Raw genomic sequence first — 56400 nt, forward strand, 5'->3', positions numbered from 1 at the left:
ACCAGCAGTCGGTCGGTGTCCCACCCGCGTGCGGCCCGGGCGGCCAGCGCTGAGCGCACCCGGTGCTGGGCCAGCGGGATCAGGGTCATCGCGGCCGCGCAGACATACGCCAGGGACAGCGGCGCGCGCAGGGCGAGCAGCCCGTCGAAGGCGCGCGAGGGGTCCGAGCCGAAGGCGAACAGCGCGCAGACGGCCACCATCGCCGCCACCCGCAGCCAGAGCTGGACCGCGAGCGCGAGTCCCTCCACGGTCACGGCGGCAGGTCCGAACTCCGCCAGCACCTGGGCCTGCTCGCCGGGGTAGAAGAGTCCCTGGATGATGCCGACCATGACCAGCATGGGCCCGGCCAGCACGAGCAGGCTCAGCAGCCAGCTGCGGAAGCGCACCCGCGGCGAGACCGCCGCCGCGGCCGCCGCGCAGAGGAGCACGGCGGCCGGGACGAGCGGGGACGGGATCCCGTAGACGAGCAGAAGTGCGCAGCCGAGCAGGACCAGCTCAGTGGCTGGATGCAGCCGCACGCGCAGGCTCCGCGGAGGAGGTGTTCCGGCGTCGCACCATCGAGTGTTCGGTGAACGGGAACCGGCTGCGCAGCCGCTTGGGCAGCGCCGCGATCACCAGGAAGGCCAGCGCGAAGATGATGGCCTTATCGGCGATATCACTGCCGAGACCCTGGATGGTGGCGGCCTCCAGCATGGACGAACCGGCGCCCTGCAGCGCGGCGACGAGACTACCGGTGCCCACGCCGAGTCCGCCGCCGTAGATGAAGGCGGCCACGGGGGTGGCGATCAGTCCCGTGGGGATTCCTGCCACGGCGCCGGCGATCACGGCCCACGAGATGCGGCGGAAGCCTCCGAGCCGGGCGGCCCAGCCTGCCGCGGCACCGATGAAGGCGGAGCCGGCGGTGAAGGCGATGACCGTGGGGTTGATGGTCACACCCCAGAGCACGTTGGTGAGGATGCCGGTCAGCGCGCCTGCGGCCGGGCCGGCGATGACACCGATGATCACGGTGCCCAGGGAATCGAGGTACAGCGGGATGGGGGTCATGGTGCCGACGATCTGCCCGGTGGCGATGTTCAGCGCGATCATGACCGGCATCAGCGCGAGCACGCTGCGCGGGATCCGCGGAAGCGTGCCGGCGGCGATGAGTGCGGCGCCCAGCAGGTAGCCGACCATGACGCCGAGGGTGGTGTGCCCGAGATCGGCGCCGAGGGTGGCAGGCTGGCTGGTCAGCACCCAGAGATAGGTGCCAGCGATGACGGCGGCCCCGGCGGTGAGCGCGAGGGTGGACCAGAGCGGGGGAGCGGGCCGGGTGTGGGTCCCGGCGCGGTGCTGCGTGGAGGCCTTGTTTGTGGGCGTCGTGGTGGTGCGATGCTTCGGGGTTTCTCCGGGATCCGCCGCGGTGACGGACCCCTGCCCAGAGTGCGTGTCGGTGGGAGTCATATCAAACAGGTCCTTTTCTCAGAGTGTTGGTCAGGTGATCAAGAAACGCTTCAGCGTCCAGGCTGCGGATGATCTCCGCATTGGGAGCTCGGCCCCAGCGACCCAGCCAATCAGCCACAGTCTCGCCGCGAGTCAGGGTGCCGGTGAGTTCGACGTCGACCGCTGCCATCTCGGTCTTCTGCGCCCAGGGAATTATCCCGTGTGTTCGGTGTGCAGACGAATCCGCGTCAGCCTCGTCCGTTGGGGAGGAGCTTTCATACTGACTCCTGGCCCAGAGGACCGCCGCCGCAGTCACATAGGGATCATGGACATGGGCCAGGTAGCCGTGGCCATCGGACTCGTGGAACTCGAAGTAGAACCGCAGCGCCTCGGCGAGCTGGGTCAGCCAGGCCGACCACCGCGGGTCGGTGGGTCCAGCGAGCATGTGTTCCAGGCGCTGAGGAGTCAGCGCCACGGCCTCAGTGGCCTCGAGGGGCCCGATGACCGGCAGATGCGTGGCTTCCCCGAAGGCGTCGAGCACAACCTTGGCGGCCTCGGGGTCATAGCTGACGTTCCACTCGGTGGTGGGCCGAGTGTTGCCGCGGTAGTTGAAGGCCCCACCCATGATGAACAGCCGCTTCAGCAGCTGCGGCAGGCGCGGTTCCAGCTCGAGCGCCAGGGCCAGGTTCGTCGCGGGCCCGACGAGCACCCCGACCAGCTCTCCGGGACGGGCATGAGCGGCACGGACCCAGGCCAGCGCCGCAGATAGATCATCCGCAGACAGATCATTCGCGGACAGGCCATCCGTGCCGAGGCCGCCGCCGGGCAGCTGCGCGTATCCGACGCCGGTGTCTCCGTGGGTCTCCTCGGCGTATTCGGAGACGCCCGCCAGCGGGTGCTCCGCGCCGGGATGGACCGGCAGATCTCCTCGACCGGCCAGCTGCAGCCATCCGAGAGTGTTGGCCACCACCTGCGCGGTGGAGACGTTGCCGCCGCTCGCGGCGAGACCGAGGATCTCGACGTCGTCCTGGCAGAGGAGCCAGCCCAGCGCCAGGGCGTCGTCGATGCCGGGATCGCAGTCGAGGAAGAGGGGGATCACCTGCACCATTGTGCCGGGTTCTGCTGAACGGACCTTGACGGGCGCTGTGGAGGCGTTCGTAGGGTGAGAACAGGAGGGAGCAGAGATGACGGATTCCGGAGAACCTCGCAGCGAGGCCCAGCGCGCATGGCCCGCCCGCTACAACTGGATCCTGGGGCGTCCGGACAGGCTCGGTGCCGGCGCGATGATGATCTGTGGCGGTGGGCTGCTGTTCAACAGCATCCTCGCCATGGTGCGGATGTTCTCAGGCACCGGCGATGTGGTCGAGATGTGGTTCAACATCGCTGGGGCACTGCTGGGGCCCTTCGGACTTCTCTACTTCTGGGCGGGATTTCGGCTGCGGAGAGTCAGGTCTCATGGGGCACGCTCCGTCGAGGACTGGTCGGGCTGATCCTGTTCGGCCCACACCGCTCGTACGGCATTGAGCAGGTCGTCCTCGGAGACAGTCGAGGACAGGGCGCGGTCAACGGCCTGGCGCACATGGGTGAGCAGTTCGCCGGGCAGGACCGAGGGCTGCTCCGCCACGCGAGTGCCGGCCGCGCCGCGGGTGACGATCATGCGTTCAGCCTCCAGGGAGCGGTAGGCCTTCGCCGCAGTGCCGACGGCGACTCCCAGGTCGCGGGCCGTCTGCCGGACAGTGGGCAGCCGGTCTCCTGCGCCCACGCGTCCGGAGAGGATCAGCCCCCGGTAGTGGTCCGCGATGTCCTCGGCGGTGTACTCAGCCATGGACGGTGAGCCCGCTGTGTGACCCCGCCCCAACGCTGGAGGCTTCGGCTGGAAGCACCTGTGGCCGACGCAGGGCGATGCGCGCCACCAGCAGCAGCAGGACATAGCCGAGGAGCTGGAGCGTGAGCGAGGCCCAGAACAGCCAGGGTGAGATCGCGGAGACGCTGGTCTGCCACTCGTATCCGTCTCTGACCAGAGTGATGTCACCTGCCTGGGACACCAGGCGGGTGGCCCGAGCCAGCGTGACCAGCACTGCTCCGGCGCTGAAGAGGATGAACAGGGTGGCGAGGGTTGATCGCGAGGCCGCTTCCGCTGTCACAGTCTCGGGCCTGAGGAACGGGCGGACGGCATTGACGTGAAGCACCAGAAGCGTCAGCAGCACCAGGGCCAGCGTAACGCCGGCGACCGGCAACCCATACGCCCAACCGAAGAAGCTGATGCGCATTCCGCCCCCGACGCCGGCCGCATCCTCGCCGACATCGAGCTCAAGAATGCGGTGGATGCCGTCTTCATCGGGGCTGGAGGCCGATCCGGCGAAGGCAACCAGTCCGAGCAGCAGGATTGTGGGGACGATCAGCAACCAGAGCTGACCCGCACCAAGGAAGGAGCGCCACGTCCGCGGACGGGCCGGGGCGACGGGAGCTGCGGGGGTTCGTCGGAACAGCACCATCAGCAGCACGAAGCAGAGCAGGGCCACACAGGCACCGAGAAGGAGATCCGCATAGGACCACCAGTGGTAGTCCACCAAGAGCATCCCGTCAGCCAAGTAGCTTCTCAGTTGGTAGGAGACGGAGTAGAGGAGGGCGAGAACTGCGAGCACCCCCAGTGCGACGCGCACGGCGCCGTCGGGACGGGCGCTACCGGGAAGGTGAGGCACCTGCGGCAGACGGCGCCGCAGCGACGGGAGCGAGAAGCAGGCGAGGATCACCACCGCGAGGATCAGGATCGGGGCATCGACGACGATCTGCCAGACGGGCATGGTCTCTCCAGGTGAAGAGGCGGTTCCGCCGAGGCGGACTTTCTTGTATCACTGACAACGTACAAGATTTTGTATCAGCTGAACAGTACAAGAAGTCCAGTGGGTGGAGTCGTTCCCCTCACCGGAACGATCAGGAGGCGTAGCTCCCGGTCAGCAGCACGCCGCCGCCGTCAACTCCCTTGGCGCCCTGGACGAAGTCCAGACCTGCATCGGCCACGCGAGTCTCCTCGGCGCTGTAGGCGCTGACCTCACCCATGACCCATGCGGACTGGCCCGAGGCCTGCAGGTGAGCGACGGCGTCGTCGGCCTTGTCTGCGGAGACCACGGCGATCATGCCCACGCCCAGGTTCAGCGTGCGCTCCAGGTCCGCCTGCGGGACCGAGCCCAGCCGGGCGATCAGCGAGAACACGGCGGGCCAGGACCAGGTCGATCGGTCCACAGTGGCCATGAGTCCCGCGGGCAGCACGCGCGCCAGGTTGGCCGCGAGGCCGCCACCGGTGACGTGGCTGAAGCCGCGCACCGGAGCCTCGGGGGAGATCGCGGTCTCGGCGGGATCGCCGTTGAGCGCGGTGACCAGGTCCAGGCAGGGCCTGGTGTAGAGCCTGGTCGGCTCCAGCAGCTCCTGGCCCAGCGTGCGGCCGAACTCTGCGACCTCGCGCTCGTAGCCCCAGCCGGCGGAGGAGACCACGCGGCGGACCAGCGAGTACCCGTTGGAGTGGATGCCCGAGGAGGCCATGCCGATGATCACGTCACCGGCGCGCACCCGCTCCGGGCCGAGCACGGCGGAGGCGTCGACCACGCCCGTGGCGGCGCCCGCGACGTCGTATTCATCCTCGGCCAGCAGTCCCGGGTGCTCAGCGGTCTCTCCACCGATGAGCGCGGTTCCGGTCTCTGCGGCGGCCCTGGCGATGCCGGAGACCACGGCGGCGATCCGCGCGGGATCCACCTTGCCCGTGGCGATGTAATCGGTCATGAACAGCGGCTTGGCGCCCATCACCACGATGTCATCGACCACCATGCCCACCAGATCGAAGCCGATGGTGTCGTGGATGTCCATGGCCTGGGCGATGGCCACCTTGGTGCCGACACCGTCGGTGGAGGTGGCCAGCAGCGGATGCGGCAGCCGCTTGAGCTCGCTGGCGTCATAGAGCCCGGCGAAGCCGCCGACCCCGCCGATCACGGCAGGCGTGTGGGTGGCCTCGATGTGGGCCTTCATGAGTTCGACGGCGCGGTCACCGGCCTCCACGTCGACTCCGGCGGAGGCATAGGTGATCGGAGCGCCGGAGCCTGAGCCGGCGCTGGTGTTCGGTGAAGTCACTTCTTGGCCTCCGCGAGGGGGATCTCGTCGAGTTCGAATTCGGCATCGGGGCCCGGCTCGCAGCCACCGGGGGGCTGCGCGTCGGGATCCACGGGCTGCTCCAGCAGCATCTTGCCGCGTCGGCTCTCCGGGGGGAGCTTGATCGGGTAGACCCCGGAGAAGCAGGCGGTGCACAGCGTCGAGCGTGGCTGCTGGGTGGCGGCGATCATGCCGTCCTCGGAGATGTAGGCCAGCGAATCGGCGCCCACCGCCTGGGTGATCTCGTCCATGGTGGCGCCGTTGGCGATCAGCTCCGCGCGGGAGGCGAAGTCGATCCCGTAGAAGCAGGGCCATTTCACCGGTGGCGAGGAGATCTTCACGTGGATCTCCGCGGCGCCGGCCTCCTTGAGCATCCGCACGATGGCCCGCTGCGTGTTGCCGCGGACGATTGAATCGTCCACCACCACCACGCGCTTGCCGCGGACCACATGGTCTTGGACATTGAGCTTGAGCCGGATGCCGAGCTGGCGCAGCGTCTGTGAAGGCTCGATGAAGGTGCGGCCGACATAGGAGTTCTTGATGAAGCCCAGGGCGAAGGGCAGCCCGGAGGCCTCGGCGTAGCCCACGGCGGCCGGGGTGCCGGACTCCGGGACCGGAATGACCACATCGGCGTCGTGAGAATCTTCGCGGGCCAGCTGCCGTCCCATCTCCACTCGAGACTCATAGACCGAGCGGCCGTTGATGTTCGCGTCCGGACGAGCCAGATAGACGTACTCGAAGACACAGCGTGACGGAGTGGCGGCGGCGAAGCGGTGGGACCGCACGCCGTCGGAGTCGATGGCGATCAGCTCGCCGGGCTCGATCTCCCGGATCACCGAGGCGCCCACGGTGGCCAGAGCGGACTGCTCGGAGGCGACCACCCAGCCGCGGTCCAGGCGACCCAGCACCAGCGGGCGCACGCCATGCGGGTCCCTGGCGGCGTAGAGCGTGTTCTCGTTCATGAACACCAGGCAGAACGCGCCCTCCAGGGTGGGGAGCAGGGCAAGGGCCTGCTCTTCCAGGTTCGCTCCCGGCTGTTCCTTGAGCAGCGCGGTGACCAGTGCGGTGTCGGTGGTGTTGCCCTGGTTCAGCTCGCCGAAGTCGGCGCGCCCGTGGCGTTCGAGGATCCGGTCGCGGAGATCTGCGGAGTTGGTGAGGTTGCCGTTGTGCCCCAGCGCCACGGTCCCATGCGGGGTGTCCCCGAGGGTGGGCTGGGCGTTGGACCACTGGCTGGCGCCGGTGGTGGAGTAGCGGCAGTGGCCGACGGCGATGTGCCCGGTCAGCGAGTTCAGCGTGGACTCATCGAAGACCTGGGAGACCAGACCGATGTCCTTGTACACCCGGATGCTCTTGCCATCCGAGGCGGCGATCCCGGCGGACTCCTGGCCGCGGTGCTGCAGCGCGTAGAGCCCGTAGTAGGCGAGCTTGGAGACCTCCTCCCCGGGAGCCCAGACTCCGAAGACGCCGCATTCATCCTGCGGCAGCGGGTCCTCGTCGAGGAGGTTGAAGTTCAGCTGGCCATCAGTCCGAGCCATGCGCGGGGGTCCTCTCTGCAGCGTCGAAGCCCGGAGCCTCGAACTTCTGCAGGTCGTAGGTGCGGGTGCGCTTCCGTGAGCGCCGATCGATCAGCAGCCAGGCCACCGCGCCCAGGGCCAGCCCGGGCAGCGCGAACGCCACGGTGAGATACACCAGCGAACCTGCAGCGGTGTAGTCATCGGCGGGCCCGGTCACCAGGACCACGACGACGGCGGCAGCTGCTGCCGCCAGCACACCGATCACCAGGAAGGGACTCAGACGCGGAGTGGGGCGAACGGTCACCTGCCGACGCGCTGACGCCTCGGGCTGATCGCGTGAAGACATATCCTCCATGCTACCGGCCCGGGCTGGATGCCCCGCACCCTGCCGCGTCCAGGATCCGCCGCAGCTCGGGGAACGTGGAAGACCCGCTTCGGCCCCTGCTCAGCGGCGGGCGCCCGGAGAGATCAGCGGCAGGAGCTCAGAGAGGTCAGCGCGGGTTCCGGAGGCCGCGACCTGAGCGGCGGCCACCGCCTCGCCCCAGCTGGTCGCCCCCGTGGCGAGCTCCAACCAGGTCTGTGGAGCCAGCTCCACCACATTGGGCGGGGTCCCGCGGGAGTGTGAGGGGCCAGCCACGCACTGGGTCACTCCGAAGGGCGGGACGCGAACCTCCACCGAGTTCCCCGGCGCCACCTCGGCGAGCTCCTCCAGGAGGTAGCGCACCGCGGTGGCGAGGGTCGGCCGGTCCGAGCCGCCGTCCTGCCAGTGCAGAACAGCGGCTCGTCCCTTCTCGGTGGAGATGCGACGGCGGGCCATGGTGATCGCTGGATCAGCCGGCGATCTTGATCAGTCGCTTGTTGACGAACTCGGTCATGCCGTAGGGGCCCAGCTCGCGGCCCACACCGGAGCGCTTGACCCCGCCGAAGGGCAGTTCCGCGGCGCTGCCGGGTGGCTGGTTCACGAAGACCATGCCGGTCTCGATCTGTTCACCCACGCGCTGGGCACGCGCCTCGTCGGTGGCGTAGACCGAGGCGGACAGCCCGTACTGGGTGTCATTGGCCAGCCGCACGGCCTCGGCCTCGTCCGCGGCGCGGTAGACCATGGCCACGGGGCCGAAGAGCTCCTCGCCGTAGGCGCGCATCTCCGGGGTGAGGTCGGTCAGCAGGGTGGGCTGGTACCAGGCGCCGCCGCGTTCATCGAAGTCGCCGCCCATGTGCAGCGTCGCGCCCTGCTTGACCGAGTCCTGGACCTGCTCGTGCAGGTCTTCGGCGGCCGAGGCCGAGGACATCGGACCGATGAAGGCGTCTTCGGAGAGCGGGTCGCGCAGCTCGATCTTGCCGAGGGATTCGCGGAACTGCTCCAGGAACTCGTCGTAGAACTCGTCGAGCACGATCACGCGCTTGGCCGCGTTGCAGGCCTGTCCGGCGTTGGCCATGCGGCCGGAGACCGCGCCCTTGACCGCCTGCGGGAGGCTCTCGCGGTCCAGCACCAGCAGCGGATCGTTGCCGCCGAGCTCGAGCACGACCTTCTTGAGGTTCTCTCCTGCCGTGGCGGCGACCTTGGTGCCCGCCCGCTCGGAGCCGGTGAGCGAGACGCCCTTGACCCGCGGATCGGGGATGACGATCTCCGCGATCTGTCCGCTGGAGACGTAGACATTGGTGTATGCGTTCTCCGGGAAGCCTGCGTCGCGGAAGATCTGCTCGATGGCCGCGGCGGACTCGGGGCACTGGGAGGCGTGCTTGAGCAGGACGGTGTTGCCGATCATCAGGTTCGGAGCGGCGAAGCGCGCCACCTGGTAGTACGGGAAGTTCCAGGGCATGATGCCCAGCAGCACGCCGAAGGGCTCGCTCTGCATGAAGGCGCGGCCGTCGGGCGCATCCGGGATCTCTTCATCGGCCAGGAACTCGGCGCCGTGGTCCGCGTAGTAGTTGAAGATCGAGATCACGATGTCCAGCTCTGCACGCGCCTGCTTGATCGGTTTGCCCATCTCGCGGGTGATGATCTCGGCGAGCTCGTCCTTGCGCTCTCCGTAGAGCTCTGCGGCGCGGCGCAGGAGCCTGGCGCGCTCATCGAGCTCGGACTTCGACCAGCTGGTGAAGGTCTCGGACGCACGGTCCAGCGCCTCCCTGAGCTGATCGTCGGTGAGGGTGGCGAACTCCGCCTCGACCTCACCGGTGGCGGGGTTGGTGACTTTGTAATCGGCCATGCTGATCAATGCCTCGCTTCTCGGTCGTCTGATGCTGACCGCTCGCCGAGGAGGCGAACTCTGCCGACGCTATGACCCCGCGGGGTCGACCACAAGCCTGCGGGCCGATATTCAGGGGTTGTTCACCAGCTGGCGAAACTGGGGCTTGGGGCGGAATAAAGTTCCCCTTCCTGGTTCACTTCTTCAGCAGCAGTGATCGCAGAGCCGATTCAGGGGCTCGCGTGGTGTCCAGGACCTCGCCCTGCCGGTAGCGAGTGAAGACACGAGGATCTATATAGGATCCGCGCGCCACGGCAGGGGTGTTGCCGAGCTGCTGGGCCACAGCTGCCGCGGCCTCACGTTCTGCTCGGTCCCGTTCTCGGCGGGTGCTTGCTGCACCGATGTCCGCCAGCTTCTGCGCCGCGATGATCGTTCCCCGCAGCGTCCGGAAGTCCTTGGCAGTGAATCGGCCCCCGGTGAGCTCACGGACGTAGGCGTTGACCTGCTGGGGGGACACGGCCACGCGTCGTCGTCCCTCGTGCCAGGCCAGCAGCGGAGAGCGCGGTCCGGCTGCGGCGAGCCCCGTGATGGCCCGCGCCAGTTCCTGATCCTCGATCTCGATGGTCTGCCGCCTGCCGGACTTGCCCGGAAAGGTGAACGAGATCCTGGACCCCTCCACGCTCACGTGGCGGCACTGCAGAGTGGTGAGCCCGCGGCTGCCCGTGCGCGCCAGATGTCGTGTGGAGCCCACGCGCAGCGCCGAGACGTCCAGCAGGCGGAACGAGGTCGCCAGCACCAGCTCTCGGTCCATGGCCCCCGCACGCAGCGCCCTCGTGACCCGGGCGCGCGCCCTGGGGAGGGCCGCGGCGAGCGTCAGCGCCTTGGCATGCTTGCCGCGATCCCGGCGGGAGGTCCACCCTGCGTGGTAGAGGTACTGCCGCCGACCTGCCTGATCGGTCCCGACAGCCTGGACGTGCCCGTTCGGCTGGGAACAGATCCACACCTCGGTCCATGCGGGAGGAATCACGAGGGACTCGATTCGCTCCAGATCTGCTGCGCCGACGGGATGACCCGCGTCTGTCCTGTAGGTGAAGTCGGATCCATCCCGGATCCGCTGGATCCCCGGTTCACGGCCGGGGCGCACCCGCTTCACGCGTGGCATGCCGGGTCCTCCTTCGTGGGTCGCTAGATGCCGCACCCAGCAGCTAGGCAGTCATTTCAGCGCAGAATCCTGAGTGCGACCCCGAAGCTCAGAGCCGGGAGAGCAGGGCGGGGGCGAGCCGGATGCTGCCCACCTGCTCGCCCCCAGCTCCGCCGGTGATCGGCTTCACGATCTTGCGCAGCACGTCTCCGAGCGCGTCCAGCTCGATCACGCCTCGGGCCGCCAGCAGGCTCAGCGCGACCAGGTTCGTGGCGCGGGAGGACCCGTCGAGCACCTTGACCGCGGCCGCGGTGCCGTCCGGAGCGGCGACCACCAGGACGCCTTCGGCACCCAGCTTCGCGGTCAGGCCCAGCTCCTCGAGCACCACAGTGTTGGCCTCGCCGCGGCCATGCACGGCCCAGGGGTAGTCCAGCATCGCCTGGTTCACCGTGAAGGCATGGACCTCGGCGTCGCGCCGCGAGGTGGACGCCGCCAGGGTGGAGAAGCCGCGGGCCAGCCCGGTCAGCGAGAGCGCAGGAGCCGGAGCCCCGCAGCCGTCGACGCCGACCACGGCGGGCTCCTCTCGGCAGTATTCGGTGATCACATCCATGATCACCTGCTGCAGCGGATGGGACCTCTCGAGGTACGTGGCCAGCCGCCAGCCGTTGGTCCGGGCGGCGGCCAGGAAGGCCGCGTGTTTCCCCGAGCAGTTGAACGCCAGGGGAGTCTCGGCCTTGCCCGACTCGAGATGGATCCGCAGGTCCTGGGTGCGGGCGGGCCAGGCGGCCGGGCACTTCAGCGCGGACTCGTCGAGCCCTTCGGCGTGCAGGACGCTGGCGGCGAGCTCCTGGTGCTTCCGGGAGCCCACGTGGGACCCGCAGGCCAGTGCCACGGCCTCCGGGGAGATCAGTGCGCCGGAGCGCAGCGAGGCGATCGCCTGGAAGGGCTTGAGCGTGGAGCGCGGAAAGATGAGCCGCTGCGGGGCGCCGATGGACTCCAGCACCTGGCCGTCGGGGCCCACCACCACGGCCGAGCCGATGTGCCGAGACTCCACGACGCCGGCGCGGGTCACCACGGCCAGCTCCGCCGACTCCTCCACGGCGGCGGTGCTCAGATCCTGCGGCTCGGCCGAGCTGTGCTCCGAAGGGTTCAGCAGGGCGGAGGCTTCGGCGGGGCGGCGCGCGTCATTCATGCTGCCAGTCTACGTAGGTGCTCCCCGCCCCCGCCGGGCCGTTCGATAGGCTGAGCCGCGTGAAGGTACTAGTAGTCGGCCCCGGAGGCCGCGAGCACGCCATCGTCCGAGCACTGCTGCGCGATGAGGCAGTCACCAGCGTGGAGGCGGCGCCGGGCAACGCCGGGATCGCCCGCGATGTCACCTGCCACAATCTGCACGCCCAGGACGGAGCAGCCGTGGCCGCCCTCGCCGTCGTCGGGAGCTTTGACCTGGTGATCATCGGTCCTGAGGCGCCGCTGGCCGCCGGCGTGGCGGATGCTGTGCGTGATGTCGGGGTCCCCGTCTTCGGGCCCTCCGCGGCCGCCGCCAGGCTGGAGGCCTCCAAGTCCTTCGCCAAGGAGGTCATGGAGGCCGCGCAGGTGCCCACGGCCGGCGCGGTGCACGTCACGAGTCTGGCCGCTGCCCGCGAGGCCCTGGACCGATTCGGTGCTCCCCATGTGGTCAAAGACGACGGGCTGGCGGCCGGCAAGGGGGTCGTGGTCACCGAGGACATCGAGGCAGCCCTGGCCCATGCTCAGGAATGCTTCGCCGCAGGGGGATCGGTGGTCATCGAGGAGTTCCTCGACGGGCCGGAGGTCTCCCTCTTCGTCCTCTCCGACGGGGTGGACCTGGTGCCGCTGTCCCCAGCCCAGGACTTCAAGCGCATCTACGACGACGACGCAGGACCCAACACCGGCGGCATGGGCGCCTACACCCCGCTTCACTGGCTGGACGGCTACACCGAGACCGACGCCTCCGGTGTGGAGCGTGATTTCGTGCAGATCGTGGTGGACACCGTCGCCGCCCCCACGCTGGCTGAGATGGCGCGGCGCGGGACCCCGTTCGTGGGGGTCCTGTACTGCGGACTCGCCGTGACCTCCCGCGGCGTCCGGGTGATCGAGTTCAACGCCCGCTTCGGCGATCCCGAGACCCAGGCGGTGCTGGAGCGCCTGGCCACCCCGCTGGGTCAGCTGTTGCTCGACTGCTCCACCGGATCCCTGGGCGCCGATCGACCCCTGGAGTGGTCCCGGGGATGCGCCGCCAGCGTTGTGATGGCCGCCCAGGACTACCCGGAGACTCCACGACGCGGGGACCTGATCACCGGTGTGGAACAGGCCGAGGCTCTCGAAGGGGTGGCTGTGCTCCACGCCGGGACCGCGCGGGACGAGGAAGGTCGGCTGATCACCGCCGGGGGGCGCGTCTTCGCCGTCGTCGGCACCGGAGATTCACTGCAGGCGGCGGTGGACCGCGCCTATGCCGGGGTCCAGGAGATCTCCTGGGAGGGTGAGCAGCACCGCAGTGACATCGCCGCCCGGGCGCTCGCCGGTGAGATCACGCTGGCGAACGGCTCTGCCTCGGGGTCTTCTGCAGCTGTGTCTGACGGGGAGCGGCCGGTCTCGCTGGAGGAAGAGGGCGTGCGGAGCACCGAGCTGCCGCCCAGCAGTGAGGATCCGCCCGAGGAGTACCCCACCGGCTGGGTGCATCTGTCCTCCGGCAAGGTGCGTGAGCTCTACCAGCCCGCACCGGGCTCGAGCTGGGACGGCCAGGACGTGGTCCTGATGGTCGCCAGCGACCGGATCAGCGCATATGACCACGTGCTCTCCACCCCCATCCCGGACAAGGGCATCATCCTGACCCAGCTCAGCCTGTGGTGGTTCGATCAGCTCGAGGCCGCCGGAATCTCCCACCATGTGGTCTCGGTGGACGTTCCCGAGGAGGTGGCCGGGCGAGCGATGATCTGCCGCCGACTGGAGATGGTGGAGGCCGAGTGCATCGCCCGCGGCTATCTCACCGGATCCGGCCTCGCCGAGTACCGGCAGACCGGCGCGGTGACCGGACTGCAGCTTCCCGAGGGGCTGCGCGACGGTTCAGCGCTGGATGAGCCGATCTTCACCCCGTCCTCCAAGGCCGCACAGGGCGACCACGATGAGAACATCAGCTTCGAGACGCTCACCGAGACGGTCGGCGTCGATCTGGCCATGCGGCTGCGCGAGGCCACGCTGAGGATCTACAGCCTGGCGGAATCGACCTGCCGCGCTGCCGGGGTGATCCTGGCCGACACCAAGCTTGAGTTCGGCTTCGACGCCGCGGGGACGCTGACCGTGGCCGATGAGGTGCTGACCCCGGACTCCTCGCGCTTCTGGCCGGCCGAGTCCTGGGAGCCCGGCGCCGCGCAGCCCTCCTTCGACAAGCAGTTCGTCCGGGACTGGCTGACGTCCTCCGAGTCAGGCTGGGACCGCAGCTCGGGGCAGGAGCCGCCCGCGCTGCCCGAGAAGATCGTCTCGGCCACCCGGGCCCGCTACCTGGAGGCCTATGAGCGCCTCACCGGGACGGAGCTGGTGTTCTGAGGCTCAGCCGTCCACGCACCCTGCCGCAGGCTCAGCCGTCCACGCACTGCCCGGTGGAGACGGTCTCGGTGTAACCCTCCGGGGCGGTCAGCACGTCTCCGGCCTGCGCGGCGGTGATCGCGAAGCCGACGTTGCTGCCCTCCACGGCGCGGGCGAAGACCACTCCGGCCACGTCGCCGGACTGATCGATCAGCGGCCCGCCGGAGTTGCCCTGCCGCACATCGGCGTTGAGCTGGAAGATCTCCATCTCCGAGGGTGAGCTGCCGTAGATGTTGTTGACCTGGGAGACATCCCGCGCCTGGACCACTGCGGTGCCCGAGGAGAAGGGCCCTCCGGCGGGGTAGCCCATCACATACCCGGAGTCGCCGATGCCGATCCCCTCCCCGACGCTCAGCGGAGTGACCTCCAGCGGATCCACAGCGAGCAGCGCGAGGTCGGTGGCGGGGTTGAAGTAGACGGTGCGGCCGGTGACCACCTCGCCGTCGGGCATCTCCACCGAGGGCTCTGCGACACCGGCGATGACGTGGGCGTTGGTGACCACCCGGGTGGGGGACACGGCGAACCCGGAGCCGGACTGGGACTGGCCGCACTGCTCGGCCACCCCGATCACCCGACCCACCGAGGCCGCGGAGGTCTGCGCGGCCGCATTGAGGTCCTGATCCTCGGGCAGCTCCGCGGGCTGGGGCACCAGCTGAGCGATCTCGGGGATGTCGGACTCCAGCACGGCTGAGCGGACCTGGGCGAACCAGGACTCCGCGCGCTCAGGCACGGAGGAGTTGATCGTCTGCAGCACGGCCGACTGGTTCATGGTCTGGTTGACGGCGGGGAAGCCCATCGCCGAGACCGAGAAGGACAGGATGGCGATCACGAAGACCGCGACGACGAGGTTCAGCACGCCGCCCACGAGCGAACTCAGGCTGCGCACCGCCCGCGAGCTGAACATCCGCTGAACTTCGGCCCCCGCGGCGGAGCCCAGGCCGTGCCCGGCCGCGACCAGCACCACGGCGGCCGCCAGCACGGCGATCACCCGCCACAGCGGATCCTCGACCCAGGAGGCCACCAGCGGGATCGCGAAGAAGGCAGCGGTGGCCCCGACGAGGAAGCCGAAGACTCCGCCCAGGGTCGCCCATACCCCCTTGCGCAGGCCGCCGATGAGGAATCCGAGGAGCACGAGCACCAGGATCACGTCGAGTACGGTGATTCCCATGGGCAGGGCGCTCCTTATGGCTCATGCTGGTGAGTGGTGCCGCATCATCGGGGGCTCCGCGCACATCGTGCGGAGGCGTGGAACGGCTCCACAAGAATGACATAGAATCGCTCGCCGCCTGCGGAACGTTTCCGCAGGTCGAGGCGAACTGGTAACTTCTAATCAACGAGAATCTGTTGTCTCACACACATCCAGGAAGAACGGATCGCCCATGGATCTTGAAGTACTGCGCCGCGCACCGCTGTTCGCCACGCTCGACGACGACGTCTTCTCCGCCCTCATCAAGGAACTGGCCGAGGTTGATCTCTCCCGCGGCTCCTCGGTGTTCCATGAGGGCGATCAGGGTGATCAGCTCTACTTCATCATCTCCGGCAAGATCAAGCTCGGGCGCACCACCCCGGATGGCCGTGAGAATCTCCTCGCCGTGCTCGGACCCGGTGAGATCTTCGGCGAGATGGCGCTGTTCAATCCCGCCCCGCGCACTGCCACGGCCACGGCCGTCTCGGAGACGCGTCTGGCCGGCCTGCGCCACGACAGCCTGCGCTCAGTGATCAACACCAACCCCGAGGTCTCAGTCCAGCTGCTGCAGGCGCTGGCCAAGCGCCTGACCCGCACCAACGAGTCCCTGGCGGACCTGGTCTTCTCCGACGTCCCCGGTCGTGTGGCCAAGGCGCTGCTGGACCTGGCGGATCGCTTCGGGCGCCCTGCTCCGGATGGTGTCCTCGTCGCGCACGAGCTCACGCAGGAGGAGCTCGCCCAGCTGGTCGGCGCCTCCCGCGAGACCGTGAACAAGGCCCTGGCCGAGTTCGTCCAGCGCGGCTGGCTCCGCCTGGAGGCCCGCGCCGTCGTCATCCTCGACATCCAGCGGATCCGTCAGCGCTCCCGCTGACCTGAACCTCAGAGGTTCACCTCAGACGCCCACCTGAGAAGTCCACCTCAGGCGTCCAGATCAGAGGAGGGGCGCCCGGCCTGTGCCGGGCGCCCCTCCTCGTCTGTGTGCTGCGTGGTGTGTGCAGATCTCAGTCTGCCGGCTATTCCCCGCTGACCCGCGAGGGCGGGTAGAACCTGAGGAACTTCCGGACCGTGGAGGCCTGGGCTGCGAGGAGCAGGGCCAGCCGCCGCGGGTCCCGGTCCTGGGAGTAGAAGAAGGGATTGCGGCTGCGGCCGGAGCGCATGATGGCGCGGATCCTGCGCCGCCGCGCGGGGTCAGAGACATACCGGAGGGTCAGCCAGCGCGGCAGCACCGTGTAGACGGTCTCCTGCTGGTCCTCGACCCGGCTGGTGTCCCCGCGGCCGGAGAGCTCCCCGCGGATCCAGTCCCGCACGTAGTACTCCACGGGATTGTTGCCGGCTCCGGTGATGTAGTAGTTGGAGCGTCCCAGTCGGGGATTGAGCTCGAAGAACTTGGTCTTGGCGTCCCGCGGATCGTATTTGAGGTCGAAGTTGGCGTAGCCGACCCAGCCGAGCTCCGCGAGCAGCAGCTGCGCCTGATCCACGGCCTCGGTGTTGGTTGTGCTGAGGATGACCGAGGGGTTGCCCAGTGCGGCGGGGGAGTGATCCTCCAGGACCGTCTCGCCCCAGGACGCGAAGCGGACCACCGAGTCCTGATCGGCGTAGCAGGTCAGCACGCGCATGTTCTGATCGTCCCCGGGGACCTCCTCCTGGATCACGAAGCTCGCGCGATATCCCGCGTCGTGGACCTTCGTGAAGAGCTCGTGGAGAGCCTGCGGAGTCTCCACTCGGTGGACCTTGTGCTTGCCCTCGAACTCGGTCCAGTACCAGGCGGTGACATCAGCGGGCTTGGCCCAGACCGGGAAGCTCAGGTCCAGCGGCAGCTGGGCATCGAGGTCCCGGCTGAAGTCCACCACGCGGGTGACGGGATGGTCGACTCCGAGCCGTTCGGCCAGGGCGGTGAAGTTGTCCTTCACGGTGCCAGCCTCGAAGCGTGCGCTGTCCACATAGGGGACGAGGACATCGGTGCCCAGGTCCTCCGGGTGGGTCTCGCGCAGCTCGATGATCGCCTCCACCGTGGAGTCGATCGCGCCCAGGAGCAGGATCTTGATGCCGCGCTCGCGGAGTCGGCTGATCTGCGGAGCCACCAGTCCGGTGCGGACGTGCTCCATCACCGTGCCGTTCTCCACCTCGAGGTGCTCGATGATCCGAGAATGCCGGATCATCCACATCTGATGCTTGGAGAGCACCACTGAGTTGATGCCATAGGCCTCGTGGAACGCCCGCGCGGCACCGTAGGCCCCGGCGTCGCCGCCGATGATCACCGGCGCGAAGCCGACCTCGGCCCAGCGACGCTCCTGCTCGGCCCAGCGTGGGGCTGTCGCTGCCGTGGTCTCAGCGGACATGGGCGATGAGGTCCACTTCCACAGGGGTGTCCAGGGGCAGGACGGACACGCCCACGGCGCTGCGTGCGTGCTGACCGGCCTCGCCGAAGGCCTGTCCCAGCAGTTCGGAGGCGCCGTTGACGACCTTGGGCTGTCCGGTGAAGGTTGGGGCGGAGGCGACGAAGCCGCCGACCTTGGCGATCCTGGTGATCCGATCAAGGTCACCCACGGCGGCCTTGAGGGCGCCGATCGCGTTCAGCGCGCACTGCCGGGCGAGGTCATAGGCCTGCTCCTCGGTGACCTCGGCCCCGACCTTGCCGGTCAGTGGGAGCGCGCCGTCGACGAAGGGAAGCTGTCCGGAGACATAGACCACCCCATCGACGACCACGGCGGGCTGGTAGGCGGCCACGGGGGGAACGACCTCGGGCACGCTCAGGCCCAGCTCGGCCAGGCGTGTCTCAACAGTGGAGAGCTGTTCAGTCATGGGGCCTCGCTCAGCTTCGCGGGCGCTTGAGGTAGGCGACCGGGGCATTGCCTTCGGGGCCGGGGAGCACGGTGACGAGCTCCCAGCCGTCTTCACCCCACTGGTCGAGGATGCCCTTGGTGTTGTGGATGATCAGCGGAATCGTGGCATATTCCCATTGGGTCTCTGAAGCGCTCATGATCTCAGACTAACTGACGGGGCGCTCGGCCAAGAAGAGCGCACCGTGCGAACCGGCCCCCCGAGCGCGCCCGAGGGGCCCCGAGTTCGGGTGCCGCCGGTTCGTTGACGTTGACGGTAAGATGAAGCCTATGGCGTCTCGTAAATCTCCCCTCTTTGACACGGCCACCACCGTCGGGAAAATCATGTCTTTCCTGGGCGTGAGCGCCCTCTGCGGCCTGCTGGCTGCGGGTCTCATCTTCCCGCTCGCGGCCTCCGGAGGAGCAGCGGTGTCCACCGGCACGGAGCTGCTGGAGGACATCCCCACCGAGCTCGAGGAAGAGCCGCTGAGCGTGCCCTCCCACATCTACGCCTCCGACGGCACCACCGAGATCGCCACCTTCTACGCGGAGAACCGGCAGCCGGTCACGATGGACGAGATCTCAGAGAACATGGTCGATGCCATCCTGGCCATCGAGGACGAGCGCTTCTACGAGCACGGCGGGGTCGATCCCCGCGGCGTCTCCCGTGCACTGGTGAACAACCTCACCTCGGACAGTCAGCAGGGCGCCTCCACCATCACGCAGCAGTACGTCAACAACATGCTCATCAACGCCGTGGTGCTGACCGGCGAGGGACGTCTGACCATCTCCGGCACCGGCGAGAAGACCTACGCGGACAAGCTGCGCGAGATGAAGCTCGCGGTCGCCGTCGAGCAGGAGATGACCAAGGAGGAGATCCTCGAGGGCTATCTCAACATCGTGCTCCTGGGTGGGCGCAACTACGGCGTGGAAGCCGCCGCGCAGTTCTACTGGGGCGTGCCAGCCTCCGAGCTCAGCATCTCGCAGTCAGCGGTGCTGGCCGGCATGGTCCAGTCCCCCAACGGCTACAACCCAGCAGTCAACCCGGAAGCCTCCAAGGACCGCCGGGACATCGTGCTCGGCGCCATGCTGGAGAATGAGGCGATCACCCAGGAGGAGTACGAGGAGGCCATTGCTGAGGACCTCGGCGTGGAGGAGATCTACCCTGAGGAGACCGGATGTGTCTCCGCAAGCATGGGTCCCTACTTCTGTGACTACGTGCGCCGCGAGATCCTGGCCAGCGACACCTTCGGTCCCGATGAGGACTCCCGAGAAGAACTTCTGAACCGCGGTGGTCTGCGCATCACGACCACCCTGGATCCCGACGCTCAGCAGGCCGCCCAGACCGAGGTCGACGCGACCGTCCCCTCGGACGACAACTCCGGCGCCGGTGCAGCGATCACCTCGGTGGAGCCCGGAAGCGGCAACATCATTGCGATGGCGCAGAATCGGAACTACACCCCCGAGGATGGGGACGGCAACACCACGCTGAACTACAACGTCGACTCTGATGTCGGCGGAGGCAACGGCTGGCAGCCAGGTTCCTCCTTGAAGCCCTTCGTCGTCGCCGCCTACCTCGAAGAGGGCGGGTCAACCGACGACGTCGTCGATGCGTCCCCCGACGAGTGGGCCGACACCCAGCGCTGGGAGGCCAGCTGTCTGGAGCGGGGCTATACGACCACGGACGGACCGTGGGAGGTGGAGAACGTGGAAGAGGACTCCAACCGTCGCATGACGATCGACTATGGCGTCTACTTCTCAGTCAACACCGCCACCCTGGCCACGGCCACCGAGATGGACCTCTGCGCCATCACCGACGTCACGGACCGTCTCGGCATTCACCTGGCGACCGACACCGACCAGGGGCTGTCCCCGCAGAACCCCTCATTCGTGCTGGGCACCGACAACGTCGCTCCGCTGACCCAGGCGGCCGCCTACGCCACCTTCGCCGATGACGGCAACTTCTGTGAGCCCCGGGCCCTGCTCGAGGTGACCGACACCCACGGCAACGAGTACGACGTGCCCGAGGAGGACTGCGAGCAGGTGATCGATGAGGAGATCGTGGCCCAGGTCAACGACATCACCATCAACATCGCCGAAGGCACCATCGCCGCAGGCAACCCGCCGTTCCCCATGGCGGGCAAGACAGGCACCACCGACGATGCCGTCCACACCTGGTTCGTGGGCTATTCCTCCGGAGTCTCCACGGCCAGCTGGATCGGCAACCCCGAGGGCAATGAGAACGGTTACCGGGAGTCCATGATCAACGGGCAGTACTACGAAGACTTCTACGGATCCACCCTTGCCGCACCCATGTGGCTGGACTATATGGAGCAGGTCGGCGATGACTACGACACCTCCGACTTCCGCGAGGCCGACGACTCCCCGTTCGATGATCGCCGTGACCGCAGCCGCTACAGCGGCGGCGGCGAGCTCCCCGACGACGACGAGGCCATCAACTCCCGCGATTCCGACGGAGACGACGACTGAGCGCCAGCCCGCAGTTCAAGGTCCTCGGACTGGGAGTCAATGACTTCCAGCTCCGCCGCGTCCGCCTGCCTCTGCGCGCGGGGGCGGGTCTGCGGATCCTGCACATCTCGGACATCCACTACGTCCCGGGCCAGCGCAGGAAGTTCGACTGGCTGCAGTCGCTGGCCGAGCTGAAGCCGGACCTGGTGGTCAACACCGGTGACAACCTCTCCCACCCGGCCGCAGTGGACGAGGTGCTCGAGGCACTGGAACCGCTGCGCCGGTTCCCCGGCGTGTTCGTCCCCGGCTCCAATGATTACTACGCCCCGCAGTGGAAGAACCCGCTGCGCTATCTGCACAGTCCCTCGAAGCTGGAGGGGGAGCCCGAGGAGCTGGACTGGCGCCGCCTCTTCGCCGGCTTCGAGGCGGAGGGCTGGCGCAGCCTCACCAACCGCACCGCCCGGCTGGACGTGGGGGACCATGTCCTGGACTTCTCCGGAGTCGATGATCCGCACATCGGTCGCGATGAGTTCCAGGGATGGCCCGAGACCCGGGGGGAGACACCCGCCCCGGTGCGGATCGCCGTCGCCCATGCCCCGGTGCGCGCCGCGCTGGACACCTTCGCGCAGACCGGAGCCGACCTGATCCTCGCCGGACACACCCACGGCGGCCAGGTCTGCCTGCCCGGCGGACACGCGCTGGTGACGAACTGCGATCTCCCCAGATCGCAGGCCAGGGGTCTGAGCACCTTCACCTCGACCGCGCAGCAGGTCGGCTCGCCGCGCTCCGGCCAGCCGTCGCGGCAGGTGCCGTTGCATGTCTCGGCCGGCATCGGCACCAGCGCCACAGCGCCGGTGCGGCTCTTCTGCCCTCCAGAGGCCACGCTGCTTGAAGTTCATGATTCTTGAGAACCCCCGCGACACGGAATAGGTCAGCTGCCTGATGCCACGCGAATCTGGCGCCCCGGGCGCCGAGGTCTCCGGACGCCGCCGCACCCTCTGGCAGGCGCTTGCTCGGCTCGGTCCCTACCTCAGCGGATTGAAGCTGCGCTGGACCTTCGGGCTGATCGCGGCGATCGGGGCCGGCGTCGTCGCCCTGACCATCCCCCAGGTGCTGCAGACCCTGGTCAACTCCCTGCTCGACGACGGCGCCCAGATCTCTGCCGTGTGGAGCGCCGGCGGCGTGATCCTGGCACTGGGAGTGCTGGAGGCGGGGCTGGTGTATCTGCGCCGCTTCTTCGTGATCCCCCCGGCCTCGGACGCGGAGATGTCCATGCGGACACGGCTCTTCGACAAGCTGCAGGACCTCTCAGCCTCCTTCCATTCCGCCTGGGGCGCGGGCCAGCTCCAGTCCCGGGCGATCGCTGACCTGAATCTGCTGCGGCGCTGGTTCGCCTTCGGGTCACTGATGCTCATCACCTCAGTGGTGAGCCTGGTGGTGGGATTCACGCTGATGGCCACGCTCTCCCCGCTGCTGGCGGTGGTGTTCCTGGGCGCCGCGCTGCCGATCATGGTGATCGGCCCGAGGTTCCGGCAGAAGTTCGTCCACTACTCCCGCGCCTCGCAGGACCAGGCCGGCGATGTGGCCACCAAGGTGGAGGAGTCCGTGCATGGGATCCGCGTGCTCAAGGCCTTCGGCCGGGGTGAACATGCGCTCGAGGGCTTCACCGAGGAGGCGGACGAGCTGCGCGACCTCGAGGTCTCCAAGGCGCGGACCCTCGCTAAATTCCTGATGGCGATGGTCATCCTTCCCGAGGGCATCCTCGGTCTCTGCCTGCTGATCGGCCTGTGGCAGGTAGCCAACGAGGAGACCACCGGAGTCAGCGTCGGAGCGCTCGCCGCGTTCTTCGCCACCGCCGCCGTGCTCAAGGGTCCGATCGAAGGCGTGGGCATGATGCTCGGGATGACGTTCACCGCGAAGACCGCGATCGACCGGCATGTCGACGTGATGGACACAGACACCGAGATCACCTCTCCGGCCTCGGCGAAGACCGCTGAGGAGCACGGTGTGCTCGAGCTCTCAGACGTGCACTTCCGCTTTCCAGATGCCGCGGACGGTGAACGCGACCTCATCGACGGAGTGAGCCTGCGGATCCAGCCGGGCGAGACGATGGCTCTGGTCTCAGCCACCGGCGGCGGCACCTCGACCCTGCTGAACCTGATTCCCCGGCTCTACGAGGTCACCGGCGGCTCCATCCGGATCGACGGCGTGGATGTCCGCGACTTCGCCCTGGCTGACCTGCGCTCCCGCATCGGCATCGCCTTCGAGGACCCGATCCTGTTCTCCACCTCGGTGAAGTCCAATGTCCTGCTGGGCACCTCGCACCTGCGCGACGCCGATGACCCGCAGAACCCTCCGCGGCGCGCCGCCCCGGCCGAGGAGGAGCTGGACGCGGCCATGCGCCGCGCGCTGCGGATCGCCGACGCCGAGTTCGTCGAGTCCCTGCCTCAGGGTGTGGAGACACCCGTGGGGGAGGAGGGGCTCAGCCTCTCCGGCGGCCAGCGACAGCGCCTGGCCCTGGCACGGGCCATCGCGTCCTCGCCCTCGGTGCTGCTCCTGGATGATCCGCTCTCAGCACTGGATGTGCGCACCGAGGAGGCCGTGACGCTACGGCTGCGCGAGGTGCTCCGCTCCACCACCACGCTGATCGTGGCTCACCGGCCCTCCACCGTGGCGCTCGCCGACCGCGTGGCGCTGCTCGAAGCAGGACGCATCACCGAGGTCGGCACCCATGCGGAGCTGCTCGAGCGCAGCCCGAAGTACCGCGAGGTCATGAGTGCCAGCGTCCGCCCCCTCACCGCCGAGGAGGTGCTCAGCCATGAATGAGAGCCGCGCGAGCGATCGCTTCGCCCACCTCCGCGGGACCGCAGGAGAAGAGCAGATCGAGCTGGACAAGGAAGAGCGCGGGTTCATCAGGCGCCGCTCCTGGCGGCTGCTGGTGCAGCTCTCCGTGGGAGTGCGCCGCAAGCTGCTGATCACCGCCCTGTTCGTGGTGGTCGCTCAGGCCGCGCAGGCCTCCATCCCGCTGATCGTCGCCTGGGCCATCGACTGGGGCCTGCCCCGGATGATGGAGGGCCAGAGCTCGGGCATGTGGCTGCCGGGCAGCGCGTACATCGGCTGCGCGGTGACCGCGGGCATCCTGATCTTCCACTACACCCGGATGACCGCCGAGGCCTCCCAGGAGATGCTGTTCACCCTGCGCGGTGAGGTCTTCCGCAAGACCCAGGCGCTGAGCCTGGACTTCCACGAGGACTACACCTCGGGCAAGGTCATCTCCCGGCAGACCTCTGACCTGGAGTCCCTGCGGGAGCTCCTCGACGGCGGAGTCAACTCCCTGGTCCAGGGCGTCATGTTCATGTTCTTCACCGCAGTGACGATCTGGATCATGGACTTCCGCTCCGGACTGGTCCTCGTGGCGGCGCTGATCCCGATCGCTGTCCTGGGACGCTGGTACCAGCAGAACTCCGAGGTGGCCTACCGGCGCACCAGGGTCTCTTCGGCGAAGATGATCGTGCACTTCGTCGAATCCATGACGGGGATCCGCGCGGTCCAGGCGTTCCGCCGCGAGAGCTCCCGGTCCCGGCAGTACCGCCGGCTGGCCGCCGTCTACCGCGATGACATGATCCGCTCCATCTCCCTGTTCGGAGTGCTGCAGCCCTCGTTGATGCTCATCGGCAACCTCACGGTGACCACTGTGCTGGTCTGGGGCGGATACCGGGTGCTCGAAGGCGACCTGGGCATCGGCGTCCTGGTGGCGCTGGTCCTCGCCGCCAAGCGGGTGTTCCAGCCGCTGGACATGATCGCGATGTTCTACAACTCGCTGCAGTCAGCCACGGCCGCACTGGAGAAGGTCTCCGGGCTTCTGGAGGAGAGCCCCTCGGTGACCGAGGCGACGGATCCGGTGCACCTGCCCGAGGCTGCCGGAGACCTCGAGTTCGCCCGAGCCTTGTTCCGCTACTCAGAGTCCGGCCCGGTGGTGCTGCATGAGCTTGATCTGCACATCCCCGCCGGTCAGACCGTCGCCGTGGTGGGGCGCACGGGTGCGGGCAAGTCCACGCTCGCGAAGCTGCTCGCCCGCTTCTATGACGTGAGCACCGGAGCGGTGCGCCTGGACGGCGTCGACCTGCGAGAGCTGGCCGTGGCGGATCATCACCGGCATGTGGCCATGGTGACCCAGGAGGCCTTCCTCTTCTCCGGAACCATCCGCGGCAACATCGCCCTGGGCAGACCGGATGCCTCCGAGGCGGAGATCATCGCTGCGGCGAAGGCCGTGGGATGCCATGACCTGATCATGGAGCTGCCCGAGGGCTACGCCACCGATGTGAACAAGCGCGGCGGCCGACTCTCGGCGGGCCAGCGGCAGCTGATCTCCTTCGCACGGGCCTTCCTTGCGGATCCGGCGGTGCTGATCCTCGACGAGGCCACCTCCTCTCTGGACCTCCCCAGCGAGGCGCTGGTGCAGCAGGGCCTGGAGCGTCTGCTCGGCAATCGCACGGCGCTGATCATCGCCCACCGGCTCTCCACGGTGGCCATCGCGGACCGGGTGCTGGTGATCGAGGACGGCCGCGTGGTCGAGGACGGGGCGCCGGAGGAACTCGCCGCAGACGGCGGCTACTACGCGAAGCTCAATGCCGCCTGGCAGAGCTCCATGGGCTCCTGAGCAGCCGGTCCCCGGCCAGCGGCTCTCCGCGCGGCCATCGGCCTGCAGCAGGATCGGACGACGCCGCGGCGACCAGTTCTAGTCCTGGCGCAGCAGCGAGGCCAGGTGGTCCACCGCGTAGCGGTAGCCGTTGAGGCCTGCACCCGCGATGACCGCGACGGCGGCGGGGGAGACGTAGGAGTGGCGGCGGAACTCCTCGCGGGCATGCACGTTGGAGATGTGCACCTCCACCACGGGCAGCGCGGCTGCACGCAGCGCGTCGGCGATGGCCACTGAGGTGTGAGTGTAGGCCGCGGGGTTGATCACGATGCCGTCGGCGGTGTCCTTGGCGGCCTGGATCGCGTCGATGATGGCGCCCTCATGATTCGACTGGAGCAGCTCCACCTCGAATCCGGCATCGGCTCCCGCGCGCCGGCAGAGCTCTTCGATGTCGCCCAGCGTGGAGGCGCCGTAGATCCCGGGCTCACGAGTGCCCAGCATGTTCAGGTTGGGGCCGTTGACGATCAGCAGGCGTCCGGTCATAGTCGACATGCTCACACCCTACCGGGACTCCTCCGCCGGCCCCCTTCACCCGGCCCCTGCGCCCAACCCCCTTCACGCGCCCCTTGCGCCGAGTGGCGGATTCTCCGTGCAGTCCACCTCGTCTCGGGGGAAGAATGCTCGGAGAATCCGCCACTCAGCTAGGGGGCGGGTGGGGGTGTCGGGTGCTGCGATCAGGAGCCGTGCTTGGCCCGCATGTCGTCTGCGATCTGCTGCATCACTGCGGGATCCGCCAGGGTGGAGGCGTCCCCCACCTCGCGGCCCTCGGCGACGTCCTTGAGCAGACGCCGCATGATCTTGCCCGAGCGGGTCTTCGGCAGCTCAGGCACCACCAGCACGTTGCGCGGCTTGGCGATCGGACCGATCTCCTTGCCCACGTGGGCCCGCAGGTCCTGCTCCATCTGCTCCTTGTCCCCGCCCTCGGCCTGGCCGCGGAGGATCACGAAGGCGACCACGGCCTCACCGGTGGTGGCGTCCTTCGCGCCCACCACGGCGGCCTCTGCCACCGCTTCGTGGGAGACCAGCGCGGACTCGATCTCCGTGGTGGAGAGGCGGTGCCCGGAGACGTTCATGACGTCGTCCACGCGGCCCATGAGCCAGACGTCGCCGTCCTCGTCGGTGCGTGCACCGTCGCCGGCGAAGTACACGTCGCCGAAGCGGGACCAATAGGTCTCCTGGTAGCGCTCCGGGTTCTTCCAGATCCCGCGAAGCATGGCGGGCCAGGGCTCCTTGATGACCAGGAGTCCGGCTTCGCCCTTCTCCAGCGGATTGCCGACCTCGTCGACGATTCCGATGGAGATTCCGGGCACGGCGGCCTGGGCCGAGCCCGGTTTGGTCGCGGTGACCCCGGGCAGCGGGGAGATCATGTGCGCGCCGGTCTCGGTCTGCCACCAGGTGTCCACGATCGGAGCCGGTTCCTTCTTGGGCTCCTTGCCCGGTCCGTTGTTGGCGCCGATGACCTCGCGGAACCACAGCCAGGCCTCCGGGTTGATGGCCTCGCCCACGGTGCCCAGCACGCGCAGGCTGGAGAGATCGTACTCATCCGGAATCTCGCGGCCCCATTTCATGCAGGTGCGGATCAGGGTCGGCGCGGTGTAGAACTGCGTGACCCCGTACTTCTGCACGATCTCCCAGAGCCGACCCTTGTGCGGGGAGTCCGGGGTGCCCTCGTAGATGACCTGGGTGGCGCCGTTGACCATGGGCCCGTAGACGATGTAGGAGTGCCCGGTGACCCAGCCGACGTCGGCGGTGCACCAGTAGACATCGGTCTCCGGCCTCAGGTCGAAGGTGTCCCGGTGGGTCACAGCCGTCTGGGTCAGATATCCGCCGGTGGTGTGCAGGATGCCCTTGGGCTTGCCGGTGGTTCCGGAGGTGTAGAGGATGAACAGCGGGTGCTCGGAGTCATGCGGGACGTATGCATGCTCCGGGGACTGCTGCGGCACGATGTCATGCCACCAGACGTCGAGGTTCTCGTTGAACGCCACCTCTTCGCCGTTGCGCTTGACCACGACCACGTGCTCGACCGTGTGTCCGGGAGCAGCGAGAGCCTCGTCCACAGCAGGCTTCAGCGTGGAGGGCTTGCCCCGGCGATAGGAGCCGTCTGCGGTGACCACGAGCTTCGCCTCGGCGTCGTCCACGCGGGAGCGCAGCGCGTCGGAGGAGAAGCCGCCGAAGACCACGGAGTGGATCGCGCCGATGCGGGCGCAGGCCAGCATGGTCACCACCGTCTCGGGGATCATCGGCATGTAGATGGCTACCCGATCACCCTTGGCGAGACCCAGGGACTCGAAGGCGTTGGAGGCGCGGGCGACCTCGTCGGCGAGCTCCTGATAGGTGATGCTGCGGGAATCACCGGGCTCGCCCTCGAAGTGCAGGGCCACCCGGCCGCCATTTCCGGCTTCGACGTGGCGGTCCACTGCGTTGTAGGCCGCGTTCACCTCGCCGCCGACAAACCATTTGGCCACCGGGGCCTCGGACCAGTCCAGCACCTCGGTGAAGTCTTTGTCCCAGCTCAGGACGGAGCGCGCCTGTTCGGCCCAATAGCCCAGCCGGTCCTCGGCCGCCTTCTCATAACGTTCGGAAGTGGCGACGGCGTCCTTGGCGAACGCCTCGCTCGGAGGGAAGATCTGACCCGACTTCTGCATCGTGTCCAGCTTGTTCTCTGGCTCGGAAATAGGCGTCATGCGGTTCCTCCTTAGATACTCCTGTGTTGCCGATCACAATACATCTTTTCCATGCATGGGTCTGAGGTCCAGATCACATTGGGCCAGGGGTCGGGGCACCTCCGTAGAATGACGGAGATGCCAGATCAGACACTGCTGGGGAAGAAGCGCCGCGTGCGCCGGATCAACCGTGTGCTGGGAGAGGTCTATCCCTATGCCGTCGCCGAGCTGGACTTCACCAGCCCCTTCGAGCTGCTGGTCGCCACGGTGCTCTCCGCGCAGACCACCGATGTGCGGGTCAACTCCGTCACTGGTGAGCTCTTCGAGCGGTGGCCCGATGCTCACGCCCTGGCCGCGGCTCCGGAGGACGAGCTCGCCGAGCTCATCCGGCCCACCGGCTTCTACCGCGCCAAGACACGTTCGCTGCTGGGCCTGTCTGAGGCACTGGTCCGGGATCACGACGGCGAGGTGCCGAGTTCGCTGGCCGAGCTGGTCAGACTGCCCGGGGTGGGCCGGAAGACCGCCTTCGTGGTGCTCGGCGACGCCTTCGGCCAGCCCGGCCTGACCGTGGACACGCATTTCGGACGGCTCGCTCGGCGTCTGGGCATGACCACCGCGCAGGACCCGGTCAAGGTGGAGCAGGATGTCTCGGAGCTCTTCGAGCGTCGCGACTGGACCCAGCTCTCCCAGCGGCTGATCTTCCACGGCCGGCGCATCTGCCATGCCCGCAGGCCCGCCTGCGGGGCCTGTCCGATCGCCTCGCTCTGTCCCTCCTTCGGTGCCGGCGAGGTGGACCCCGAGGCAGCCGCCGCGCTGCTCCGATACGAGATGGCTCCCGGCCGCGAAGACCTGCTGGCGAAGATGCGCGCCGGCCACACCCGCCGGCAGCTGCGTGCAGAGGGGTACCCGCTCAGTGCGTGACGCCGACCCGGCCCAGAAGGCGGGACTGCTGCCGGCAGAGCACCCCGATCTCTCGCTGGCCGGCTCCGCCGTCTCGACCCGCCTTCAGGCGTTGGTCCAGCAGGGCAGGGACTACGCCGACGAGCACCCGGAGTCTTCGAGCCACGGGGGCTGGTGGAACCTGCGACCGAGCACCCGGGCGCCCGCCGAGACGCCGGCCGGCATGGAGAACGCCCGTCCGGCCGCAGTGCTGATGCTCTTCTGCGCTCCCACCCCCGGGGACGACGCCGCCCACCTGCTGCTCACCGAGCGATCCCCGGGGCTGAAGAAGCACCCCGGTCAGATCGCCTTCCCCGGCGGGGCGCAGGAGGACTTCGACCTCGACCCCACCGCGGCCGCCCTGCGCGAGGCTCAGGAGGAGATCGGGCTGGACCCTGCGCGGGTGCGCGTGCTCGGGGCTCTGCCGCCGGCCCCGGTGCCGATCAGCGGGTTCATGGTCACCCCGGTGATCGGGGTGGCGGGGCAGCCCGGGACGCTCACGCCCCAGACGGGGGAGGTGGAGCGTGTGCTTCCGGTCCGGCTGGAGCAGCTGATCCGCCCGGAGAACCGCTGCACCACGGTGCTGCACCGACCCGGCGCGGTGTTCCGCGCCCCGGCCTTCCTCGTGGAGGGAACGCTCATCTGGGGCTTCACCGGCATCCTGGTGGATCGCCTGCTCAACCGGCTGGGCTGGGAACAGCCCTGGGACGCAGCGGTGAACGTCGATCCGAGGGACCACCTGCCTGGTCTCTGAACGGCCTGCTCCGCCGGCCTGATCGGGCGGGACGACGTGGTTTCGGCAGGCTCCTCGGCCGGTCGGGTCTCACACAGCGGGCCTCACCCACCGCGCCTCACAAAGCGGGCCTCACCCACCGGGCTTCACATCGCGTGCACTGCCACTCCGAGCGCGTGGTCGACCCCATCGAGGCCCTCCGCCTGGCGAGCCGCCATGGATTCGAGCATCTGGCGCGTCTTGTCCGCGCCGCCCAGTTCGGCGAAATATTGGTCGTGGGCCTCGAGCGAGTCCAGGCCCCGCTGCAGCGGCTCGCCGCTGATGTCGACCAGATGCGTGGGTGTCGTGCCGAAGATCAGGAGTTCTCGGACGCCCCAGGGTTCCAGCTGCTCCTGTTCCAGCAGCTCTCTGAAGACCCAGGGGTTATCGGCGTCGCGCACCGCGTCCAGGGCGGCGATCCCGGCGGCGCGGTGATCCGCGTGGTTCAGTCCCCACCCGACCTCGAGCTCCCAGGTCTGGGTCAGCACCATGTCAGGGCGCAGCTGTCGAATCCGCCGCGCGATCTGGCGCCGAGCGTCGAGGGAAGCCTCGAGCATGCCGTCGGGGAGATCGAGGATGACCAGGTCCTCGACGCCGACCAGTTCACAGGCCCGGCGCTGCTCCTCAGCTCGGATCTCCGCGGCGTCCACCGGGTCCTGGCCGCGCATGCCTGCTTCGCCGGCGGTGAGCAGCAGGTAGGAGACCTCTGCGCCCTGGGCGGTCCAGCGGGCGACGGCGGCCGAGCCTCCGTACTCCATGTCGTCGGGGTGAGCGACCACGCACAGCACCCGGCGCAGCTGCGTGTCCTCGTAGAACGGAAGGGACTGAGTCTCGTGGCGCATGGTTTCAGTCTAGGCAGTTTTCCCCACGCATCGCAGGGATCGGACAGACCGGGCAGTCCTCCACCACCGGCCGGACCGAGCCGCCGGAGACTCGGTCCGCGGGCAGGCTGAGCCCTATGGACTCCGAGGCTCGGCTGCTGCTGATCACCACTGACCTTCAGCTGCGCGACGACGTCGCCCTCATCGCGGCGACGGCGGGGGCCGCCCTTGACGTCCGGTCCTCCTGGCGGGGCATCGATGCACAGGACTGGACGGTGCTGATGTGTGGACAGGACAGCCCGCCGACGCACCACCGACGAACGCGGCGCACCCTGCTCCTGGGTCGCACCGACGGGGACCCGGCCCAGGAGCAGCAGCTGTGGAGACTCGCGGCGGGGCAGTCGGGACTGCAGCCGGTTCCGCTGCCGGCGGCGGAGACCTGGCTGGCCCAGGAGCTCGGCGAAGCAGTGCTCGATCGCAGCCCCGGACGGGTGGTGGCGGTGCTCGGCGCGCTGGGCGGAGCGGGTGCGAGCACCGTCTCGTATCTGGCGGCCGCCGAACTGGCCGTCCGCGGAGCGTCCGTGGTCCTGCTCGATGCCGATCCCGCCCCGGGAGCTGGCATCGCCGCCCTGGGCACCGGGCCCGGGAACGGGGTCGGGAACGGGGTCGACGGCGCCGCGGCGGTCGGGTGGGAGGAGCTCGGCGCGCTGGACGGCGAGATCTCCGCCGCCCAGCTCGGAGCGGCGCTTCCGGTCACCGAGGGGATCCACCTGGTCACCGGGGCCCCCGGCCGGGACGTTCGCCGTCGAATGCTGGAGCCGGTCGCCTGCTCGGCGCGGCGTGCGTTCGACTGGGTGATCGTCGATGCCGCGCGGGAGCCCGAAACGGTGCAGACTCTCCGGCATCATCTCGATCAGCTGCTCGTGGTCGCGCCCTGCAGCGCGCGCGGGGCGAAGGCCGCCCGACAGGTGAAGCACCTCTGCGCGGAGCTGCCGCTCGGCCTGGTCGCCAACGGTCTGAGCCAGATCGGGTGGAGCCCGCCGGAGGTGTCCGACGCCGCGGAGGTCCCACTGGCCGGAGACATCCCAGAACAGCGCTGGCTGCGCCGAGAATCGGAGCTCAGCGGGGCCTATGAGCTTCTGCGCTCTCGGCGGGGGGCCGCGATCATCGGCGCCCTGTTGGAGACTCTCGACGTGGCATCGCCGGTTTCTCGTGCGTGATCGACGTCTGGAGGAGCTGCGCGAGGAGCTGACCTCCTCCGCCGAACCGGTGACCGCGGCCCGGATCGCAGAAGCCGTCCGCGCCTCGGGGCTGGCGCTCGGCGCGGAGACCACGGCGGGCCTGATCCGCTCGCTCCGCGACGAGCTGGTGGGGCTCGGGCCGCTGCAGCCGCTGGTGGATCAGCCCGGTGTCACCGATGTGCTCATCGACGGGCACCGCCAGGTCTGGACAGATGGAGCGTCGGGCCTGCAGCCCACCGAGGTGCGCTTCTCCTCGGAGCAGCAGGTCCGCGGGCTCGCCAGGCGGCTGATCGCCCTGTCCGGTGGGCGGCTGGACGAGGGCCAGCCCTGCGCGGACGGGCGCATCGGTGACTGTCGCATCCATGCAGTCATCCCGCCGGTGGCAGTGGAGGGCACCATGATCTCCGTGCGTGTCTCGCGCGGCACCTCGGGCACGCTGGAGCAGCTCGCGCGGCAGTGGTCCGCGCCCGATATCTGGGTTCCGGTCATCCGCGCGATGGTCGACGCCCGGGTCAACGCGCTGATCTCCGGTGCCACGGGGTCCGGGAAGACGAGCCTGCTCGCGTCCATGCTCGGGCAGTGCCCGGCGCAGGAACGCATCATCATCGTCGAGGACACCACCGAACTTCAGCCTGATCATCCCCACGTGCTCCACCTCCAGCAGCGGCGGGGAAATGTGGAGGGCGCCGGGCAGCTGGGCATGGGTCAGCTGGTCCGCGAGACGCTGCGCATGCGGCCCGACCGACTGATCGTCGGGGAGTGCCGCGGCAGCGAGCTTCGCGACTTCCTGACGGCGATGAACACCGGACACCGCGGCGCCATCGGGACCATTCATGCGAACTCTCCGGAATCCGTGCCCGCTCGACTGGTCGCCATGGGCGCCCTGGCAGACCTCTCGCCAGGATCTGTGGCGCTGCAGGCCAGCGCCGCTCTGGATGCCGTCATCCACGTGCAGCGGCGGGCCGGGCGGCGCATGCCGGTGGCTGTCTCCCTGGTGGAGTACCGCGAACATGCCCTGAAGATGACCCCGGCGCTCCTCGCCTCCGGCGGGCCCGACGCGGACCTCAGGACCGAGACGGGGTCTGGGTGGGCCGGACTGACAGAACTGATCGGTCTGTCATGAGCGAGTCTGGTGTGCTTCTCCTTCCCGTCTCGGCCGGGGCCTGTCTCGCCGCCCTGGTGCTCATCATCCTGCGCCCTCTCGGAGACCCGCTCGGACACCCGTCCCGAGGTCTGTCCCCGGAGCATTCTTCCCGGCTCTCCAGGTCATGGTGGAGGGCGTGCTGGAAGCGCTGGAGATCGCGCGGGCAGGGGTCGGCGGCGGCTGAGTCTCTGCGTGGGGATGTGAGCCGTCTGCTGCGGCAGTATGCCGCGCTGCTGCAGTCCGGTCGCTCGCAGCCGCAGGCCTGGGCCGACCTGTGTTCTCACTGGCGCTCGCGGGACCCCGACCATCCGCTGAGCAGGGTCTGCGAACAGGCCTCGGCCGCCGAGCAAGCGGGTCTCGGCGCGGTCGTGGGTCTGCGGCGCAGTCTGCAGGCATCTTCCTTCGCCACCGCCGAAGCCGAGGTTCTGCGGGAGGTGCTGGTGCGCCTGATCGGCATCCATGCGTTGTCGCAGACCACGGGAGCACCGCTGTCCGGCCTGTGCCGGAAGGCCGCCGGGTCCCTGGAGGAAGCAGCGGCCCTGCATGCCGCGATCCGAACTGCGGCCGCCGGACCACGTCTCACCCAGTTCCTCCTCACCTTCCTGCCGGTGGGTGGACTCGGAATGGGAGTGCTCATGGGTGCGGGCCCGCTCACCGTGCTCTTCGGCACTGCGCTGGGGTGGGGGTCGCTCGCTTCAGGACTGACCATGCTGAGCCTGGGCCGGTTCTGGAGCGCACGACTCATCCGCTCGGTGAGTCGAGATGTCTGACCAGCAGTTGCTGCCTGTCATGGTCTGCGCGCTGCTGCTCACGCTCTCGGCAGTCCTGCTTCTTCCGCGTGGCCCCGGCGGCGCAGGACGCCGCGGCTCCCGCGGGGACCGTCGGCGCCGGACCGGGCAGGGTGTCCGGGGCGAGCCCCTTCCACGGCTGCGACACGTCCTGCGGCTGAACCCCGGCGGTGGCGGCGATGCATCCTCGGGCCTGGATGCCGCCACGCTGCTGGATCTCACCGCGGCCATGCTGCTCGCGGGGGTGGGGATCGAGGCCTGCGTGCATCGTCTTGCCCAGGATGTCCCCGGAGTCGAGCGGCTTGCCCGGGTGCACCGTGGACTCGTCGCCGGGCAGCGGTGGGAGGACGCGTGGCGGTGCGTGGCGGACGTTCCTGAGCTCAGAGCCTTCGGCGAGGAGCTCGCCTTCGCCCATGCCACCGGGTCCCCGAGCGTGGAGCTTCTGGAGCTCACCGCGGCTCAGGCGCGGGTGCGGCGTCGTCAGCGGGTGGACGAACAGGCTGCCCGGCTAGGGGTGCAGATGGTGCTGCCACTGGGTCTGTGCTTCCTTCCGGCCTTCATCCTGCTCGGAGTGGCGCCGGTGGTGCTGGGCCTGGTCCAGGAACTGGCGTAGCCTGAGCCTCATGTTGGCCGCCTTCTCTGTCGCTCCTGTCACTGCAGACACCCCTGAGGGTTCACTCAGCGCCGCCGTCGCCGAGGCGGTGCGGATCGTTCGAGCCTCCGGTCTGCCGCATGAGACCACGTCAATGTTCACCACCATCGAGGGTGAATGGGATGAGGTGTTCGAGGTCATCCGCCGAGCCACGGAAGCGGTCTCTGCCGTCAGTCCGCGGGTGAGTCTGGTGATCAAGGCAGACGTGCGCCCGGGATTCACCGGTCAGCTGGCGGAGAAGGTCACCAGGATCGAGCAGCGGCTCAGCGGAGACGCAGACGTTCCAGCTCCTCGCGCAGGTTGAGCCGAGCCTGCTGCTCCCAGCGCTGTCTGCCGGTGACCGTGCGGAACAGCGTCGGCTGATCCAGCAGCCGCAGAAGCACCTGGCTCCTGCCCCGGTGGAAGTCAGCATCCGTGACCTGGGCGAAGTCGCGCCGCACCGCATCGGCGTACCGCGCATAGTCCGTCGGAGTCTGGCCCAGCACGGCCAGATCGCTGTCTACCAGGACCGCACCGTTGCCATCCTCCGGCACTGGATCATGACCGGTGGTCAGCCGCACAAGCCGCGCCGTCTCCTGGATGGATGAGACAGCCAGCACAGGCTCCAGCCTGACCTCGGCCAGCCTCGCCGAAGCCTCCTCGTCCTCTCCCGCCGCGCCGGAGTACACGGCATCGTGGAACCAGGCCGCCAGCGCCACGACACGGCGCTGGTCCGGGGCCAGCTCACCCGCGCGGTCCAGGAACGCCACGTGACGCAGGACAGCGGCGAGGTGCGTCAGCGAATGGTAGTGCCGGTGCGGTTCGGACCATCGATCGAGGAGCTCCTCCCCGAGCTGCGCCCATGCCTGCCCAGACGCAGAAGCGGAGCGGGATGCGCCTGCGCCGTCGTCCGCAGGGTCGAGCCACTGGAGGCCCAGTCGTGTCCAGGCTCGGGCCAGCGTGCCCCGCAGCTTCTCGGGACGCTGCGCGGCGGGAATCCGCAGACCACAGCCCAGCAGGATCCGGGTCAGCTCGCGGCCCGAGACCGGTGCCGCACCCAGGGCGAGCAGATCCGCGTATCGGTGGGCCGGCACGTCATAGTGGTCCTGGTCGAAGGCTCGGATGCTGATGCCTGCGGAATCCGCGATGGCATGCAGCTCCTGCAGGGAGGTGTCCGAGATCAGATGGGAGAAGACCGTCCCGTGTGCCGGCCAGTTCGGCGGGTCGATGAAGACCGTCATCTGCAGCCTGCTCCTCCTGGCGAGAGTCGCCTCGTTCCGTCTCGTGGAAATCACGAAACACCCTGCTCATCCGTGTGAGTCAGTCTAGGGACGGGGCCCACCGAGCCCCTAAAGTGGCGATCACCACGGTAAAGTGTCTGACTACACATTGCACCGTGTACAGACGACAACGCTTACTCAACAGAACCCATGCTCAACGCACCTTGAAATCACTCGACTGAGGAGAAGACTCATGAAAATGCGTCGCACTGCTATTGCAGCCACTGCTGCTGCCGCCCTGGCCCTGTCCGCCTGTGGCGGCGGCGGCGAGGAAGAGGGGGGTGACGAAGATGTCCAGACCGGGGATGAGGACAGCTTCACCACCGACCTGACCTTCGGCACCGGCGGCACCGCCGGCACCTATTTCCCGCTGGGTGATGAGCTGGCGGCCATCTACGAGGACAACATCGAGGACGTCAACGTCACCGCCATCGAGACCGGCGGCTCCGCAGACAACCTGGGTGGGATCTTCCAGGAGGAGATGCAGCTCGGCCTGACCCAGAACGACACCGCTGCCAGCGGCGTCGCCGGGGAGATCGAGGATCTCGAGGGCCAGGAGCTGGACAACTTCGGCTGGATCTCGAACCTCTATCCAGAGGCCGCGCACATCATCGTTCGCGAAGATTCCGGCATCGAGTCCATCGAGGACCTCGAGGGCCAGACCATCGCCGTGGGCGATGTCGGTTCGGGAACCCGCGCCATCTCTGACGCGATCCTTGCCGCGCACGGCATCGAGGAAGGTGACTACACCGCGGAGATCGCTGACTTCGGCTCCTCCACGGACATGCTCGCCGACAGCCAGATCGATGCCTCCATCTTCGTGGTGGGCACCCCGGTGGCAGGCCTGACCCAGCTGGCGGCCTCCACTGATGTCACCCTGCTCGGGATCGAAGATGACATGACCGAGACCATCTCCGGTGAATCCGGCGCCGAGTCGTATGACATCTCCGCAGATGCCTACGAGTTCCTCGATGAGGATGTCACCACGGTCTCCGTCTTCGCCGCCCTGGTGGCCTCCACCACCCAGGTCAGCGAGGATCTCGCCTACGAGATCACCGCAGCCACCTTCGAGAACGCCGGCGACATCACGCTCGAGGTCGGCGAGAACATCACAGAGGAGAACGCCCTCACCGGAGTCGGCGACATCCCGCTGCACCCCGGCGCTGAGCGCTACTTCGAAGAGCAGGGCATTGACCTGCCGTGACACGCAGCACCGCTGAAGATCGTTCCCCGGCTTCTGCTGATCAGCAGGAGCCGGGGGTCGACGCTGAGGAGAGAGCCGCCGAGATCCTTCGGCAGCACGACACGTCCAGCCGGTTCCGGACGGATCTGGGCTTCTGGACGTGGATCGTCGGCGGCATCTCCGTCGCCTTCACCCTCTACCACCTCTACTACGCGCTGGAGAGACCCTTCACCAGCTGGATCCACGGCGCCATTCACCTGGCAGGTGCCACCGCTCTGGTCTTCATGCTCTATCCGGCCAGCAAGCGCCTGCTCAACGCCAAGCCCAGCGGCGTCCTCTGGAAGGACCTGCTGCTCGGTCGCGGGCGCGGCATCCCCTGGTATGACGTGCTGCTCGCCGCCGCCGGGATCGCGGTCAACCTCTACATCGTGTTCCGCTACGAGTACCTCGTCGGCAATGCGGTGCAGATCCTCGGCTTCAGCAACCTCGACTACACCGTCGCCGTGGTGGGCACGCTGCTGGTCCTGGAAGCGACTCGTCGCTGTGTGGGCCTGCCCATCGTCATCATCGCCAGCGTCGCCATCGCCTACGGGATCTGGGGCAATCTCAGCCCGATCTTCCCGCACCGCGGACGGTCCTGGGATGCCTTCGCCACGGAGACCTTCCTGTCCACGCGGTCGATCTTCGGCACCCCGCTGCAGGTCTCCGCGGACTTCATCTTCCTGTTCCTGCTCTTCGCCGTGGTGCTGCTGCGCACGAACATCGGGCAGTTCTTCAATGATCTCGCCTTCCGTGCGGCGGGCAAATACACCGGCGGACCGGCCAAGGCCGCCGTCGCCGCCTCCGGGCTTCAGGGCATGGTCTCGGGCTCCTCTGTGGCCAACACCGTGGCCTCGGGCTCCTTCACGATCCCCATCATGAAGAAGGCCGGGTTCAAACCGCATTTCGCCGCCGCCACTGAGGCGACCGCCTCCACGGGCGGGCAGCTGATGCCACCGATCATGGGTGCCGCTGCGTTCATCATGGCGCAGAACGTGCCCAACGTGGAGTACAACGAGCTGATCGTCATCGCGATCATCCCGTCGCTGCTCTACTTCCTGGGTGCGTTCCTCTCGGTGCACTTCGAGGCGAAGCGGCAGAGCATCAGGGGCATGCCCGTGGAAGAGCTGCCGAGCGTCCGTGGTCTGATCACTCGCATCGACCTGCTGCTGCCGCTGGTGGTCATCGTGGGCACCCTGCTCTCCGGTCTGACCCCGACCAGGGCGGCGCTGCTGGGGATCGCCACGGCCATCGTGCTGAGCTTCTTCCGGTCCTCGACCAGGCTGAATCTGCGCGGCTTCATGGAGCTCTTCGTGGCCGCGGCCCGCACCGCGCTTCCGGTGATCGCAGCCTGTGCCACGGCTGGAATCGTGGCAGGCACGGTGACGGCCACCGGCCTGGGTGGTCAGCTCGGTCGCGGACTCGTCGCCATCGCCGGAGGCAATTTCCTGCTGGTGCTCTTCTTCGTGATGATCGCCTGCATCATCCTCGGCATGGGGCTGCCGACCACGGCGAACTATGTGGTCACGGCCTCGGTGGCGGCACCGATCCTGTACAACAACTTCGACGTGCCGCTGATCGCAGCGCACATGTTCGTGTTCTTCTTCGGCATCCTGGCGGACATCACCCCGCCGGTCTGTCTCGCAGCGTACGCCGGGGCCGGCATCGCGAATGCGAACCCGATGAGAGCCGGTGTCGCCGCGGTGAAGATCGCCCTGGCCGGCTTCCTGATCCCCTACGTGTTCATCCTGCAGCCTGCGCTTCTGCTGCAGGGCTCCTGGGACGAGCTGACCATCTCTCTGCTCACCGTGATCGTGGGGATGATCGCGCTCGCGGCGGGACTTGCCGGCTACCTGTTCCTGCGGGCCACGGTGATCGAGCGGGTGCTGCTGATCGGTGGCGGTCTGCTGCTGATCTATCCGGACCTGATGATCTCCGTGGTGGGCATGGTGGCCCTCGCCGTGGGCGTGGTCCTGCAGTTCGCGCGCCGCGGTCGGGGTGACCGGAATCCGACCGGCACCGAGGCCGACGACGACGCGCCAGCGTCTGCCCGAGGTGGCGGCACAGGCACGGATCCGGTGCCCAGCGGCGCCTGATCAGTCCATGGCCAGCAGAACCATCGGGGGCCCGACCGGATTCCGGTCGGGCCCCCGATCGTCTGTGCAGGTGCTGCCTGCCGGACTATTCCCCGCCCAGGCTGAAGCTGGCTTCCAGCTCCTGGTCTGAGTAGGTGCGGAACGCGACCATGGTCTCGGTATCGTGGACGGTGGCGACCTTGGAGATCTTCGCCGGCACCAGGTCGCTGAGGTCCTCGAGATGCGGCGTCTTGACCATCGCGACGAGATCCCATTTGCCGGTCACGGAGTACACCGCCTGGACCTCGTCGATATTGGCGATGTCCTGCGCCGATTCGGGGATCCGGTGCGGATCGGTCTTCATCATGACAAATGCGGTGACCATGTTCTCTCGCTGCCTCTCAGCCGTGAGCCGTCCTGGGCCCTGCTCGGCCCAGGCGTGCTCGATGTCGGACGTCTCGGTCTCAGGCTACTGCCCGGGACAGGGAGGACGTCCGCTCGGCACCGGCGCTCAGACCAGAAAGCGCTTCTGTCTCGTCGCGTGGGCAGCGATGACCTCCGTGCGCACGCTGTGACCGAGCCCGTCTGCGGTGGGAACCCTCACGATGCCCTGCTCAGCGGTCACCGGGGGATCGATGATGTCCTCGGCGTAGTACTTGCTCGAGGCGGAGACATCTGAGGGCAGGGTGAACCCGGGCAGCGAGGAGATCGCCACGTTCGCGGCCCTTCCGATGCCGAATTCATGCATGCCCCCGCACCAGACCGGCCAGCCCGCGGCGGAGGCCAGGGCGTGGGCGTCACGCGCGGCGCTGAGTCCGCCCATCCGAGAGACCTTGATGTTGAGCACATTGCCGGCCTTCAGGGCCAGCGCCGTGCGCAGGTCATCGAGTGTCTCCACGGACTCATCCAGGCAGACCGGGGTCTCGAGCTCTGCGGTCAGCCGCGCGTGGTCGAGGAAGTTCCTCGGGGCGAAGGGCTGTTCGATCATGGTCAGTCGGAACGGGTCCAGGGCGCGGAGCACCTCGAAGGCACCTTCGCCACCGGGTTCGTGGCTGCCCGGGTAGGCGCCGTTCGCGTCCACGTGGACGTCGAGGTCGGGGAACGCCTCGCGCACAGCTCGCACGGGCTCCACGTCCCAGCCCGGGGCGATCTTGAGCTTGACGCGGGGGTAGCCCGACTCCACGTGACGAGTGACCTCGCTCAGCAGCGCTTCGATGCTGGGTTCGATCCCCAGCGAGACACCAGCCACCACGGTCTCGCGCTCACCGCCGAGTGCGCGGGCCAGCGGGATCGATTCGGCCGCGCTCCACATCGCCCAGGCGGCCATCTCGACCCCCGCCTTGGCGAAGAAGTTGCCGCGCACCTTCGCGTAGAGCCCGGAGATCTCATCGGGATGGTCCCACTGCGCGCCCAGCACGGCGGGGATCAGGTGCTCAGTGGCGGTCTGCCACGCCGTCGTCGTCGTCTCTGGAGCGTAGAAGGGGCCGGCGGGGGAGGCGATCTCGCCCCAGCCCACGGTGCCCTCGGCGTCGATCATCTCGACCAGCAGGTGCCGCAGCGAGGACTTGCGGTGAGAACTTGTCTCGAAGGCATGTCGCAGGGGCAGTTCAACATCGTGGAGCACGATCTCGACGGCGCGCATCAGATATACAGTCCCATCTCTTGGATCAGCGATTCTCTCTCGGTCAGCCGGCGGCGGCTTCCCTTGGCACTTGAAGTGGTCAGGGCGGTGAGCAGGTGGATCACTGCCGCGACTCCGGTGGCGGAGTCCGTCACCGAGGCGGAGTTGGTAGGGACGATCACAGCTTCGGTGCAGTGCGCCACCAGGGGGGACTCTGCGGAGTCGGTCACGGCCACCACGGCGCCGCCGCGCCGGGCAAAGGCCTCGGCGAGCTGTTCGGTCTCTCGGCGGTAGCGGCGCATGGAGAAGGCGACGAGCACGTCGGTGCTCCGCACATCGGTGAGCACATCGATGCCCCGCATGCTCAGCCCATCGATGAGCGAGACCTGAGAGACGCCATGGGAGAGATCGAGGTCCAGCAGATGGGCGAAGGCCGCCGAACGTCCATGACCGACGATGAAGCGGCGCCTGGCTCCGGCGATGAGAGCTGCCGTGCGCGCCACTGAGTCGTCGTCCTCGATGCCGGCGAAGACGCGCTCCAGATTCTCGCGCTCCCGACGGATCAGCCGAGCCTGGAGGCTCCTCGCCGAGGCGCGCGGGGACATGGTGGCGCCGAATCGCGCTGCCGGGCTGTCCGGGCCGCGCCGGCTGGACCAGTTCTCAGCCCGCCCCTCGGCGTCCTCATGCGGTTCATCGGTTCTCGCGCCGTTCACGCTCTCTCCCGGAGAAAGCTGTAGACGGCGAGCTCCGGCGTGGTGCGGTGGCAGGAGGTCGCGACGAAGCCGTGGTCGAAGAGGTCGCTGAAGCGCGTGCGGAGCAGATCGATGACTTCTCCATCGGTGGGCTGCTGGGCGGGAACGGCGAGCAGGGCCGCGTCTGCCTGCATCTGGATCTGTCCGGGCCGGGTGAGCTCATCGACGCCGAGTTCAGCATCCAGGTCCTCTGCATCCGTCCGGGGGGCAGGTTCCGCGGCCGTGCCGTCCAGCCGCCACTCCACGGTAATCCGGTCTGTCCCGGGCCCTGCCAGCGCGTCCCTGGTGAACCATCTGCCCCGCGCGCCGAGCACGTCGAGGTTGAAATGGGCGTTGCGGCTGATCATCGGGTTGTAGGTCCAGCGCATGCGACTGGCTCCCTTCCGGTGGGCCACGGCGGCCTGCACGTTCTTCAGCGCTCTGCCCACGCCCTGGCCCTGCATGTCCTGCGAGACCACGGCGGCCTGGGAGAAGTGATAGACGTGCGGATCCTCGGCACCGGTGTCCACGGCGGTCCAGCCGAAGGCCATGCCATGGACCTCGCCAGAGGACGCGACGGCGCCCACCACAGTTCCTCCGTAGGTCGTCAGGTTCTTCAACAGGCGTGCGTTGATCCCCTGATCCTCGCCGCTGTAGGAGAAGACATCTCGGTACAGCCGGCAGGCGGCCTCCAGCTCGGAGACTTCGGTGAGGCTGCGCACGACGGCGCCGTCGGCGAGGGTCGCCGACTCCGGGAGAGCGGGGCCTGCGGGCGTGTCGACGTGCTGATCAGTCATGGGGTCCTCTCGCAGCCCGGGGATGTTCTTACGTTGCGTATCCTAATCCTATGGACACCTCATCTCCCACCGCTGCCCTTGATTTCGCCAGAGACCACCTCGAGGAGACTCTCGAACTTCTGGAACGGATGGTGGTCACGGAGTCTCCCACCGGGGACGCCGAGGGGGTCACCGCAGTGTGTGCCCAGGTCCAGGAGATCTTCGCCGAGCACGACCCACACACCTCCGTCCAGGAGGGGGAGTGGGGGGCGCACCTGGTGATGGACATCCCCGGTTCCGGGGCGAAGCAGGAGAAGGCCCCGGTGCTCTTCGTCGGCCACGCCGACACGGTCTGGCCGCTCGGCACGCTCGAGACCATGCCGTTCCGGATCGAGGACGGCATCGCCTATGGTCCCGGGGTCTTCGACATGAAGTCGGGGCTGCTCATCATGCACCAGGCGCTGAAGCTCAGCACCGCCTGGGGCATGTCACGGCCTCCGGTGCGGGTGATCGTCGTCGGCGACGAGGAGATCGGCTCGCCCAGCTCGCGGGAGCTGTTGCTGTCCTGCGCGGAGGGTGTCAGCGCAGTGCTCGGTTTCGAGTCCCCGCATCCCGGCGGGGAGCTGAAGGTCGGCCGGCTCGGAAGTACCCGGCTGCGTCTGGAGATCAGTGGACGCGCCTCCCACGCGGCTCTGGACCCCGAGGGTGGGATCAACGCGATCGACGAGCTGGTGGACCAGCTCACCGCTCTGCGGGAGCTCATCTCTGCGGCAGAGACCGCGTCCCCGGGCGATGTGTTGTGCAACCTCGGGACGATCTCCGGCGGCGGAAAGACCAACGTGGTGCCTGCCGCAGCGTCCGCGGAGATCGGTCTGCGCTTCCGCACCCCGGAGGTGGAGGCCCAGGTGCTGGAATCGATCCAGCAGCTCGCGCCGGTCAGATCCGGGGCTGAGCTCACAGTGCGCACCCTCTCGCAGCGGCCCGCCTGGCAGACCGATGCGGCAGATGGAGACCTGCTGGCCCTCGTGGAGGACGCGGCCCAGGAGGTCGGGCTCCCCGCAGTGGGCGGCCGACCGGCCGCCGGCGCCGGGGACACGAACTTCCTCGGCTCACTGGGCCTGCCCACGCTCGACGGACTGGGACCGGACGGTGCCGGGGCCCATGCCGATCACGAACAGGTGCGGATCGACTCGATCCCCGAGCGGATCGCGCTGCTGGCTGCGCTGCTGAGCAGGCTCTGAAGGGGGGGCTGGGCATCCGCAGGATTCGCAGGTCCTCAGAGTCCCGGAAGCCACAGGTTCCCCGGGACCGCAGCTGTCATGCCGGTGGGGGCCCCGCTCGAGCGGAGCTGCGGCTGACCAGGTCCGACAGCTGCACGGCCGAGGGGTTCAGGAGTCGTTCCGGGAGGATCGGCACGGCGCTGCGAACCACCACCTCAGTACCGTGTGGGCCAGTGACCGTGCAACTGGTGAGCTCCACGCCATTGCGCTCCGCGAGGGCCAGCGCCACCGTGCAGGGATCCCTCTGGGTCAGGCCGCGGGCCGCGTCCGCCGCCGCCAGGGCCGCCATATCGGCTCCGCGAGCAGCCTGCGCGGAGGACACTGCCACCAGGCTTAGGGCGTACACGGCACCCAGCAGGATCAGCAGCGTCATGATGAGCGCCAGTGCCAGCACCGTTCCTGACCCGCGCTGTCCCGACCTGCGCTGTCCCGAGAGGTCCCGAGCCGGTGATGCTGAACGCATCATGGTGAAACCTCTACACGGGCCGTGGCCCGTGCATCCTGAGTCGCGTCGAGCTCCAGCCAGCCCAGCACGCGCACCGGCCGCGACAGGACGACCGTGACATAGGGGTCCTCCCGATCCAGTCGGAAGGCGGTCCTCTCCCCGGAGACCCGCCGCGCCGCAGCCTCAGCAGAGACGGCGGACTCCCCACGGGCCAGTTCGCGGGCGGCGACCCTCGCGCCCTCCTCCAGAGAGACCTGAGCGGCGCCCTGCATCGCGAAGGAGAGCACGAGCAGCAGGACCAGGATCACGCCGGGCAGCGCGAGCGCGAACTCCGCACTGATGGAGCCCCGCTCGGCAGCAGAGCTCGGGTGCGCAGCAACGTCCCGGCGGGTGCAGAGCGGCTCAGAAGGACAACGCACGTTCGACGATGCCGGTCAGCAGCCCGCGGGCGGTGTCAGAGCTCAGCACGGCCACCAGCAGCCCGGCGAACCCCACGGCGGCGAGCATGACAATGCCATATTCAGCGGTGGCGAGGCCTTCTTCCTCCTGATGGAGCTGCTGCATCGAATACCCGGGCACCTGCGGACGGGTTTGCGCTGATGTCGTCTCCGTGATCGTGACTTCCATGACTGTGCCTTCCGTGACGGTCGCCCGGCGCTCGGGATATTCGAGCTTCAGAGAAGCGGGATTCGAGACTCCGTGAGCCTGACGACTGATGACCGCTGCTGACTGCAGGTGATCACCAGTCTCCGGTGATCGATCAGCGATTCCGACGGACAGCGCGACGCTGTGGAGAGGGGTGATGCAGACCGCGGAACAGTCAGCGTTGGGGAAGACCACCGGAGGGCCGGTGTGGGATTCGCGGCTTCACGCAGCCCGTTCAGGTTCTCCTGCGGCGTGTGAGTCAAGGAGCTGCCACGGATAGGAAAGCGTGCCGAGCAGCTCATAGCCGCCGACCCACTGTTCCTTGCGCGGAAGCGGGTTGTGCGAGGAGATGGTTCTGGCGTTGCGCCAGTGCCGGTCCAGCAGCTTGCTCACCGACGTGCTGGATGCTCCCGTGGCATCGAAGATTGACGTGGTGGCTTCCAGGACCAGTGGAATGGCCACCACCTGAGCCTGGTAGACCGAGAGGTTCGCTCGATCAGCGGCAGCTTCGGCAGCTTCGGCACCTTCGGCACCGTGCCGTGCCTGCCAAGCGCGCTCCAGGTCTGCCGCTGCGTCCAGCACGGAGGCCTGCACTGCCTTCACCTTCGCGGAGGCGCGACCGATGACGGCCTGGTTCAGCGGGTCAGACGCGGGGGTGACCCCGGCGGGCGCCCCCAGGGGTCGGCGGGTGCTGGACTGGATGTGGGTCACGATGTCATCCACCGCGCGGCGGCCGATCCCGGCAAGCACCGCGAGCAGGTGCAGCTGGTAGAAGCCGATCATGTGCGTGATGGGACGCTGGTCTGCCGCGTGGACCGTCAGATGTGCCTCCTCGACCGGCACCTGGTCGAAGGTGGTGGTCCCGGTGCCGGTGAGTCGCTGCCCAAAACCATCCCAGTCGTCGATGCGCACCAGCCCGGGGGCATCGGTCCTGACCGGGAAGCTCGCGAACTCTTCCCCGTAGCGGGTGGTGACGTTGACCCAGTCCGCGAACAGGGTGCCGGTGCTGTAGTACTTCTTGCCGTCGAGTCGCAGCGTCCCATCGGCGTGACGGCTCAGAGTGGTGGTCTGCTTCTCCCAGCTTTCAATGCCCTGTTCGCTCTGGGCGTTGCCGATGATCGCGCGATGCTCCACGGCCTGATTCGACCAGAAGGCCCTCTCCGCGGAATCGCCGCTGCTCAGGTGGGCTTCCAGGAACGCGAAGTGGCCGCGCCACAGGTGCGCCACGTGCGGGTCAGACTGGGCGAGGTCGATGAGCAGCCGGAACAGGGTCTGCGCCGGGACGCCTTCTCCTCCGAGATGGCGAGGGACTCGCAGGGCGCCGAAGCCGGCGTGCCGCAGCCACTCGACCTGTTCGAACGGAAGGATCCGTCCTTGTTCACGCTCGAGGGCGCCCTGCGCGATCCGGTGGAAGACCTCGGCGTAGCGTTCATGGAGTTCCGGGTAGCCCGGGGCGGCGTCGGTGTGCAGGTCTGGGTGATGAAGTGTCATGGTGATCCTCAAGTGAAGGGTTCGGGGCCGGCGGGGATCGCTCAGGCTGGGGTCAGGCGCGCGCCGAAGGGTGCGGCCGGGAGCTTCAGGTTGGAGGGATCCAGGTAGCGGCTCGAGGGGTGTGTGCTGTGGGGGCCGGGTCCTGCGCCGAGCAGGCGCTCGCGGAGGGTCTGGCCGGGCGTGTATTCGGTCCGGGCGAGGCCTCGTCGCTGGAGCACCGGGACGACCAGTTCCACGAAGTCCCTGATGGTGCCGAAGCTGATCTGATTGCCGATGTTGAAGCCATCAAGACCAGACTCGTGAGCCCAGTGAGTCAGCGCATCCGCAGCCTGAGCCCCGGTGCCCACCACGCGGAGACCGTTTCTGGCTCGTCCACCGGCCCCGGCTGAACCGCGAAGGTCCTTGACCCGCTGGCCCTCGCGCCACCCGCGGATGAGGATCTCGTGACCGGGGTCTCGGCGACGGATGATGTCAGCGACGAGCTCCTCGTGCGGATACCTTTCCAGGCCCGGGATGCGCCCGTTCTTCTGCAGGGCGGCCCAGTCGCTGCGGCAACGGTCGATCTCCGCGGCCTTCGCGTGGGCCTGTTCCTCGGTGGGTGCCACGATGACCTGGGCCGCGGCCAGGAAGCGCAACTGATCCGGATCTCGTCCTGAAGCGGCGGCGTGCGACTTGATGGTCTCCACATTGGCCCGGATCGCCTCCGGTGAGTTCCCACCCAGGAACACCACCTCGGCATGTCTGCCGGCGAATGCCATCCCGGTCAGGGAGCTCCCCGCCTGGAAGATCACCGGCAGGCGCTGCGGGGACGGTGCCACCAGATGTGGCCCACGCACCGAGAAGTGACGGCCCTTGTGGTCGATGTAGCGCACCTTGTCCGGGTCTGCCCAGGTGCGAGTCTGGGTGTCACCCAGGACCGCGTCGGAGTCCCAGGATCCCAGGAGCAGCTTGTAGACCACGTCGAGGAATTCGTCCGCGATCTCATAGCGCGTGTCGTGCTGGACCTGGTCCGGGAGTCCGAAGTTCTGCGCCGCGTTCTTCAGGTACGAGGTCACCACATTCCAGGCGATCCGCCCTTCGGAGAGCGCGTCCAGGGTCGCGAGGCGACGAGCGAAGGCGAACGGCGGCTCGTAGGTGGTGGAGAAGGTGGCGGCGAGCCCCAGGTGATCGGTGGATTCTGCCAGTGCGCCGAGGAGGATCAGCGGGTCCAGAGCAGGTATCTGGTACCCCTGGCTCACCGGGCTGCGCAGCCCGTCCTCGGCGCTGTCGTAGGCGCCGACCACATCGGCGAGGAACAGCTGGTCGAATCGACCCTGCTCGAGAATGCCGCCCAGCTCCCGCCAGAAGGACAGACTGTCGACGCCGTGGCGCCGGTCCTCAGGGTGAGTCCACGTTCCGGGCGAGAGGTGCACCACCGAGCCCATCTCGAAGAGGCTCAGTATCAGCGGACGGTCATGACGAGTCATACATTCCTGCCTTTCTCCATCGGTCCTGGCGGGAGCACCGTATCGACGTGAATGTTCACGACTTGGGTTGCTGCGACGTCACTGAGCCAGATCTCTCAGTCGCTCTTGATGGTTGATACAGCTACGAGACTAAGCCCGCGGAGGCGCTTTGTCACATATTAAGAATTAAATGTTCATATAACATTTTTAGGGGCTTGGAGTGGCTCAGTCGCGAGGGAGAAGGTTCTCTCGCCCGCCGGAGACCCACGCGGGATCGAAGCTGCGATCACCGTGGACCCGTCCCGCGAGAGCATCAAGCTCCCCCGAGATCTCACCGGTGAGCTCCAGCTGCGCGGCCCCGCGCTGCAGCTCGTCCCAGTGCGACGCAGACCGGGTCCCAGGAATGGGGGAGATCGCGACGCCGCGAGCCTGGGCCTGCTGGTAGAGCCAGGCGATGGCGAGGCCGGCGGTGGGCAGCTGGAGACGCTGCGCGTTCAGGCGCAGTTCACCGGCCAGCGCGTGGTTGTGCTCCAGGTTCTCCGGCCTGAACCAGGGAAAGGACCTGCGTGCGTCCTCCGCGGGCAGAGCCTGGGCGTCGAAGTGGTCGGTGAGGAGACCTCGGCCCACGGGTGAATAGGGGACGAACCCGATGCCGAGCTCCGCGCAGGCCGGCAGGACATATTCCTCGACGTCGCGGGCGAAGAGGCTCCATTCGCTCTGCACGGCGGTGAGGGGGTGCACTGCATGTGCCCTCCGGATCTCCTCAGCCGTGGCCTCGGAGAGTCCGATCCGCCTCACCTTGCCAGCGGTGACCAGGTCGCTCAGCGCGCCCACACTCTCCTCGATCGGAGTCTGCGGGTCGACTCGGTGCAGGTAGTACAGATCAACGTAGTCGGTGCCCAGACGCGCGAGGCTCAGGTCGATCTGTTCTCTGATGTAGGCGGCATCTCCCCGCGCCCGGCGTCTGCCGACCCCTGCGCCCTTCTCGATGCCGACCTTCGTGGCGAGGACGAACTGCTCCCGGCGGTTCCGCAGGAACTCACCGACCAGACGCTCACTCTCGCCATCGCCATAGATGTTGGCCGTGTCGAGGAATGTGATGCCGCGATCGGCCACATGCTCCAATATCTCCTGAGCCCCCGCGTCGGTGACGGATCCGTAGGCTCCGGCGAGGGACATTGCACCGTAGCCCAGTGACGAGACCTCCAATGCATGGCGGCCGTCTCCCAGGGTGATGGAACGTAGCGTCATCGATGAATCCTTCTGCTGTTCGGGGCTGCTGTTCGGGCTGTTCGAGCTGTTCTGCGGGGCCGCACCTCGGGGCAGGAGCCCTCGGCGCCGTTCATCGACGCATGACCTTGCGTGCCGCCCAGTTGCCCACCAGCTGGAGCGACTGGACGAAGACGATCACCACGATGACCGCCAGCCAGGTGACCTCCGGGCGGAACCTGTTGTAGCCCTCGACGATGGCGAAGTTGCCGATGCCGCCGCCGCCGATGATCCCTGCCAGAGCCGACATGTCGGTGAGCGCGATGATCACAAAGGTATACCCCAGGATCAGCGGGCCCAGCGCCTCCGGCAGCAGCACGGTGAGGATGATGCGCCGCCGGGAGGCGCCCATGGCGCGGGCGGCCTCGATCACGCCGGGATCGATGGAGACCAGGTTCTGCTCCACGATCCGCGCGATCGCGAAGGTGGAGGCCCAGATCATGACGAAGATCACCGCGTCATTTCCGATCCCGGAGCCGATCACGAAGATGGTGACCGGCTGCAGCGCCGCGATAAGAATGACGAACGGCACCGGACGGATCAGGTTCACGATGAAGTTCATCGCCATCCAGGCAGGCTTGTTCGAGAGGAGTCCGCCCTCTCGCGTGGTGTACAGCGTGAGTCCGATGGCGAGTCCGATCAGCCCGCCGAGCAGGAACGCCCACGCCACCATATAGATGGTGTCGAAGATGGCCTCAACCAGCTCGGGCCCGTAATAGCTCCAGTCCAGAGCCTGGTATGTGTCGATCACGCGTCCACCTCCTGCACTTCCCCGGCGGCGTCGAGCGCCGCGACGAAGGCTCTCACTGCTTCGGGATCACCTTCCACGGCCAGGGTCAGCAGTCCATAGGAGGCGTTCTTGGTGGTGCTCATGCCTCCATGAACGATCTCGAACGAGACTCCATGGGACGCGGCCTCTCCCAGCACCGCGCTGACCGCGCCTGCGTCATGCAGCGAGACCACGATGAGTCGTCCGGAGCTGTGGCGACGAATCCATTCCACCTCCTCGACCGAGGGACGGTTCTTCAAGGCCGCACCGACGAAGCTGGCATCCTTCGTCTCGCGCGGACTGGAGAAGACGTCATAGACGAGCCCTGTCTCGACGATTCGCCCGTTGTCCATCACTGCGACTCGGTCAGCGATGGACCTGATGACCTCCATCTCATGGGTGATGGCCACGATCGTGATGCCCAGCTCTTCATTGGCTCGACGCAGAAGTCTCAGCACCTCGCCGGTGGTGTTGGGGTCCAGCGCCGAGGTGGACTCGTCTGCCAGCAGAATGTCCGGCTTAGCGGCCAGGGCGCGGGCGATGCCCACCCGCTGCTTCTGACCGCCCGAGAGCTGCTCGGGGTGCTGATCTGCCTTCTCGCTCAGACCCACAAAGTCCAGCAGCTCCTCAACCCGAGCGTCCCGGTCGGACTTCTTCCAACCGGCCACCTTCAACGGATACGCCACATTGCCGGCGACGTTTCTGGAGTGGAAGAGGTTGAACTGCTGGAAGACCATGCCGATGCGGGATCTCACCTTGGCCAGCTGGCCTTCCCGCATCGCAGAGATCTCCTGGTCCAGCACGTGGATCGAACCGGCGGTGGGACGCTCGAGTCCGTTGATGAGCCGGATCAGCGTGGATTTCCCGGCTCCGGAGAACCCGATGACGCCGTAGACCTCACCGCGGTCGACGCGCAGACTGACGTCGTCGACCGCGGTGACAGTCTTGTCTCCGGTTCCGAAGGTCCGCGAGACATTGCGGAATTCGATGAGCGGGCCGGAGCTCACGCGTCGTCGTCCTCCTCGTCGGGCTCGTCTGACTCTTCGTCCGTGCCGGACCCGCCATCTGCACTCTGCAGCGAGTCCTCATAATCGACCAATGACTCCTGGAGCTGCTCGGGAGTGACCTCGGAGGCTGGGACGGAGGTCCCGGCCGAGAGCTCAGCCTCGATCTCCAGCACCCGCTCATCGTGATAGACCGCCGCGATCTCGCGAAGCGCCTCATTGTCGCTGTCCTCGGCGCGGGTGACGAAGGCGTTGATGTACGGGAACGCCGCGGCCTCGGTGGGGTCGTCGGCGAAGATGCCGTCTCCGTCGGGGTCCAGCTCGGCATCCTGGGCGAAGTTGTTGTTGATGACCGAGCCCTCCACCGACTCCAGCGCGTTCACCGTCTGCTGGGCGGCCACGGGCTGCACCTGGACGGTGGAGGCTTCCTCGTCGATGTGGCGCGGCTCCGGCTGGCGGTTCTCCTCGGAGAGTTCGACCAGTCCGGCGGCCACCAGCACGTTGATGGCGCGTCCCTGATTGACGGCGTCATTGGGGATCGCGATGGTGTCCCCGGCCGCGAACTCGCTGACGTCCTCGTATTCATTGGAGTAGAGGGTCAGCGGCACGGCAGCGGTGGAGCCGATGGGCTGCAGGTCCTCACCCGAGCTGACGTTGTAGTCCGCCAGGTACGCGATGTGCTGGAACCAGTTCGCGTCGATGTCTCCGCTGGTCAGTGCGGGGTTGGGCTGGGTGTACTCGGTGAACTCGACGAGCTCGATCTCATAGCCGAGCTCCTCCTCCGCGATGCGCTCGACCTCGCGGTGACTCTCGTTGGCTCCGACGACGCCGATGCTGAACTCCTGCTGGTCCGCCGGGGCGGCCTCAGCCTCGTCGCCGCCGCGATCGAAGACGCTGCAGCTGCTCAGCGCCAGTGCCAGGGTGGCGCTGACGGCGATGGCGCTCAGGCCGCGGTGCCGGGGGTTCACGGTGGGCTGCGCAGGGGTCTGCTGATGGTTGCTCATGGTGTGGTCCTTAGATGTCAGGAGGGCAGAAGGGTGCCCGAGAAGAGAGGTGGGCGCCCGCAGAACATGCCGCAGGCGGTGCTCGCCGGTCAGGCGCGAACGTGGAGTGCACAGATCTGTGCACCGGTGAAGGTGGGTTCCTTTCGACGCTGCTCTTGCCTGTCCCAGTCAGCACCGTTGGTGAGCCATAAAGTTCAATCAACGGTGAGAACAAGCCGCTTCGTGATCCGGGACCACCCTTGAACATGGGGTTGGTGAGTGACCGTGAACGGATCGTCGGATCACCGCCTGTCAGCGGTTAACCAGGTCACTTCTCTTGAAGCATCACCGAGTCTAACCCACGCGCCGGGTGCACAGTGAACCGGTTCATAAATCGTCACCAGGGATATATGTTCAGCTATATCTGCGGGGGAGCGTCCCGGTCCGTGCTCGCGGGCCGCGCGGCGAGGATGCCGCGCAGCAGGTTCAGCGCGGACTGCTTCTCCAGCGGGTTGTTCCGGTTGCCGCACTTCGGTGACTGCACGCAGGAGGGGCAGCCCGTGGCGCAGCTGCATCCGGAGATGGTCTCGGCGGTGGCTCCGATCCACTCGGCGGCCAGCTCGAAGCCACGCTGCGCGAAGCCCGCTCCGCCGGGGTGCCCGTCATAGACGAAGATCGTGGGCAGCTCGGTGTCACGGTGCAGCGCGGTGGAGACGCCGCCGATGTCCCAGCGGTCACCCGAGGTCAGCAGCGGCAGCAGTCCGATCATGGCGTGCTCGGCCGCGTGCAGCGCACCGGGAACATGCTCGGGGACGACCCCGGCGGCCGACAGCGCGGTCTCGGGGGCGGTCATCCACATGGCGTGGGTGCGCAGCGAGGAGGGCGGCAGATCAAGCGGCTCATCGGAGAGCACCTCCGAGGAGCCCAGGGCCTTGCGCTGGAAGCCGACGACGGTGCCGGTCACCTCGACCATGCCGCTGTGCAGCCGGTAGCGCCCCCAGTCGACCTCCTGATGGACCTCAAGCACCTCGATCGAGGTGGTCTCCCGCGCCTGGGTGTAATACGGCGGGGCGGCGGGAAACACCAGCACGGTGTTGTTCTCCTGGTCCAGGTCCTCCACGATGTAGCTGCGGCCCTGATGGACGTAGACCGCCCCGGGGTGCGCCTGCGGCTGGGCCTGGGCCGAGCCCATGTCCCCGATCACCGTGCCGTCCTGGACGTTCACGATCGTGAAGGGCCCGCCGCCGTCGGAGCGCAGCTTGACCCAGGAGGCGGCCGAGACGTCGTCGTGGGCGAAGAACCAGCCCCGCGGCCGGCGGCGCAGGTGCCCCTGCTCGGTGAGCGAGTCGATCAGCCAGCGCTCCGGATCGAACAGGTCCAGGTCTGGCGGCGTCAGGGGCAGCTCCTGGGCCGCCGCGAGGACATGCGGCGCCGCCACATGCGGGTTCGAGGGGTCGGTGACCGCGTCCTCCACCGCGGTGTCGAAGATCGCCTCCGGATGGTCCAGCAGATACGAGTCCAGCGGGTCATCCCCGGCGATGAAGAAGGCCGCTCCCCGCTGCCCGGAGCGTCCGGCCCGGCCGAGCTGCTGGAAGAAGGAGGCGCGAGTGCCGGGCCAGCCGGCGATGATCACGGCATCGAGTCCGGAGATGTCGATCCCGAGCTCCAGCGCGGGTGTGGAGGCCACCCCCAGCAGGCGCCCCTCGCGCAGGGCGTCCTCCAGCTCTCGACGTTCCTCCTTCAGGTAGCCGGAGCGGTAGGCGGCGACCCGCCCGCGCAGGTCACGATCGACCTCGGCCAGGGAGTCTGCGGCGATCTGCGCAATCGTCTCTGCCCCGCGGCGGGACTTGATGAATGCCAGCGTCCGATGACCCGCCACCACGAGATCGGAGAGGATGTCCGCCGCCTCCACGGTGAGGCTGCGCTTCAGCGGGGCGGCGTTGTCGCCGGTGAGCTCCGAGGAGGTGGCCTCCCAGAGGTAGACATCCACCGCGCCGTGGGGTGAGGCGTCCTCGGTGACAGCCTCCACTGTGTGCTGCGGGTGTCCGATGAGCCGAGAGAACGACGTCGCGGGGTCACCGCTGGTCGCGGAGGCGCCGGTGAAGACCGGGTCTGCGCCGTAGTGGGCGCACACCCGACGCAGCCGGCGCAGCAGCAGCGCGATGTGTGAGCCGAAGACCCCGCGGCAGGTATGGGCCTCATCGATGATCACATAGCGCAGCCGGGCGAAGAACCGGGCCCAGGCCCGATGATTCGGCAGGATCCCGACGTTGAGCATGTCCGGGTTGGTGAGCACCACATTGGCGTGCTGGCGGACCCAGCGGCGCTGGTCGGGATCGGTGTCCCCGTCATAGGCGGCCGGTCGGATGCCGGCCTCGGGCCCCTGGACGGAGGTGGCCTCGGCGAGCTGGGTCAGCGCGTCGAGCTGATCTGCGGCCAGCGCCTTCGTGGGGGAGAGGTAGAGCATCGTTGCCCCGACACGGGAGCCGGATCCTTCAGGTCCGGGCGCTGCACCCGCTGGTCCGCCACAGATCTCAGCGAGCCCTGGAAGCTGCGTGCCGAGCGACTTTCCGGACGCCGTTCCGGTGGCCAGGATCGTATGTCGACCGGAGTGCAGCGCCTCTGCGGCCTGCACCTGATGGGTGTAGAGACCGGTGACGCCGAGCTGGCGATAGCCGGCCCGCAGGCTGCTCGGCACCCAGGCGGGCCATGGCGCGGTCTGGGCCCGGCGCGCAGCGAGCGTGCGCACATGCCGCAGCGGACCGGCATCACTGACCTCAGTGGGCAGTCCGGCCCGGCGCAGCAGCTCATAGGGTTCCTGATCGGGCATCACCCTCAGGCTACGTCAGCTGCTCAGAGCAGCCGTTCAGACCAGTCCTTGGGGTCAGCCTTTGAGGTCGTCGAACTGCGAGTGGCTCGGGCGGATCCGTCCGCCTGCCGCGGCGCCGTAGACATGCACATCACCGAGCAGGGTCCAGCCCAGGTACTCATAGAGCTCCTGGCCGTCGGCGGTCGCGACGAGCAGGCCCTCCTCCACGTCGTGCTCATGGGCGATGGCGATCAGCGCACGGGTCACGAAGGTGCCCAGGCCGCGGCGTCGGTAGTCGTCGCTGGTGTAGATGCGATCGAGGATGGCGTACTGGTCCACCGTGGCGACGCGGCCGCGGGCGGCGACGTTCTCACCGTCACGCACGGTGAACAGGGTCCAGCCGTCATGGTCGTCCCGGCTGGTGCTGAAGCCTTCCGGGGTGATGGGGTCCTCGACGTCCTGAGTCTCCATGTCCACGACCATGAGCTTCTCTTCGTCGCTGATCAGCTGCAGCCCGTCCACGGGGTTCTGGTTCAGCGAGGGAGCGCCGGGCTCCGCGATCACGGTCAGCAGACGGGCAGCATCCTTCGCCACGGCCGAGGCGATCTTGCGCAGATCCGTCTCCTCGGGGGCATAGAGCACGTACTCCCACTCGTCGGAATCCCCGGAGCGGAGCGCCGAGTGCACATTGCCCTCGTGCTGCACGTCGTATTCGTGCGTCCTGGCCCATCCGGTCACCCAATGGCGGACGAGGTCATCGCTCAGCTCAGAAGTCATGATCCGACCATACAAAGAAAATGCTTCCCAGCGTGAGGGGCAGCGACAACGAGTTCATAAAGATGTCGTTCAGAACTACCCTTGAACGGTGAGCATGTCCCGGATAGTCCTCTATTACACCTTCACTCCGCTGCCCGATCCCGAGGCGGTGAAGCTGTGGCAGCACACGCTGTGTCGGGAGCTCGGCCTCAGGGGTCGCATCTTGATCTCCCCGCAGGGGATCAACGGAACCGTCGGCGGCGAGATCAAGGCAGTCAAGCAGTACGTGAAGCAGACCCGCGCCTACGCCCCGTTCAAGGACATGGCGTTCAAATGGTCTGAGGGCGGGGCCGAGCAGTTCCCCCGCCTCTCCGTGAAGGTGCGCCCGGAGCTCGTGGCCTTCGGGGTCCCCGAGCAGGTCGAGGTGGACGCTGACGGCGTCGTCGACGGCGGGAAGCACCTGCAGCCGGAAGAGGTCCATGAACTGGTCGAGGCGAAGCGGGCACAGGGAGTCGACGTCGCCTTCTTCGACGGGCGCAATGCCATGGAGGCGCAGATCGGCCGATTCAAGAACGCGATCGTGCCCGAGACGGAGACCACCCGAGACTTCATCGCGGAGCTGGACTCCGGCAAGTACGACCATCTCAAGGACCAGCCGGTGGTGACCTATTGCACCGGCGGGATCCGCTGTGAGGTGCTCTCCTCGCTGATGCGCAGGCGGGGGTTCGAGGAGGTCTACCAGATCGACGGCGGCATCGTCCGCTACGGCGAGACCTTCGGCGACGACGGCCTCTGGGAGGGTGAGCTCTACGTCTTCGATTCCAGGATGAACACGACGTTCTCCCCACAGGCGAAGACCATCGGCGAATGCACCCACTGCGGGAACCCCACCAGCACCTTCCACAACTGCATGGACCGAGGCTGTTCCACGCTGCAGCTCTACTGCGAGGACTGCCGGCACATCCCCGAGACCACCCGGTGCGAGACCTGCCGGGCGCGGCTGCAGCAGGACCCGGGACACCCGAACTCCGGTCGACTGGAGAAGGTGCGTCGCGGGTGAGCTCCGTCGATCCGGCGCAGTCCGCCCCGGCTCCCTCGCCGCCGGCTCCGGTCGCGGAGGCAGAACTGGTCGCCGCCCTGCGCGCTGACCTGCTCTCCGCCCGCTTCACCAATGATCATCTCGCGGGGCTGCTCGGCCCCGACATCATCGACGCGTTGGACCGCGATCAGCTCGTGCCCGGCCAGCTGCGCGTGCGGGAGCTCCTCGAGGCGACCACGCCCGCGGAGCCCAGCGTCGTGCTCTCTGCGCTGTGGCTGCTCGGCATGGAGCTGAGCACCGCTGAAGTCCAGGAAGCCCTGCCCCGCGTGGGGGTCGCGGGTCTGTGCGCGCTCGGGCTGGTGCGCCGCGAGCACCACGACGACGGCGAGTGGTGCCGCCCCGCTGTGGACCTGCGTCCCTACCAGGCCGAGCAGCGCGACGGGCTGGCTGACCTGTGGGTGGTCAGCGACCTCTCCGCCCACCAGCTGCAGGGCCCGCTCCCGAGTGACCATGTGCTGGGCATCGGCAGGGCGAGCCTGACCCTGGCGGCCTCGATCCACCGACGCCCCGTGCACACCGCCCTGGAGA

Annotated in this window: 53 protein-coding genes, 2 pseudogenes and 1 riboswitch (2 of these 56 running past the window's edge); of the genes and pseudogenes, 20 read left to right on the top strand and 35 right to left on the bottom strand. The window is 68.0% G+C overall.

What is annotated here, in order from left to right:
- The 3 genes in view from H4W27_RS12805 to H4W27_RS12815 are tightly spaced (at most 1 nt apart) and all read right to left on the bottom strand, a layout consistent with a single transcriptional unit that may run on beyond the window.
- Positions 1 to 518: the 5' portion of an energy-coupling factor transporter transmembrane component T family protein gene (locus tag H4W27_RS12805; protein ID WP_318782365.1), read on the bottom strand. Its footprint begins 265 nt before the window's first position; the window shows 518 of its 783 coding nt (coding positions 1-518); it begins with the start codon at positions 516 to 518; its stop codon lies beyond the left edge, outside the window.
- A complete protein-coding gene (locus H4W27_RS12810; protein ID WP_192596277.1) occupies positions 496 to 1440 on the bottom strand; it encodes an ECF transporter S component in 945 nt (314 codons plus the stop codon). Before H4W27_RS12810 ends, H4W27_RS12805 begins: the two co-directional genes overlap by 23 nt.
- 1 nt (position 1441) lies before the next feature.
- Positions 1442 to 2518, bottom strand: coding sequence for a nucleoside hydrolase (locus H4W27_RS12815; protein ID WP_404821858.1), 1077 nt, complete (start codon positions 2516 to 2518; stop codon positions 1442 to 1444).
- A gap of 85 nt (positions 2519 to 2603) precedes the next feature.
- Here H4W27_RS12815 and H4W27_RS12820 point away from each other — a divergent pair, with 85 nt between their 5' ends.
- Positions 2604 to 2909 carry a hypothetical protein gene (locus H4W27_RS12820; RefSeq protein WP_192596279.1) on the top strand — a complete coding sequence of 102 codons (306 nt, stop codon included), beginning with the start codon at positions 2604 to 2606 and terminating at the stop codon, positions 2907 to 2909.
- Here H4W27_RS12820 and H4W27_RS12825 read toward each other — a convergent pair.
- The 9 genes from H4W27_RS12825 to H4W27_RS12865 all read right to left on the bottom strand — a co-directional run bounded on the left by H4W27_RS12825 (position 2873) and on the right by H4W27_RS12865 (position 11592).
- A complete protein-coding gene (locus H4W27_RS12825; protein ID WP_192596280.1) occupies positions 2873 to 3244 on the bottom strand; it encodes a GntR family transcriptional regulator in 372 nt (123 codons plus the stop codon). The genes H4W27_RS12820 and H4W27_RS12825 overlap by 37 nt on opposite strands.
- Complete coding sequence (locus H4W27_RS12830) at positions 3237 to 4223, bottom strand: hypothetical protein (protein ID WP_192596281.1); 987 nt, start codon at positions 4221 to 4223, stop codon at positions 3237 to 3239. Before H4W27_RS12830 ends, H4W27_RS12825 begins: the two co-directional genes overlap by 8 nt.
- 130 nt (positions 4224 to 4353) lie before the next feature.
- Entirely contained in the window at positions 4354 to 5541 is a 1188-nt protein-coding gene (gene purM / locus H4W27_RS12835) for a phosphoribosylformylglycinamidine cyclo-ligase (protein ID WP_192596282.1), read from the bottom strand.
- Positions 5538 to 7094 (bottom strand): amidophosphoribosyltransferase, encoded by a 1557-nt coding sequence (gene purF / locus H4W27_RS12840; RefSeq protein WP_192596283.1) that lies wholly within the window; start codon positions 7092 to 7094, stop codon positions 5538 to 5540. The genes purM and purF overlap by 4 nt, the downstream gene beginning before the upstream one ends.
- On the bottom strand, positions 7081 to 7419 hold the full coding sequence (locus H4W27_RS12845; RefSeq protein ID WP_192596284.1) for a hypothetical protein: 339 nt from the start codon (positions 7417 to 7419) through the stop codon (positions 7081 to 7083). The genes purF and H4W27_RS12845 overlap by 14 nt, the downstream gene beginning before the upstream one ends.
- A gap of 99 nt (positions 7420 to 7518) precedes the next feature.
- A complete protein-coding gene (locus H4W27_RS12850) occupies positions 7519 to 7890 on the bottom strand; it encodes a sterol carrier family protein (RefSeq protein ID WP_192596285.1) in 372 nt (123 codons plus the stop codon).
- Positions 7891 to 7903: 13 nt separating this feature from the next.
- Entirely contained in the window at positions 7904 to 9280 is a 1377-nt protein-coding gene (locus H4W27_RS12855) for an NAD-dependent succinate-semialdehyde dehydrogenase (protein WP_192596286.1), read from the bottom strand.
- A gap of 175 nt (positions 9281 to 9455) precedes the next feature.
- Positions 9456 to 10421 (bottom strand): DNA topoisomerase IB, encoded by a 966-nt coding sequence (locus H4W27_RS12860; protein ID WP_192596287.1) that lies wholly within the window; start codon positions 10419 to 10421, stop codon positions 9456 to 9458.
- An 88-nt stretch (positions 10422 to 10509) separates the two neighbouring features.
- On the bottom strand, positions 10510 to 11592 hold the full coding sequence (locus H4W27_RS12865; RefSeq protein ID WP_192596288.1) for an asparaginase: 1083 nt from the start codon (positions 11590 to 11592) through the stop codon (positions 10510 to 10512).
- Between the two features lie 59 nt (positions 11593 to 11651).
- Here H4W27_RS12865 and purD point away from each other — a divergent pair, with 59 nt between their 5' ends.
- The gene (purD, locus tag H4W27_RS12870; RefSeq protein WP_192596289.1) at positions 11652 to 13961 is read left to right on the top strand and encodes a phosphoribosylamine--glycine ligase; all 2310 of its coding nucleotides are present in this window, start codon (positions 11652 to 11654) and stop codon (positions 13959 to 13961) included.
- 31 nt (positions 13962 to 13992) lie between these two features.
- Here purD and H4W27_RS12875 read toward each other — a convergent pair whose 3' ends face one another.
- The gene (locus H4W27_RS12875; RefSeq protein WP_192596290.1) at positions 13993 to 15168 is read right to left on the bottom strand and encodes a MarP family serine protease; all 1176 of its coding nucleotides are present in this window, start codon (positions 15166 to 15168) and stop codon (positions 13993 to 13995) included.
- 211 nt (positions 15169 to 15379) lie between these two features.
- Between H4W27_RS12875 and H4W27_RS12880 the strand changes: the two genes are divergently transcribed.
- A complete protein-coding gene (locus tag H4W27_RS12880; RefSeq protein WP_192596291.1) occupies positions 15380 to 16057 on the top strand; it encodes a Crp/Fnr family transcriptional regulator in 678 nt (225 codons plus the stop codon).
- A gap of 142 nt (positions 16058 to 16199) precedes the next feature.
- On the opposite strand, the gene H4W27_RS12885 is transcribed toward H4W27_RS12880, so the two are convergent.
- The 3 genes from H4W27_RS12885 to H4W27_RS12895 are packed head-to-tail and all read right to left on the bottom strand — an operon-like array spanning position 16200 to position 18166.
- Positions 16200 to 17525: a carboxylate--amine ligase gene (locus H4W27_RS12885; RefSeq protein WP_225939121.1), complete on the bottom strand. Its 1326-nt coding sequence runs from the start codon at positions 17523 to 17525 to the stop codon at positions 16200 to 16202.
- Positions 17515 to 17988, bottom strand: coding sequence for a RidA family protein (locus H4W27_RS12890; RefSeq protein ID WP_192596292.1), 474 nt, complete (start codon positions 17986 to 17988; stop codon positions 17515 to 17517). Before H4W27_RS12890 ends, H4W27_RS12885 begins: the two co-directional genes overlap by 11 nt.
- A 10-nt stretch (positions 17989 to 17998) precedes the next feature.
- Positions 17999 to 18166 carry a hypothetical protein gene (locus tag H4W27_RS12895; protein ID WP_192596293.1) on the bottom strand — a complete coding sequence of 56 codons (168 nt, stop codon included), beginning with the start codon at positions 18164 to 18166 and terminating at the stop codon, positions 17999 to 18001.
- A 184-nt stretch (positions 18167 to 18350) separates the two neighbouring features.
- Here H4W27_RS12895 and H4W27_RS12900 point away from each other — a divergent pair, with 184 nt between their 5' ends.
- The 5 genes and pseudogenes from H4W27_RS12900 (at position 18351) to H4W27_RS12915 (ending at position 25134) form a co-directional block, all read left to right on the top strand.
- Positions 18351 to 20495 carry a transglycosylase domain-containing protein gene (locus H4W27_RS12900; RefSeq protein ID WP_225939122.1) on the top strand — a complete coding sequence of 715 codons (2145 nt, stop codon included), beginning with the start codon at positions 18351 to 18353 and terminating at the stop codon, positions 20493 to 20495.
- 98 nt (positions 20496 to 20593) lie between these two features.
- The gene (locus H4W27_RS12905) at positions 20594 to 21382 is read left to right on the top strand and encodes a metallophosphoesterase (protein ID WP_225939511.1); all 789 of its coding nucleotides are present in this window, start codon (positions 20594 to 20596) and stop codon (positions 21380 to 21382) included.
- A gap of 34 nt (positions 21383 to 21416) precedes the next feature.
- A pseudogene (locus H4W27_RS14005) lies at positions 21417 to 22325 on the top strand (ABC transporter transmembrane domain-containing protein); the annotation flags it as partial.
- A gap of 96 nt (positions 22326 to 22421) precedes the next feature.
- Positions 22422 to 23072 (top strand): annotated as a pseudogene (locus H4W27_RS14010) (ATP-binding cassette domain-containing protein); the annotation flags it as partial.
- A 220-nt stretch (positions 23073 to 23292) separates the two neighbouring features.
- A complete protein-coding gene (locus H4W27_RS12915; RefSeq protein ID WP_192596296.1) occupies positions 23293 to 25134 on the top strand; it encodes an ABC transporter ATP-binding protein in 1842 nt (613 codons plus the stop codon).
- Between the two features lie 78 nt (positions 25135 to 25212).
- On the opposite strand, the gene aroQ is transcribed toward H4W27_RS12915, so the two are convergent.
- Positions 25213 to 25665: a type II 3-dehydroquinate dehydratase gene (gene aroQ, locus H4W27_RS12920; protein ID WP_192596297.1), complete on the bottom strand. Its 453-nt coding sequence runs from the start codon at positions 25663 to 25665 to the stop codon at positions 25213 to 25215.
- A gap of 182 nt (positions 25666 to 25847) precedes the next feature.
- Positions 25848 to 27857 carry an acetate--CoA ligase gene (acs, locus tag H4W27_RS12925; protein ID WP_192596298.1) on the bottom strand — a complete coding sequence of 670 codons (2010 nt, stop codon included), beginning with the start codon at positions 27855 to 27857 and terminating at the stop codon, positions 25848 to 25850.
- Between the two features lie 117 nt (positions 27858 to 27974).
- On the opposite strand from acs, the gene nth reads away from it, so the two are divergent.
- Positions 27975 to 28757: an endonuclease III gene (nth, locus tag H4W27_RS12930; protein ID WP_225939123.1), complete on the top strand. Its 783-nt coding sequence runs from the start codon at positions 27975 to 27977 to the stop codon at positions 28755 to 28757.
- Positions 28750 to 29529: an NUDIX hydrolase gene (locus H4W27_RS12935; protein WP_318782366.1), complete on the top strand. Its 780-nt coding sequence runs from the start codon at positions 28750 to 28752 to the stop codon at positions 29527 to 29529. The genes nth and H4W27_RS12935 overlap by 8 nt, the downstream gene beginning before the upstream one ends.
- A 125-nt stretch (positions 29530 to 29654) precedes the next feature.
- On the opposite strand, the gene H4W27_RS12940 is transcribed toward H4W27_RS12935, so the two are convergent.
- A complete protein-coding gene (locus H4W27_RS12940) occupies positions 29655 to 30389 on the bottom strand; it encodes a PIG-L deacetylase family protein (RefSeq protein ID WP_192596300.1) in 735 nt (244 codons plus the stop codon).
- Positions 30390 to 30505: 116 nt separating this feature from the next.
- Here H4W27_RS12940 and H4W27_RS12945 point away from each other — a divergent pair, with 116 nt between their 5' ends.
- The 5 genes from H4W27_RS12945 (at position 30506) to H4W27_RS12965 (ending at position 34497) form a co-directional block, all read left to right on the top strand.
- The gene (locus H4W27_RS12945) at positions 30506 to 31588 is read left to right on the top strand and encodes a hypothetical protein (RefSeq protein ID WP_192596301.1); all 1083 of its coding nucleotides are present in this window, start codon (positions 30506 to 30508) and stop codon (positions 31586 to 31588) included.
- A complete protein-coding gene (locus H4W27_RS12950) occupies positions 31581 to 32732 on the top strand; it encodes a TadA family conjugal transfer-associated ATPase (RefSeq protein ID WP_192596302.1) in 1152 nt (383 codons plus the stop codon). Before H4W27_RS12945 ends, H4W27_RS12950 begins: the two co-directional genes overlap by 8 nt.
- A gap of 221 nt (positions 32733 to 32953) precedes the next feature.
- Positions 32954 to 33523 (top strand): type II secretion system F family protein, encoded by a 570-nt coding sequence (locus H4W27_RS12955; RefSeq protein ID WP_192596303.1) that lies wholly within the window; start codon positions 32954 to 32956, stop codon positions 33521 to 33523.
- Positions 33516 to 34154, top strand: coding sequence for a type II secretion system F family protein (locus H4W27_RS12960; RefSeq protein WP_192596304.1), 639 nt, complete (start codon positions 33516 to 33518; stop codon positions 34152 to 34154). Before H4W27_RS12955 ends, H4W27_RS12960 begins: the two co-directional genes overlap by 8 nt.
- 10 nt (positions 34155 to 34164) lie before the next feature.
- Positions 34165 to 34497 (top strand): thiamine-binding protein, encoded by a 333-nt coding sequence (locus H4W27_RS12965; RefSeq protein WP_192596305.1) that lies wholly within the window; start codon positions 34165 to 34167, stop codon positions 34495 to 34497.
- Here H4W27_RS12965 and H4W27_RS12970 read toward each other — a convergent pair.
- The gene (locus H4W27_RS12970) at positions 34457 to 35413 is read right to left on the bottom strand and encodes a DUF4031 domain-containing protein (protein ID WP_192596306.1); all 957 of its coding nucleotides are present in this window, start codon (positions 35411 to 35413) and stop codon (positions 34457 to 34459) included. The genes H4W27_RS12965 and H4W27_RS12970 overlap by 41 nt on opposite strands.
- A 232-nt stretch (positions 35414 to 35645) precedes the next feature.
- Between H4W27_RS12970 and H4W27_RS12975 the strand changes: the two genes are divergently transcribed.
- Together H4W27_RS12975 and H4W27_RS12980 are read left to right on the top strand one after the other, a co-directional pair.
- Positions 35646 to 36656 (top strand): TAXI family TRAP transporter solute-binding subunit, encoded by a 1011-nt coding sequence (locus H4W27_RS12975; RefSeq protein ID WP_192596307.1) that lies wholly within the window; start codon positions 35646 to 35648, stop codon positions 36654 to 36656.
- The gene (locus H4W27_RS12980; RefSeq protein ID WP_192596308.1) at positions 36653 to 38770 is read left to right on the top strand and encodes a TRAP transporter permease; all 2118 of its coding nucleotides are present in this window, start codon (positions 36653 to 36655) and stop codon (positions 38768 to 38770) included. The genes H4W27_RS12975 and H4W27_RS12980 overlap by 4 nt, the downstream gene beginning before the upstream one ends.
- 85 nt (positions 38771 to 38855) lie before the next feature.
- Here the strand turns inward: H4W27_RS12980 and H4W27_RS12985 are convergent, their stop codons facing one another.
- From H4W27_RS12985 to H4W27_RS13000, 4 genes are all read right to left on the bottom strand, one after another.
- A complete protein-coding gene (locus H4W27_RS12985) occupies positions 38856 to 39134 on the bottom strand; it encodes an Lrp/AsnC family transcriptional regulator (RefSeq protein ID WP_192596309.1) in 279 nt (92 codons plus the stop codon).
- A 126-nt stretch (positions 39135 to 39260) separates the two neighbouring features.
- Complete coding sequence (gene menC, locus H4W27_RS12990; protein WP_192596310.1) at positions 39261 to 40391, bottom strand: o-succinylbenzoate synthase; 1131 nt, start codon at positions 40389 to 40391, stop codon at positions 39261 to 39263.
- A complete protein-coding gene (locus H4W27_RS12995; protein WP_318782367.1) occupies positions 40391 to 41083 on the bottom strand; it encodes a MurR/RpiR family transcriptional regulator in 693 nt (230 codons plus the stop codon). The genes menC and H4W27_RS12995 overlap by 1 nt, the downstream gene beginning before the upstream one ends.
- On the bottom strand, positions 41080 to 41898 hold the full coding sequence (locus tag H4W27_RS13000) for a hypothetical protein (RefSeq protein WP_192596311.1): 819 nt from the start codon (positions 41896 to 41898) through the stop codon (positions 41080 to 41082). The genes H4W27_RS12995 and H4W27_RS13000 overlap by 4 nt, the downstream gene beginning before the upstream one ends.
- A 50-nt stretch (positions 41899 to 41948) precedes the next feature.
- Here H4W27_RS13000 and H4W27_RS13005 point away from each other — a divergent pair, with 50 nt between their 5' ends.
- Positions 41949 to 43118, top strand: a complete 1170-nt coding sequence (locus H4W27_RS13005) for a M20/M25/M40 family metallo-hydrolase (RefSeq protein WP_192596312.1) — start codon at positions 41949 to 41951, stop codon at positions 43116 to 43118.
- A 76-nt stretch (positions 43119 to 43194) separates the two neighbouring features.
- On the opposite strand, the gene H4W27_RS13010 is transcribed toward H4W27_RS13005, so the two are convergent.
- The 11 genes from H4W27_RS13010 to H4W27_RS13060 all read right to left on the bottom strand — a co-directional run bounded on the left by H4W27_RS13010 (position 43195) and on the right by H4W27_RS13060 (position 54794).
- Positions 43195 to 43623 carry an Rv3654c family TadE-like protein gene (locus H4W27_RS13010; protein ID WP_192596313.1) on the bottom strand — a complete coding sequence of 143 codons (429 nt, stop codon included), beginning with the start codon at positions 43621 to 43623 and terminating at the stop codon, positions 43195 to 43197.
- On the bottom strand, positions 43620 to 44021 hold the full coding sequence (locus tag H4W27_RS13015; RefSeq protein WP_192596314.1) for a TadE family type IV pilus minor pilin: 402 nt from the start codon (positions 44019 to 44021) through the stop codon (positions 43620 to 43622). The genes H4W27_RS13010 and H4W27_RS13015 overlap by 4 nt, the downstream gene beginning before the upstream one ends.
- Positions 44005 to 44229 carry a DUF4244 domain-containing protein gene (locus H4W27_RS13020; protein ID WP_192596315.1) on the bottom strand — a complete coding sequence of 75 codons (225 nt, stop codon included), beginning with the start codon at positions 44227 to 44229 and terminating at the stop codon, positions 44005 to 44007. The genes H4W27_RS13015 and H4W27_RS13020 overlap by 17 nt, the downstream gene beginning before the upstream one ends.
- A gap of 240 nt (positions 44230 to 44469) precedes the next feature.
- Positions 44470 to 45738 carry an acyl-CoA dehydrogenase family protein gene (locus H4W27_RS13025; protein WP_192596316.1) on the bottom strand — a complete coding sequence of 423 codons (1269 nt, stop codon included), beginning with the start codon at positions 45736 to 45738 and terminating at the stop codon, positions 44470 to 44472.
- Positions 45739 to 45779: 41 nt separating this feature from the next.
- Positions 45780 to 47204: an NtaA/DmoA family FMN-dependent monooxygenase gene (locus H4W27_RS13030; RefSeq protein WP_192596317.1), complete on the bottom strand. Its 1425-nt coding sequence runs from the start codon at positions 47202 to 47204 to the stop codon at positions 45780 to 45782.
- Between the two features lie 13 nt (positions 47205 to 47217).
- Positions 47218 to 47319: riboswitch (SAM riboswitch) on the bottom strand.
- A gap of 89 nt (positions 47320 to 47408) precedes the next feature.
- Entirely contained in the window at positions 47409 to 48434 is a 1026-nt protein-coding gene (locus H4W27_RS13035) for an aldo/keto reductase (RefSeq protein WP_192596318.1), read from the bottom strand.
- A gap of 91 nt (positions 48435 to 48525) precedes the next feature.
- A complete protein-coding gene (locus tag H4W27_RS13040; protein ID WP_318782368.1) occupies positions 48526 to 49203 on the bottom strand; it encodes a methionine ABC transporter permease in 678 nt (225 codons plus the stop codon).
- Positions 49200 to 50228 (bottom strand): methionine ABC transporter ATP-binding protein, encoded by a 1029-nt coding sequence (locus tag H4W27_RS13045; RefSeq protein ID WP_192596319.1) that lies wholly within the window; start codon positions 50226 to 50228, stop codon positions 49200 to 49202. Before H4W27_RS13045 ends, H4W27_RS13040 begins: the two co-directional genes overlap by 4 nt.
- Positions 50225 to 51229 carry a MetQ/NlpA family ABC transporter substrate-binding protein gene (locus tag H4W27_RS13050; protein ID WP_192596320.1) on the bottom strand — a complete coding sequence of 335 codons (1005 nt, stop codon included), beginning with the start codon at positions 51227 to 51229 and terminating at the stop codon, positions 50225 to 50227. The genes H4W27_RS13045 and H4W27_RS13050 overlap by 4 nt, the downstream gene beginning before the upstream one ends.
- Before the next feature lie 397 nt (positions 51230 to 51626).
- Entirely contained in the window at positions 51627 to 54038 is a 2412-nt protein-coding gene (locus H4W27_RS13055; protein WP_192596321.1) for a DEAD/DEAH box helicase, read from the bottom strand.
- Positions 54039 to 54092: 54 nt separating this feature from the next.
- On the bottom strand, positions 54093 to 54794 hold the full coding sequence (locus tag H4W27_RS13060; RefSeq protein ID WP_192596322.1) for a GNAT family N-acetyltransferase: 702 nt from the start codon (positions 54792 to 54794) through the stop codon (positions 54093 to 54095).
- 88 nt (positions 54795 to 54882) lie between these two features.
- On the opposite strand from H4W27_RS13060, the gene trhO reads away from it, so the two are divergent.
- Complete coding sequence (gene trhO, locus H4W27_RS13065; RefSeq protein WP_192596323.1) at positions 54883 to 55833, top strand: oxygen-dependent tRNA uridine(34) hydroxylase TrhO; 951 nt, start codon at positions 54883 to 54885, stop codon at positions 55831 to 55833.
- On the top strand, positions 55830 to 56400 hold the 5' portion of the coding sequence (locus H4W27_RS13070) for a DUF7059 domain-containing protein (protein WP_318782369.1). The gene runs 1082 nt beyond the window's last position; only the first 571 of its 1653 coding nucleotides appear in the window; the start codon lies at positions 55830 to 55832; its stop codon lies off the right edge, out of view. Before trhO ends, H4W27_RS13070 begins: the two co-directional genes overlap by 4 nt.

It is taken from the genome of Nesterenkonia lutea (genome assembly GCF_014873955.1).
GTDB lineage: Bacteria > Actinomycetota > Actinomycetes > Actinomycetales > Micrococcaceae > Nesterenkonia > Nesterenkonia lutea.

Coding starts and splice junctions, on each gene's coding strand:
- H4W27_RS12810 (WP_192596277.1), bottom strand. CDS start 1,440: ATGACTCCCACCGACACGCACTCTGGGCAGGGGTCCGTCACCGCGGCG.
- H4W27_RS12820 (WP_192596279.1), top strand. CDS start 2,604: ATGACGGATTCCGGAGAACCTCGCAGCGAGGCCCAGCGCGCATGGCCC.
- H4W27_RS12825 (WP_192596280.1), bottom strand. CDS start 3,244: ATGGCTGAGTACACCGCCGAGGACATCGCGGACCACTACCGGGGGCTG.
- H4W27_RS12830 (WP_192596281.1), bottom strand. CDS start 4,223: ATGCCCGTCTGGCAGATCGTCGTCGATGCCCCGATCCTGATCCTCGCG.
- purF (WP_192596283.1), bottom strand. CDS start 7,094: ATGGCTCGGACTGATGGCCAGCTGAACTTCAACCTCCTCGACGAGGAC.
- H4W27_RS12845 (WP_192596284.1), bottom strand. CDS start 7,419: ATGTCTTCACGCGATCAGCCCGAGGCGTCAGCGCGTCGGCAGGTGACC.
- H4W27_RS12850 (WP_192596285.1), bottom strand. CDS start 7,890: ATGGCCCGCCGTCGCATCTCCACCGAGAAGGGACGAGCCGCTGTTCTG.
- H4W27_RS12855 (WP_192596286.1), bottom strand. CDS start 9,280: ATGGCCGATTACAAAGTCACCAACCCCGCCACCGGTGAGGTCGAGGCG.
- H4W27_RS12860 (WP_192596287.1), bottom strand. CDS start 10,421: ATGCCACGCGTGAAGCGGGTGCGCCCCGGCCGTGAACCGGGGATCCAG.
- H4W27_RS12865 (WP_192596288.1), bottom strand. CDS start 11,592: ATGAATGACGCGCGCCGCCCCGCCGAAGCCTCCGCCCTGCTGAACCCT.
- H4W27_RS12875 (WP_192596290.1), bottom strand. CDS start 15,168: ATGGGAATCACCGTACTCGACGTGATCCTGGTGCTCGTGCTCCTCGGA.
- H4W27_RS12880 (WP_192596291.1), top strand. CDS start 15,380: ATGGATCTTGAAGTACTGCGCCGCGCACCGCTGTTCGCCACGCTCGAC.
- H4W27_RS12885 (WP_225939121.1), bottom strand. CDS start 17,525: ATGTCCGCTGAGACCACGGCAGCGACAGCCCCACGCTGGGCCGAGCAG.
- H4W27_RS12890 (WP_192596292.1), bottom strand. CDS start 17,988: ATGACTGAACAGCTCTCCACTGTTGAGACACGCCTGGCCGAGCTGGGC.
- H4W27_RS12895 (WP_192596293.1), bottom strand. CDS start 18,166: ATGAGCGCTTCAGAGACCCAATGGGAATATGCCACGATTCCGCTGATC.
- H4W27_RS12900 (WP_225939122.1), top strand. CDS start 18,351: ATGTCTTTCCTGGGCGTGAGCGCCCTCTGCGGCCTGCTGGCTGCGGGT.
- H4W27_RS12915 (WP_192596296.1), top strand. CDS start 23,293: ATGAATGAGAGCCGCGCGAGCGATCGCTTCGCCCACCTCCGCGGGACC.
- aroQ (WP_192596297.1), bottom strand. CDS start 25,665: ATGTCGACTATGACCGGACGCCTGCTGATCGTCAACGGCCCCAACCTG.
- acs (WP_192596298.1), bottom strand. CDS start 27,857: ATGACGCCTATTTCCGAGCCAGAGAACAAGCTGGACACGATGCAGAAG.
- nth (WP_225939123.1), top strand. CDS start 27,975: ATGCCAGATCAGACACTGCTGGGGAAGAAGCGCCGCGTGCGCCGGATC.
- H4W27_RS12940 (WP_192596300.1), bottom strand. CDS start 30,389: ATGCGCCACGAGACTCAGTCCCTTCCGTTCTACGAGGACACGCAGCTG.
- H4W27_RS12945 (WP_192596301.1), top strand. CDS start 30,506: ATGGACTCCGAGGCTCGGCTGCTGCTGATCACCACTGACCTTCAGCTG.
- H4W27_RS12960 (WP_192596304.1), top strand. CDS start 33,516: ATGTCTGACCAGCAGTTGCTGCCTGTCATGGTCTGCGCGCTGCTGCTC.
- H4W27_RS12965 (WP_192596305.1), top strand. CDS start 34,165: ATGTTGGCCGCCTTCTCTGTCGCTCCTGTCACTGCAGACACCCCTGAG.
- H4W27_RS12970 (WP_192596306.1), bottom strand. CDS start 35,413: ATGACGGTCTTCATCGACCCGCCGAACTGGCCGGCACACGGGACGGTC.
- H4W27_RS12975 (WP_192596307.1), top strand. CDS start 35,646: ATGAAAATGCGTCGCACTGCTATTGCAGCCACTGCTGCTGCCGCCCTG.
- H4W27_RS12985 (WP_192596309.1), bottom strand. CDS start 39,134: ATGGTCACCGCATTTGTCATGATGAAGACCGATCCGCACCGGATCCCC.
- menC (WP_192596310.1), bottom strand. CDS start 40,391: ATGCGCGCCGTCGAGATCGTGCTCCACGATGTTGAACTGCCCCTGCGA.
- H4W27_RS13000 (WP_192596311.1), bottom strand. CDS start 41,898: ATGACTGATCAGCACGTCGACACGCCCGCAGGCCCCGCTCTCCCGGAG.
- H4W27_RS13005 (WP_192596312.1), top strand. CDS start 41,949: ATGGACACCTCATCTCCCACCGCTGCCCTTGATTTCGCCAGAGACCAC.
- H4W27_RS13010 (WP_192596313.1), bottom strand. CDS start 43,623: ATGATGCGTTCAGCATCACCGGCTCGGGACCTCTCGGGACAGCGCAGG.
- H4W27_RS13020 (WP_192596315.1), bottom strand. CDS start 44,229: ATGGAAGTCACGATCACGGAGACGACATCAGCGCAAACCCGTCCGCAG.
- H4W27_RS13025 (WP_192596316.1), bottom strand. CDS start 45,738: ATGACACTTCATCACCCAGACCTGCACACCGACGCCGCCCCGGGCTAC.
- H4W27_RS13030 (WP_192596317.1), bottom strand. CDS start 47,204: ATGACTCGTCATGACCGTCCGCTGATACTGAGCCTCTTCGAGATGGGC.
- H4W27_RS13035 (WP_192596318.1), bottom strand. CDS start 48,434: ATGACGCTACGTTCCATCACCCTGGGAGACGGCCGCCATGCATTGGAG.
- H4W27_RS13050 (WP_192596320.1), bottom strand. CDS start 51,229: ATGAGCAACCATCAGCAGACCCCTGCGCAGCCCACCGTGAACCCCCGG.
- H4W27_RS13055 (WP_192596321.1), bottom strand. CDS start 54,038: ATGCCCGATCAGGAACCCTATGAGCTGCTGCGCCGGGCCGGACTGCCC.
- H4W27_RS13060 (WP_192596322.1), bottom strand. CDS start 54,794: ATGACTTCTGAGCTGAGCGATGACCTCGTCCGCCATTGGGTGACCGGA.